Origin of the sequence: Streptomyces winkii, assembly GCF_032248595.1 — a bacterium.
GTDB classification, from domain to species: domain Bacteria; phylum Actinomycetota; class Actinomycetes; order Streptomycetales; family Streptomycetaceae; genus Streptomyces; species Streptomyces winkii.
In genome coordinates this window covers 1-57,671 of the sequence record NZ_JASTTH010000012.1, presented here as the reverse complement: position 1 = coordinate 57,671, position 57,671 = coordinate 1, and the positions used below count along the sequence as shown (strand labels likewise).

The window sequence follows — 57,671 nt, the reverse complement described above, 5'->3', positions numbered from 1 at the left end:
CGTTGCGCACACCCGCGAGCTCTCCCCAGCGGAGCTCCGCCACCGTCGCGGCCTTCACGTCGTTGGCGACCCGTACCGCGCTCTCGTCCATACCGGCCGGGTCGGCCAGGCCCTCCCGCAGCAGTGCGGGCAGGGCCAGCTCCTGCCAGCCGGGCACGTTCGGGGCGAGCAGGACCCTGTCGGCGAGGGTGACCCCGAACGTCGCCACCCCGACTGCCGTGAGTTTCCCGCCGGTTGAGGCGGCAGTACGGTCCGAGAGATCGCGTCCCGCGGCCAGGGCCCTGCGGACCACCTCCCGTGCGCCCTCCAACGCCCGGGTCTCCAGCCGGAGTTGGTCGAGGACGCGGCCGTCGCCGTCCGCCGTGGCCAGCGCCACCTTGGTGCCGCCGAAGTCGACGGCCAGGACGTGCCCGGCACGGTAACCGGCACCGCGGCCGTCCGCCGTCATGAGGACGGCGACGCTTCCGCGTCCTGCTCCGAGAGGTACTTCTCGCGGATCTCCTTCGGCCCGAACGGCCAAGTGCGCTCGAAGCGCGCCCAGATGAGGAACGCCACGACCCCCAAGGCGATCCAGGCCAGCGACAGCCAGATCGCCGAGGTGCCGGCCGCGTAGTAGACGTAGATCCAGCCGATCACCGCGAGCACGCTCGGCACGGGATACAGCCACTGCCGGTACGGACGCCGCAGGCCCGGCTGGCGGCGGCGCAGCACGGTCAGCGCCGCGACCTGCGCCAAGGACTGCACGAGCACCGCGACGGCCGTGAACATCTGGAGCACGGTCTCCAGCTCGAAGAACGAACCCGCCGCCGTGATCGCGCCCATCACCAGCAGGGCGACGTGGGGGAAGTTCAGCCTGGGGTGCAGGCGGCCGAAGACCGGCAGGAACAGGCGGTCGCGGGCCGCGTTGAACGGCACGCGTGAACCGCCGAGGAGGCCCGCGAACACCGAGGCGAAGGCCGTGACGACGACGAGCGCCGTGAGGACCTGAGCGGCGCCCTTGCCCCACGTGTGCTCCATCACCAGGGAGGCTATGGACGTCGCGTCGGCGACCTCCTTCCAGGGCAACACCCCCATGACGCCCACGTTCAGCGCCAGATAGATCACCATGATCCCGGTGATCGAGTAGACGATCGCCCGCGGCATGACCCGGCCCGGCTCGCGCAGTTCCTCTCCCATGTACGCGACGGTGAAGTAGCCGAGGTAGTCGTACACGGCGATCAGCAGACCGCCGCCGAGACCGGCGAAGAAGGCGCCGTTCAACTCGAAGGCGCCGGACGGGAAATCGAAGGCGAGCGCCGGGTCGAAGTTGGTCAGCGTGGCGACGATGATCGTGCCGACGCAGACCAGCATCACGCCCCAGAGCACGGCGGTGAGCCGGGCGATCGACTCGATGCGCCGGTAGAGGGCGGCGACCACCAGAACGACGACGCCGACGCCGATCAGATGCTGGACGGCCCAGCTCATGTGCGGGAAGTAGTAGCCCAGGTACTCGACGATCCCGATGGCGCCCGTCGACATGATGAGCGGGATGCTGAGCATCGCCGTCCAGATGAACAGGAACGGCATGAGCCGCCCGGTGCGGTACTGGAACGCCTCCCGCAGATAGACGTACGTCCCGCCGGCGCCGGGCATGGCCGCGCCGAGTTCCGCCCACACCAGCCCGTCGGCCATCGCCAGCAGCGCGCCCACGATCCAGCCGAGCAGCGCCTGGGGCCCGCCCATCGTGGCGACCATAACGGGGATCGTGATGAACGGCCCGATGCCGCACATCTGCGTCATGTTGACGGAAATGGCCGGGAAGAGGCCCAGTGCCCGCTTGAAGTGCCGCTCTTCGGACGGGACTTCGGCACCGGAGGCGATGTGGCTCGTGGGCGGGGTCGCTTCGGGATTGCTCATGACCGGACCCCTTCGAGCGTCCTGGACGCGCGCCGCGCTGGTCGCACGTGCGGGCGAATGTATGGGGAGCCCACGCATGGAATCAACCCTTCACAACCGGAAGAACGCACAACCGGAGGGGGATTCTCCGAACGCGGCGATGAGCGGCGTCGCACGACGACGGCTACCGGGCCCGAACCTCCCGGGCCGCAACCGGCCCGCAACCGGCCCGAACGGACGCCGCCGGGACACGGAGCCGGAAGAGCGCAAGCCCGCGACCGTTCGGCGGTAGGCCAGGTGAGGTCGCCGCGTCTGCGGTTACCGACGACATGTCATCTCATCCCCCGGCCGACCAGCAGGCCCGCTGGGCGCCGGTGCCATTTCAACTCCAGCGTTGAGGAAGGCGTAGCGATGAAGATCATTCTGAGATCCGGTGCCATGACCGCGGCGGTCGGCGTGGGGCTGTCCCTGGCGGTCCTGCCCGCCGGACCGGCCGACGCCGCCGGTGGGACTCATGTCCGGTGCAACGACATCACCGGTCTGGTGAACGCGATCAACCAGGCCAACACCAGCGGCGGCCGCATCCACCTCGCACCCCACTGCACCTACACCCTCACCACACCCGACAACGCCGACGACGGACTCCCGGAGATCACCGGAAACGTGACGATCACCGGCCGCGACACCACCATCCGCCGGGCCCCGAACGCCACGCAGAACTTCCGCATCTTCCATGTGACGGACGGCGGCACGCTCTCGCTGAACTCACTCACACTCAGCGGCGGCAACCTGACCGGCTCGAACGGCGGCGCCGCCCTCAACGAAGAGGGCACGCTGAACCTGAACCGCACTCACGTCAAGAACAACCACGCCGACATGGGCGGCGGCGTCACCAACGACGGCGGACGGTTCGACCTCGACCGCAGCACCTTCGAGCGCAACAGCTCGACCCAGTGGGGCGGCGGAGTCTTCAACACGGACGGCGGCACGATGACGATGGAGGGCGGTGCTCTGGTCAGGAACCGGGCCGTGAACAACAACGGCGGGGGCCTGGAGAACATCGACGGGACCGCGTCTCTGAACCATGTATCGGTCAGGGGCAACACCGCCCTTCAGGGCGGCGGCATCCGCCAGACACTCGGCTCCACTCTGCGCCTGAAGTCGACCGATGTCCGCGACAACATCGCTGTCACAGGCGGGGGCATCTCGAACAACGCCAGCACCGCCACGCTCGTACGCAGCCTGGTCACGCACAACACGGCGATCACCGCCGGCGGCGGCATCGTGAACGAGAACACCGGCCAGGTCACGCTCACCGCCAGCAGGGTCATCCGCAACACCCCGGACAACTGCAGCCCGGCGGGCAGCGTCCCCGGCTGCACCAACCCCACGGGCACCACCACCCCGCCGGCCTCAAAACTCCCCCAGCGTTCCGACGACACCAAGACCCGTAAGTGACCTGCCGACGCTGAACCGGGCCCACAAGCCCTGAGCAGGACGTTCGGAAGGGCGGGACCCACTCACCGGGTTCCGCCCTTCCGAAGGCGCTGGAGCGGTCCTTCGCGCACCCCTTCGCTCGTCAGGGCGTGGTAGAGGATGACGAGGATGACGCATCCGAGCCCCACCCAGGGCGTGATGAACCAGCCGCCGACTCCGCAGGCCGCGTACAGCACCACCGCCGTGAGCGGGCGGACCTGCTGGGCGCGCGGGTAGGACGCCGCGACCGAGGGCTCCAGGAGTTGCGGGCGGGCACGAAGATGCGTGAAGACGCCCCACCAGGGGCCTCCCATGATCGCCGCGGTGAGCGCGTACAGAACCACGGCCACCTTCTCGTCCCGCACACTCCCGCCCGCGAACGCCTCCGCAAGGGTCGCTGTCGGGAACGGCACGACGACCGCTCCGAAGAGGATTCCGAGGTTGATCCACTTCAGCCCGCGGTCGGTTCTCCGTACGGAACGGAAGAGAGAGTGGTGGTTCAGCCAGATCACGCCGACGTAGATGAACGAGACGACGAACGCGAGGTAGGACGGCCACTGCATCAACAGGGCCGACCGCAGGTGCCCTTGACGATGAGCAGGCGGTCTGAGGTCGAGGACGAGGAGGGTGATGACGATGGCGAACACCGCGTCGCTGAACGCCTCCACGCGGCTGGTGTCCGAGAGGCGGACGTCCTCCTCCTCAGGACCGACCGCCCCTCCCCTCAGGAGCGCCTCGGGCGTCCGCCGTCCGCGCCCGCCCGCTCCAGCTCCCTCAGGTGGCTTCCGAGGAAGGTGCGGATCAGGTCCGTGACCTCGTCGAGAGCGGACTCCAGGAGGAAGTGACCGCCGTCCAGCAGGTGCACCTCCGCCTCGGGCTGGTCACGCGTGAAGGCACGGGCGCCATCGGGGCCGAAGATCGGGTCGTTCCGTCCCCAGACCGCCAGCAGCGGCGGACGCCTCTCGCGCAGGTACTCGTGGACGCGCGGGTACAGCGGAAGGTTGGTCGCGTAGTCGCGGAACAGCTTGAGCTGGACGCGGTCGTTGCCGGGGCGGGAGACCATCTGGTGGTCGTGGTGCCAGGTGTCGGGGTCGACCCGCGTCTCGTCGGGGACCCCGGTGACGTACTGCCACTTGATCATGTCGAGCGTCAGCGCCGGGGCCAGTGCCGCCGCGTTCTCGGGTGTCGGGTCCTGCTGGTAGTCGAAGATCGGCTGCCAGAACTCCTGGACGAACCCTTCCTCGTACGCGTTGCCGCTCTGACTCACCAGGGCGGTGACCGCGTCCGGGTCCCGCAGTGCGAGCCGCCAGCCGACCGGGGCGCCGTAGTCCTGTACGTACAGGGCGTACCGCGTCACGCCCAGCTGGTCGAGGAGCCCGGCGGTGTGGTCGGCGAGCGCGTCGAAGGTGTAGTCGAAGTCGTCGACGGACGGTGCGTCGGAGTAGCCGAAGCCCAGGTGGTCGGGGGCGATGAGGCGATAGCGGTCGGCCAGCGCCGGAATCAGATGCCGGAACATGAACGAGCTGGTCGGAAAGCCGTGCAGCAATACGAGGACGGGCGCGTCGCGCGGCCCGGCGTCACGGTAGAAGAGCTGCCGTCCCTGCACTGTCACGAAGCGGTGATGCACTTCCGCCATGTTCTCGTCGCCCTCCTCAGGCCGACCCGGGGACCATTGATCGAATTTTCCTCATATTGCCACCGCAACCGAACCGGACGATGGGCGACGCGCCCGCCCCAGCACAGGCGCCCCTGCCCGGCCGCCGTACGTGGCGAACCCGGGCGCAGGCGCGCCCAGTTGAGGCAGCCGGCCAAGAGGCTCACAAGTGGGGCCGGGAGAGCGTGGAGACGGTCAAGAACCTCGCCGCGGAGTTGTCGGAACGCATCGCTCGCGGCGGCTTCCAGGACAGCACCGGTCCCGGCGACTGAACCGTTCGTCTCGGAGGACGACGCGCTCGCCGACGAGTTGCCCCTGGACGAACGGTCATCGCGCCGCACGAGGCTTTGCGGCGCCGGAAGGAGTCTCACGCGGAGCGCAAGAACAAACTGCCCGTAATCCTCGTTCCATGCGTCGCGGCAACCATCCCCTGCGCTGCGGCAATGCACACAAGGTCTCAGACGACCGTAGCGTCTCCGAACGTACGGACACAGGACCGGAGTCGGCCCATGGCTTGGGCCTACCTGTCGCGCCCTCCTCGTCGTACTGCGGCATCCGCTACAGCGATTCGCAAGGTCGCCCGCCTATCGGGGACCCCGGCCTGGGAGAGGAGCACACGGCGAAGGCCCGTACCGGCCCGTCCGCAGCGGTCAGGCTCTTGGCATTTCACGGGGGATGGGTATGCAGACTTATAAGGGTGACCCCGTTCGGGCTGTCCTTGTTGACGACGAAAGCTTCTTCAGGGAGATGTTCGTCACGATAATGAGTGACGAGGGAGTCGATTTCTCAGTGGTCACGAACTCGCCCCAGGAAGCCGTAAAGGCAGCCATCGACTACTCGGCTCAGGTCATTCTGACGGAGATCGAGCTCGGGAACGGTAACCCGCTGGAGACGATCTCCGAGGTCTCGTCGCTGCGTGAGAAGACCATGGTCTTCACGAGCCGGGATACTCCGCATCATCTGTTGAGCGCGCTGAACCTCGGCGCTCGCGGGTATCTGCTCAAGTCCTCCAGCCGCCCGGAGTTGGTCACGGCGCTCCGATCTGTGGCGAGAGGTCACGCATATATCTCGCCGGCCATGACGAGGGTGCTGCTCGACCGGTTCAGCATTTTGCCGCCTGCCGAAGCCTCGGCCGAGGGTGCCTTTCCTCAGCTGAGTGAAAGGGAAGTGGAGGTCCTCCGGTGCATCGCCATCGGCATGTCGAATCATGAAATCGCGAGCGATCTGACCCTCACCGTCGCCACCGTCAAGTCGCACGTCTCCAGTCTCCTTACGAAGCTCGGCCTGCGGGACAGGCTCCAGGCGGGCCTCCTCGCACACCGGAAGGGACTCCTCAGCGTGGACGCGTCGGACCGGTTCGCCGTGGTCCGCCGCCAGGAGACGGCCGGCGGTCGCCGCTGCGCGTGAGCGGTGGCGAGGTCCGCGGAGCCGAGTCGGCGATCGCAGTGAATTGAGAGCGCACAGCCGTCAGTTCGCCTTTGCCGAGGGCGACGGCGGCGGCGACGGTATCCACCGGGGACCGGCCGACGTTCAACCGGGTTCCGCTACAAGCGACTCGGTATCGAATCCCGTCGCCGTCGCCCGTGTAGGCGCGTGACATTTCCGCATTACCCTCAGCCGCCGGTCAGAGCGGAACAGACACGACACGCACAGCGCGGATCTCGCGCGCGGGACGTGACGCCGTGGACGCACGACGGGGTTCGCGAGCCACCCGCCCCTCACCGGCCAGGGCCTCCAGCGCGGTCTGCGGCGGCAGCACCGAGCCGGGATGTTGTTGGAGCCGCCTGGGGGAGTCGAACCCCCGACCTACGCATTACGAGTGCGTCGCTCTGGCCAACTGAGCTAAGGCGGCAGGCTGCCCGCGAGTCGTGCGGAAGCAGCGCGGACAAGTCTACACAGTTCCCGGGGGTGCTCCGTACGCGGTAAGAGCGCCCCCGGAGACCCCGCAACCGGGGCCCCGGGCGCCGTCGGCTAGGAGCACTTCTTGTCGTTCTTCGGGGCCTCGCCCTTGAGCAGGTACCTGTCGACCGTGTCGTTGATGCAGGCGCCGCCGCGCAGGTACGCGGTGTGCCCGTCGCCCTCGTATGTCAGGAGCCGTGCCGAGTCGAGCTGGCCCGCGAGGCCCTGGGCCCAGGCGTACGGGGTGGCCGGGTCGCGCGTGGTGCCGACGACGAGGATCGGGGCGGCGCCCTGGGCGTCGATGCTCCGGGGGTGGCCGGTCGCCTTCTCGGGCCAGTAGCCGCAGTTGAGGGCGGCCCATGCGAAGCCGCGGCCGAAGACCGGCGAGGTCTTCTCGAACGAGGGCAGGGCCTTCTTCACGGCGGCGGGCGAGGAGAAGGCGGGCGGGAGGTCGAGGCAGTTGACGGCGGGGTTGGCGAACATGATGTTGCCGTAGTGGCCGTCCGGGTCGCGCTCGTAGTACTCGTCGGCGAGGGCGAGCAGGTCGGTGCCGTCGCCGTCCATCGCCGTCGTCAGGGCGTCGCGCAGCTGCGGCCAGGTGCTCTCGTCGTACATGGCGCGGATGACGCCGGTCGTGGCCAGGGACTCGGTGAGCTTGCGGGGTTCGCCGGTGCGCAGGGGCTTCTCGTCGGTCTTCTTGAAGAAGGCGCTGAGCTTGCGGCCGGCGTCCGCGGTGCTCTTCCTGCCGAGCGGGCAGTCCGTCTTGTGCACGCAGTCCTTGGCGAACTCCTTGAAGGCGGTCTCGAAGCCCCCGGTCTGGTCCCGGTTGAGGCGCAGCATCGACAGGGACGGGTCCATGGCGCCGTCGAGCACGAGCCTGCCGGAGCGCTGCGGATAGAGGCCGGCGTAGAAGGCGCCCAGGTAGGTGCCGTACGAGGCGCCGACGTAGTTGAGTTTCTTGTCGCCGAGCAGGCCGCGCAGAACGTCCATGTCGCGCGCCGCGTCGACCGTCGAGAGGTGGCCGAGCAGATCGCCGGAGCGCTTCTCGCAGCCGGCCGCGAACTTCTTGTACGCGCTGACCAGTCGGTCGGTCTCGGCCTTGTCGTCCGGTGTCTGGTCGGTCCGCGTGAAGCCGTCCATCTGCTTGTCGGTGAGGCACCGCACCGGCTCGCTGCGAGCGACGCCGCGCGGGTCGACGCCGACCAGGTCGTAGCTGCGGCGGACCTGCGGCGGATAGCCGACGCCGGCGGCCTGCTGCACGTAGTCGACCGCCGAGCCGCCGGGGCCGCCCGGGTTGACGAGCAGGGAACCGATGGGCTTCCCCTTGCCCGAGGCCTTCTTGCGGGCGACGGCGAGCTCGACGTCCTTGCTGGGATCCGGGTGGCCGTAGTCGAGGGGAGCCTTCATCTTGGCGCACTGGAAGCCGCCGTCGCCGCAGTCGCGCCAGGAGAGCTTCTGCTCGTAGTACCGCTTCAGGTTCTTGGGGACGGCGGCGGGCAGCGGCTTGAGGGGTTCCGCGTTCGTACGCCCCGCCGCGCGGTCGCTGCTGGCGGAGGAGGGTGCGCCCTCGGGCTCGCCCGAGCCGCCCGAGCCCGACGAGCAGCCGGAGACCGTCAGCAGTACGGCCGTCGCGAGGACGGCGAGTGCGGTGCTGGGCAGGCGCCTGGTGTGCATGGACCATCCCTCGGTTCGCGTCGGACCGGACAGCCGGCAGGAGCGGCACGGCAATTGAGGTGGAGCGTATCCGCCCGCAGTACCACAGATGTTCCCCCCTCAGTAGGCGCTCCTCATATGGATGAGAGGGCGGAGCAGTCGGCCCACGGATGCGGGCGGGACGCGCCGCCCGCCACCCGAGCTGCCCGTCAGCGGTCAGCCGCCAGGCGTCAGGCGTCAGGCGTCATCCCGCGCGCAGCGTCATCGCCATCGCCTCGACCGCCAGCAGCGGCGCGACGTTGCGGTCGAGCGCACCGCGGCACTCCAGGACGGCCTCTATCCGGCGCAGCGTCTGCTCCGGCCCGGACGCGGCGGCCAGCTGCGCCACCGCGTCCGCCGCCTCCTCGTTCGCCGGAGCCACGGCGGAGCCCAACTGCCGCGCCAGTACGTCCCGGTAGAACCCGGTGAGGTCGCTCAGCGCGAGGTCCAGGGAGTCGCGCTGGGTGCGTGTGGCGCGCCGCTTCTGCTTGTCCTGGAGCTCCTTCATCGCACCGGCGGTGCCGCGCGGCAGCCGGCTGCCCTTGCCCTCGGCCGCCCCGAGCGCGGTCCGCAGCTCCTCGGTCTCCCGCTCGTCGTGCTCCTCGGCGACCTCCTTCGCGTCCTCGGCCGCCGCGTCGATCAGCTCCTGGGCCGCGCGCAGCGCGCCGCCGACGTCCGAGACCCGCTGCGGCAGCCTGAGTACGGCCGCTCTGCGGCTGCGGGCACGCTCGTCGGTGGCCAGACGGCGGGCCCGTCCGATGTGGCCCTGGGTGGCGCGTGCCGCGTACGCGGCCACGTCCGGCTCGATGCCGTCGCGCCGCATCAGCAGGTCCGCCACGGCCTCCACCGGCGGTGTGCGCAGGGCGAGATGGCGGCAGCGGGAGCGGATGGTGGGCAGCACGTCCTCCGTGGAGGGCGCGCAGAGCAGCCACACGGTTCGGGGAGCGGGCTCCTCGACAGCCTTGAGCAGGACGTTGCCCGCGCCCTCGGTCAGCCTGTCGGCGTCCTCCATCACGATCACCTGCCACCGGCCGCCCGCCGGTGACATCTGCGCTCTGCGCACCTGCTCACGGGTCTCCTTGACGCCGATGGTCAGCAGGTCCGTACGGATCACCTCGACGTCCGCGTGGGTGCCGACCATCGCCGTATGGCAGCCGTCGCAGAAGCCGCAGCCCGGGGCGCCGCCGAGCGCTCTGTCCGGACTCACGCACTGGAGCGCGGCGGCGAAGGCGCGCGCCGCCGTCGAACGGCCGGAGCCCGGCGGCCCGGTGAAGAGCCATGCGTGCGTCATGGCGGAGCCGGACAGCGCTGCCGTGCCCTTCCCCTGTGCCTCGGCGGTGACATAGGCGTCGGCGTCGCGGGCGGCCGCGCTCAGCTGGGCCGTCACCTTCTCCTGGCCGACCACGTCGTCCCACACGGTCATCGCCGCACCGCTCCTCTCCTGCGCCGGTCAACACCCGGCTCCCCCGGCCCGCGTCGGCTATCGCACGCGATGCCCCACACCGAGAACCATTGTGGTGCACGGCACTGACAGCCCGCCCACCTCGGGGCTCGGGCCTCAGGGCTCAAGGGCTACGAGACGGAGGACAAGGACGACAGCAGCGGCCAGGACCTCACTTGCCGCGGCGCCGCCTCCGGCCCTGCTCCTCCTCGTCCTCCTCGCCGCCGAGCAGCTCGTCCGCCAGCGACGGCACGTCGTCGAGCGGCGTCTCCTCCGCCCACTCCGGACGGGGCCGTGCGGCACGCCCCGTCTCCGGGTCGACGTGCGGGATCTCGCGCGTACGGTCCTGCTGCCGCTCCTGCTCCTCCGCGGGCACCCGCGGAAGCAGCGTCGTGTCCTCGTCCTGCTGCGCCGCCTGCCCGGACCCCTTCACGTGCCGGGCCTGCGGCATGACGTGGGTGCGCTCGGCGTCGGACTCCGCGTCCCCGCCGCCCTGTTGGCGGTCCGGCTGGTCCGGCTCGGGCAGCTGCGCGGTGTCGCCGTCGGACCCGTCCGGGTTCGTGTCCCTCCCCCGGTTGCGGCTCTGCTCCGCGCGCTGAAGCGCCTCCTCCGCCCGGCGCTGCTTCTCCAGGCGGCGCTCCTCGGCCTGCGCACGCAGCCTCGCCTCTTCCTCGGCGAGCCGGCGCTGGCGTGCGATCTCCTCCTCGCGGGCGCGCTCCTCGGCGTCGCGCCGCTGCCGCTCCTCCTCGGCGATCCGCCGCGCCTCCTCGGCACGCCGCCGGGCCTCCTCGGCTCGACGGGCCTCCGCCTGCTGCCTCTCCAGCTCCGCTGCGCGCTGCTTCCGCTCTTCCTCCTCGGCCCTCAACCGGGCCATCTGCTCCTGCCGTTCGCGCTCCTGGCGCTCCTCCTCGGCCTTCCGCGCGGCCTCTTCCTCGGCCTTGCGGCGGGCCTCCTCCTCGGCGGCCTTACGGGCGTCCTCGCGGGCCTGGACCTCCGCGTCGGAGAGCGGCAGCACCTGGTCGAGGCGGTGGCGTACCGCGGTGGTGACGGCCTCCGGCTCCTGCGCCGCGTCGACGACGAGGTAGCGCGCCGGGTCCGCTGCGGCGAGCGTCAGGAAGCCGGCCCGTACCTTGTCGTGAAACTCGGCGGGCTCGGACTCCAGCCGGTCCGGCGCCTCGGTGAAGCGCTCGCGCGCCGTGTCGGGCGCGATGTCGAGCAGCACGGTCAGATGCGGCACGAGCCCGGCGGTCGCCCAGCGCGAGATGCGGGCGATCTCGGTCGGCGACAGATCGCGCCCGGCGCCCTGGTACGCCACTGACGAGTCGATGTAGCGGTCAGAGATGACGATGGCGCCCCGCTCCAGCGCCGGACGTACGACCGTGTCGACGTGCTCGGCGCGGTCGGCCGCGTACAGCAGCGCCTCCGAGCGGTTCGAGAGTCCCGCCGAGGAGACGTCCAGCAGTATCGAACGCAGCCGCTTACCGACGGGCGTGGCTCCGGGCTCCTTCGTGACGACGACCTCGTGGCCCTTCCCTCTGATCCACTCGGCGAGCCTGTCGACCTGGGTGGTCTTCCCGGAGCCGTCGCCGCCCTCCAGCGCGATGAAGAAGCCGTTCCCGGCGGGCGCCTCCTTGGGGTGGCCGCCGCCGAGCGCGTCGAGCAGGTCGCGGCGGAGCGTGACGCCCTGCCGGTCGTCCGTACGTCCGAGCACGAGGGCCGCGACGGGCAGCAGCAGCGCGCCGACGAGCATGAGCGTGAAGGCCGCGCCGCCGTGGTCGAAGACGAAGTCGCCGGCGACCACGCGGTGCGGGCCGATGAAGCCCGCCGCCACGGGCGCGACCAGGGCACCGAGCCCGATCGCGATCCGTACCTCGGCTTGCAGATGCTCCGTCATGCGGGCGCGGTAGGCGTCTTCGGTCTCCTGGTCCAGGAGTACGTGGCCCGCCTGCGCGGCGACGCCCGAGGACAGCCCCGCGATCAGCATCAGCACGAGGCCGGTGGTGGCGTCCGTGACCAGACCGGCGACCAGCAGCGCGAGCCCCGCGACGCCGATGGCGATCGCGAGCAGCCGACGGCGCGAGAGCAGCGGAAGCGTGCGCGGCGCGAGCCGGATGCCCGCGGCCGTGCCGCCGGCGAGCGCGAACACCTGCATCCCGAATCCGATGGGCCCGCCGCCGAGGTCGGCGGCCTGCAGCGCCGCGACCGCGACGGCGGAGGCGATCGCCCACGCCGTGGCGGACCCGGCGAGCACCAGCAGCGGAACCGCGCCCGTACGGCCCTTGCCGTCGCCGGCGGTCGAGCCGCCTCTGGGACGGCGCAGGCCCTGAAGGGGCGAGCGGGGGCGGGGCGTTCCACCGTCGGGAAGTTCGAGGAAGTACACGACGGAGAACGCGGCGGCGAAGAGTCCGGCCGCCACATACGAGCCCAGCGCCGCCTGGTGGGTGTGGAACCACTCGAAGGCCGAGCTCAGCCCGTTGCTTACGAGGGTGACCAGGACGAGGCCGATGGCCGCGATCGGGACCGCCATGAAGGTGCTGCGCAGCCACAGCCGCCGCAGCGCGTCCTGCCGGTCCGGCAGCGGCCGTACGGCGGCGCCCTCCGGCGGGGGCGCGGGCAGCAGGGCGGGAGCGGCGCTGTCCTTGGCGACCGTCCAGAAGCGCTCGGCGACGCCCAGCACGAAGACGGTGATCAGGACGAGCGCGAACGCGTTCTGCGGCATCCAGTCGACCCACATCGGCGCGACGATCAGGGCCAGGGCACGCAGCGCGTCGGCGACGAACATGGTCCAGCGCCGGTCGAGTACGCCCTTGCCGGGTGCCAGCAGCGCGGACAGCGGCCCGAGCAGCACTGCCCCGAAGAGGAGCGTGGCGAGCAGCCGCGCGGCGAAGACCGCCGTGATGACGAGGGCCATCCCCCGGTAGCCGCCGCCGAAGACGGCGTCGGGGCCCGTCGCCCGTACCGTCGCCGCCTGGAGGGCGAGGAGCAACAGCACCAGCAGGCCGAGCGCGTCGCCGATGCCGCTGGTCAAGTGGGCGCTCCACAGGCGCCGGAGGGGACCGAATCGCAACAGCGCGCCCACGGCGCGCTCGCGGGACTCCGCGGCGAGTGCGTCGTCGGGGGCGTCAGGGGTGGGGGGTACGCCCATTGGCTGATCTGCTCGCGTCATGGCGGTCAGGGTATAGGGAGCCGTGGAAGCCGTGTGTCCCAGCCCGAACAAACGGGCGGGACCAGGGCTTTACTCTCCGGAGCCGGTCTTCTTCGACGTCGCCGTCTTCGACGCCGCCTTCCCGGTCGCGGCCTTCTTCGCCGTGCTCTTCTTGGCGGTGGTCTTCTTCGTCGCCGACTTCTTCGCCGTGGACTTCTTGGCGGTCGACTTCTTCGCCGGAGCCTTCTTCGCCGCCTTCTTCGTGGTCTTCTTCGCGGGGCCCTTCGCGCGCTTCTCCGCGAGCAGTTCGAACCCGCGCTCGGCGGTGATGGTCTCCGGGTCGTCGTCACGCCGCAGGGTCGCGTTCGTCTCGCCGTCCGTCACGTACGGCCCGAAGCGGCCGTCCTTCACGACGACGGGGCGCTCGCTCTGCGGGTCCGTGCCCAGCTCCTTCAGCGGCGGCTTGGCGGCGGCGCGCCCGCGCTGCTTGGGCTGGGCGTAGATCGCCAGGGCCTCGTCGAGGGTGATCGTGAAGATCTGCTCCTCGGTCTCCAGGGAGCGCGAGTCGGTGCCGCGCTTCATGTACGGGCCGTACCGGCCGTTCTGCGCGGTGATCTCCTCGCCCGACTCGGGGTCGGTACCGACCACGCGGGGCAGCGACAGCAGCTTGAGCGCGTCGTCCAGCGTGATCGTGTCCAGCGACATCGACTTCAGCAGCGAGGCCGTGCGCGGCTTGACGGCGTTCTTTCCCGTCTTCGGCGTGCCCTCGGGCAGCACCTCCGTGACGTACGGGCCGTACCGCCCGTCCCTGGCCACGACCGGGCGGCCGGTCTCCGGGTCGGTGCCCAGCTCGAAGTCGCCGCTGGGCTTGGCCAGCAGCTCCTTGGCCAGCTCGACGGTCAGCTCGTCGGGCGGCAGGTCGTCGGGGACGTCGGCACGCTGGCCGGGCTCGTCGGGTGAGGGCGGCGGGCCCTCGACGTACGGGCCGTAGCGCCCGACCCGCAGCGTGATGCCCTCGCCGACGGGAAACGACGAGACACCCTTGGCGTCGATCGCCCCCAGGTCGGAGACGAGCTCCTTCAGACCGCCCAGGTGGTCGCCGTCGCCGTTGCCGGAGTCGGCAGCGGAGCCCGGCGCACCGTCCGAGGTACCGTCCTCGCCGAAGTAGAAGCGGCGCAGCCACGGCACGGAGGCGGCGCTGCCCGCCGCGATGCGGTCGAGGTCGTCCTCCATCTTGGCCGTGAAGTCGTAGTCGACGAGCCGGCCGAAGTGCTTCTCCAGCAGCCCCACCACGGCGAAGCTCAGGAAGGAGGGCACCAGGGCCGTCCCCTTCTTGAAGACGTACCGCCGGTCCAGGATCGTGCCGATGATCGAGGCGTACGTGGAGGGGCGGCCGATCTCCCGCTCCTCCAGCTCCTTCACGAGCGTGGCCTCGGTGTAGCGCGCCGGCGGCTTCGTCGCGTGGCCGTCGACCGACAGCTCCTCCGCGGTGAGCGGGTCGCCCTCGGTGACGTGCGGCAGGCGGCGCTCGCGGTCGTCCAGCTCCGCGTTGGGGTCGTCGGAGCCCTCGACGTACGCCTTGAGGAAGCCGTGGAAGGTGATGATCTTGCCCGTGGCGGTGAACTCGGCGTCCCGCCCGTCACTGGCCTGCCCTCCGACGCGCACGGTCACGGACTGGCCGGTGGCGTCCTTCATCTGGGAGGCGACGGTCCGCTTCCAGATCAGCTCGTAGAGCCTGAACTGCTCGCCCGTCAGGCCGGTTTCGGCGGGCGTGCGGAAGCGGTCGCCGGAGGGGCGGATCGCCTCGTGCGCCTCCTGGGCGTTCTTGACCTTGCCGGCGTAGACGCGGGGGCGGTCCGGCAGGTACTGCGCGCCGTAGAGCTGGGTGACCTGCGCGCGGGCGGCGCTCACCGCGGTGTCGGAGAGCGTCGTGGAGTCCGTACGCATATAGGTGATGAAGCCGTTCTCGTACAGCTTCTGCGCCACCTGCATCGTCATCTTCGCGCCGAAGCCCAGCTTGCGGCTGGCCTCCTGCTGGAGCGTGGTCGTACGGAACGGCGCGTACGGCGAGCGCCGGTACGGCTTGGACTCGACGGAGCGCACCGAGAAACGCGTCTCGGCGAGGGCGGCGGCGAGCGCCCGGGCGTTCTCCTCGTCCAGGTGCAGCACCTGGTCCGGGTTCTTCAGCTGCCCGTCGGAGCCGAAGTCGCGGCCCTGGGCCACGCGCCTGCCGTCGACGGTGTTGAGGCGGGCGCCGAAGGTGCCCGGGTCACCGACGCCGGCCTGGCCCTGCTCCGTGGCGAAGGTGGCCGTCAGGTCCCAGTACTCGGCGGAACGGAACGCCATGCGCTCGCGCTCACGCTCGACCACCAGCCGCGTGGCCACCGACTGCACGCGGCCGGCCGAGAGCCGCGGCATGACCTTCTTCCACAGGACGGGCGAGACCTCGTAGCCGTAGAGGCGGTCGAGGATGCGACGCGTCTCCTGTGCGTCGACGAGGCGCTGGTTCAGGTCGCGCGGATTGCGGACGGCGTCCTGGATGGCGTCCTGGGTGATCTCGTGGAAGACCATCCTGCGCACCGGCACCTTGGGCTTGAGGACTTCGCGCAGATGCCAGGCGATGGCCTCGCCCTCGCGGTCCTCATCGGTGGCGAGCAGAAGTTCGTCGGATTCGGCGAGAAGCTGCTTCAGCTTCTTGACTTGTTCCTTCTTGTCCGTGTTCACGACGTACAGCGGCTCGAAGTCGTGATTGACGTTCACACCGAGCCGCGCCCAGGGCTCGCCCTTGTACTTCGCAGGGACCTCGGCGGCACCGTTGGGAAGGTCGCGGACATGCCCCACGCTGGCCTCGACCACGTAGCCAGGGCCGAGATACCCCTTGATCGTTTTGGCCTTGGCGGGCGACTCGACGATGACGAGTCGGCGCCCGCCGTTTGCGGGCTCGCGGGTCGGGGACAACTTCTCGCTCTTCTCTCCGGTCGGCGTACGGCATCGGTGTCGATGCGGAGTGTGACCGTACATCCCGGCTCCGTGTCAAACGGGAAAACTCCGCAACGCAACTCGAACGGTAACCCGACAGTCGTGGGTCCTGCCGCCCGATACCGCCCGATCCTCATGCCGAGGACAACGCCGCACCACCCGTGATGAGCGAAATCGCGCCGAAAATACGATCAGGGCCGAGGATGCGGAGTATGTGATTCCGGGGTCTTCGACAGCGGTTTCCCGGGGGAGGCGCGAGCGCCGGATTCCGGATTCGGGAGGGGGCTGCGCAGCGCCACGGCCGTCCGTCCGGCGTCGTTCCTCTCTCTTCTACTGGCCACTGCCCCGGACGGGTGCCCCCGCCGATGTACGGACCTGGTCCGGCTTCCGCTTCCGGTGCCCTCAGGCCGTCCGCCCGGCCTGCCCGGCCGCCTCCACCGGCAGCAGGAAGCCCTGCTCCACCAGCAGCCGGATCGCCCCCGGCGTGCGGTCCCGCAGCATCACCGGGTCCTCCCCGACCAGCTGCGCGATGGCGTCGAGGATCCGCCAGGCGGGCAGCGTCCCGTCGCAGACTCCCGCGAAGCCCGCCCCGACGGTGTCCACCTTCGTGGCACGTCGCATCCCGCGCTGCTGACGCAGGACCAGATGCTCCGGGTCCTCCGCGCCGGGCGCACCGACCTGCTCCTGCACGACGCCGTCGGCCAGCCTGAAGTGGCAGTCCAGCAGTGCCGCGTCGTCCGTCGCCCGCAGGAAGTCCTGCCGCTCGAAATGCTGAACGACCTCGTCGCCGAGGGGCTGTTCGACGGGGTGCGGCCACTCCTCCACCACGATCGCCGGCTCCCGCGCACCGCTCTTCCGCAGCGAGATCCAGCCGAGGCCGACCGCGATCGTCCCCCGGCGCTCGAACTCGTCCAGCCATTCCCCGTACCGGGCCGCGTACTCGGCCGCCCCGGCGCGGTGGTCCCCGGCGTCCCGCAGCCACAGCTCCGCGTACTGCGTGACGTCCTGCACCTCGCGCTGCACGATCCAGGCGTCGCAGCCGGACGGCACCCACGACCGCAGACGGTCGCGCCAGTCCTCGCCCTCCGGGTGCTCCCAGTTGGCGAGCAACTGGCAGTAGCCGCCGGGGGCGAGCCGCTCCGCGGAGTGCTCCACGAGGGTGCGGCACAGGTCGTCGCCCGACATGCCGCCGTCCCGGTACGTCAGCCGGGCGCCCGGCGAGATGACGAAGGGCGGGTTGGAGACGATCAGGTCGTACGGCTCGTCGCCGGCGACCGGTTCGAAGAGCGTCCCCTCCCGCAGCTCCACTCCGGCCGCCGCCCCGGAGAGTGCGAGGGTCAGCCCCGCCATGGCGAGGGCACGGGGGTTGAGATCGGTCGCGGTGACCCGGGTGGCGTGCTGCGCGGCGTGCAGGGCCTGGAGGCCCGAGCCCGTACCGATGTCGAGGGCTCGTGCGACCGGCCTGCGTACGGTGATTCCGGCCAGCGTCGTCGAGGCTCCGCCGACGCCCAGCACGACGTCGCTGCCGTGCGCGCCCTCCGGCGCGCCCAGGCCCGTCACTCCGCCCACGGCGCGGCCGAGGTCGGCGACGACCCACCAGTCCTGGCCCTCGGGCCCGCCGTAGGGACGTACGTCGACGGACGCCCGTACGGGATCCCCCTCCCCGGCGCCTTCCGCGGGCACCAGCCAGCCGTCCGTCAGCGCCTCGTCGAGGGGAAGGGCCCCGCGCGCCTGCTCGCGCGGAACGCTCTGCTGAAGCAGGAACAGCCGGACGAGCGTCTCCAGGGGGCTGCTGCCGCGGGTCGCACGCAGCGCCGGGACCGTCTCGCTCCGTGCGAGGGCCGCGTACGCGGGACCGCCGAGCAGTTCCAGCAGGCCGTCCGCCGTGAAGTTCGCGTCGCGCAACGCCTCCCTCAGCCTGCCGGTGCGATCGGGGTCTGCTTCGGGAAGGCGCTGGCTCGTACTCACGCACCCCATTGTGACGCCCGGCATCCCCGCGCGCGCCGCCCGGTGGAGGGCCGCGAACGCGCTGCCCGGCCCGCCTCCGCGGACCGCTCCGATGACCTACGGACCGGGCTGAACGTCAGGGCCTAGACGCCCGGCGAGTCGGGAGAACGCTTGCAGCCCTTCTGGTTGGCCATGGCCTTGCCGATGTCGCCGGACTGGAGCTTGCTCAGCGCCTTGTCGCCGCTCTTGCCGAGCGCGTCGAGCTGAGTGGCGACGCCCTGAAGACCCTCGGCGAACTTCGCCTGGTCCTTGGTGTTCAGGCCGTCGACCGTCTTGCGCAGCTGGCCGTACTTGGCCGAGATGTTGTTCAGTTCCTTCACCGCGTCGGCGTGCAGCTTCTCGCCGTCGTCGACGGGCGGCGGGCCCGCGTTGTCGACCGCTTCGCCGAGCGACTTGTAGGCGCCGGAGATCTTCTGGAAGGCGGCGGCGTCGGTCTTCTTCACATCCTCCGAGGAGTTCTTCTCCTTGGACGCGTCGTTGATCGACGCGTTGGCCTCCTGGATCTTCTTCACCTGTGGCTGCACCTGGTCGCAGACCTTCTTGGCCCACTCGTCCGCCTGCGCGCCGCTGTCGTCGCTGCAACCGGTCAGCGTGAGTGCGATCGCCGCACCCCCGGAGAGTGCAGCCGCAAGTTTCTTGTTCACCGGATCGGTCCCTTCCGTGGCTGTTCGGCCCGGAACATACACGCCCACGGGTCGGCCACGGCGAGTCGGGCGAGAATTTCGCACCGCATTGTAGCCATTTGCGGCATGAAGCCAGCGGGTGTGTGGTGCCCCACAGACAACAGTGGGGCGGACAAGGCGCCAACGCGCCCTGCCCGCCCCACTGTTGATGAGACGTGACGTTCAGTCCGTCACGAGGCCGCGACCGGATCGCTCGGCTTCGCCGCGCGCTCCGCCTCGTTGCCGTCGTCGCCGCCGTCGCCGTTCCCGTTCTCGGCGTCGGTGCCGTCGGTGTCGCTCATGGCGATACCGCGCCGCTTCGAGACGTAGACGGCGCCGATGACGACCGCCGCGGCGAGCAGCGCCACGACGGCCCGTACGCCCATGTTCGCGTCGTCGCCGTACGAGAACTTGATGACGGCCGGCCCGATGAGCAGCGCCACCAGGTTCATCACCTTCAGCAGCGGGTTGATGGCCGGGCCCGCGGTGTCCTTGAACGGGTCGCCGACCGTGTCGCCGATGATGGTGGCCTCGTGGGCCTCGCTGCCCTTGCCACCGTGGTTCCCGTCCTCGACGAGCTTCTTGGCGTTGTCCCAGGCACCACCGGAGTTGGCCAGGAAGACGGCCATCAGCGTGCCCGCGCCGATCGCGCCGGCGAGGAACGCCGCCAGAGCACCGGCACCGAAGGTGAAGCCCACCAGGATCGGCGACAGCACGGCCAGCAGGCCGGGCGTCGTCAGCTCACGCAGGGCGTCCTTGGTGCAGATGTCGACCACGCGCCCGTACTCGGGCTTCTCGCTGTAGTCCATGATCCCGGGCTTCTCGCGGAACTGCCGCCGGACCTCGTAGACCACCGCGCCCGCCGACCGCGACACCGCGTTGATCGCCAACCCTGAGAAGAGGAAGACGACGGCCGCGCCGAGCATCAGCCCGACCAGCGTGCTGGGCTGCGCGATGTCGAGGAGTTGCAGCATCTTGCCGCTGCTCTCGCCGGCCTCGCTGAGCGCGCTGACGAGCTCCGTGCGGTACGAACCGAAGAGCGCCGCCGCGGCCAGCACGGCCGTGGCGATCGCGATGCCCTTGGTGATCGCCTTGGTGGTGTTGCCCACCGCGTCGAGGTCGGTCAGGACCTGCGCGCCGTCGCCCTCGACGTCGCCGGACATCTCGGCGATGCCCTGCGCGTTGTCGGAGACGGGGCCGAAGGTGTCCATCGCGACGATGACGCCGACGGTGGTCAGCAGACCGGTGCCCGCGAGGGCCACGGCGAAGAGCGCCAGCATCACGGTGCCGCCTCCGAGGAGGAAGGCGCCGTAGACGCTCAGGCCGATCAGCAGGGCCGTGTAGACGGCCGACTCCAGACCGATGGAGATACCCGAGAGGATCACCGTGGCCGGACCGGTCAGCGACGTACGGCCGATGTCCCGAACCGGCTTGCGGTTCGTCTCGGTGAAGTAGCCCGTGAGCTGCTGGATCACCGCTGCGAGCACGATGCCGATGGCGACCGAGACGATGGCCAGCACCCTCGGGTCGCCGCTGTGGCCGAGGATCTCCTGCGCGTCGCTGCCAGCGACGCCCTTCAAGTCCGCGTAGCTGGACGGGAGATACACGAACGCCGCGATGGCGACCAGCACCAGGGAGATCAGCGCGGAGATGAAGAACCCGCGGTTGATCGCCGTCATGCCGCTGCGGTCCTTGGTCCGCGGTGCCACGGTGAAGACGCCGATCATCGCCGTGATCACGCCGATGGCGGGAACCATCAGCGGGAAGGCGAGACCGTCGTTGCCGAAGACGGCCGTGCCGAGGATGAGCGCCGCGACCAGCGTCACGGCGTAGGACTCGAAGAGGTCCGCGGCCATGCCCGCGCAGTCGCCGACGTTGTCGCCGACGTTGTCCGCGATGGTCGCGGCGTTGCGCGGGTCGTCCTCCGGGATGCCCTGCTCGACCTTGCCGACGAGGTCGGCACCCACGTCCGCGGCCTTGGTGAAGATGCCGCCGCCGACACGCATGAACATCGCGATCAGCGCGGCGCCGAGGCCGAAGCCCTCCAGCACCTTGGGGGCGTCCGCGGCGTAGACGAGCACGACGCAGGCCGCACCCAGCAGACCGAGTCCGACCGTGAACATGCCGACGACGCCGCCCGTACGGAAGGCGATCTTCATGGCCTTGTGCGAGACGGTGGTCAGGTCCGCGGCGGGCTCCCCCTCCCCGGGGGTGGCTTCACGGGCGGCCGCGGCGACTCGTACGTTGCTGCGCACAGCGAGCCACATGCCGATATAGCCGGTGGCCGCGGAGAACGCTGCGCCGACCAGGAAGAACAACGAGCGTCCAACACGCTGGCTCATGTCATCGGCAGGCAACAGGAACAACAGGAAGAAGACAACGACCGCGAAAATGCCGAGAGTTCGCAACTGACGGGCAAGATAGGCATTCGCGCCTTCCTGCACTGCAGCAGCGATCTTCTTCATGCTGTCGGTGCCCTCGCTCGCGGCGAGTACTTGACGGACCAGCACCACGGCGACGCCGAGAGCTGCCAGGGCGACCAGAGCGATCACGATGACGAGACCGCGATTGCCACTGGTCAGCATGGCATCAGCGAGGTGCAGGTTGTTCTGAGATGGGCTGAGGTGCCCCGCCATTCGTCCTCCTTGACGCTTGGCGCAGGGGCGCGCGGTTCGGTGGCCGGCTCCTGCTTGCAAAGATGTGGACGGATTGTAGGGATCAGCTCCAGAACAAAACAGTGCACCGATTCGGCGAACCCCCTTCAACAGCGGAGATCAAATGGAGTTCGTGTGGGGAATTCGCTCGTACGAGGTAGCTTTACAAAAAAGCTGACGCTGTAAAAAATGATCACCGCGGGTGCCCAACAGGCCCCATTTTTCACACCAAATCAGCTCACGGATTCTCTCCGGGCCCCGGGCGCGCGACCGCGGCGAAGGCGCCGCACAGCTGGGGCGGGTGAGCCGGATGTGGTCTGTGAGGTGATCGAAGCCGCTTGATGAAGATCCCACAACATCTTGCTACCGCTTCGGGCAGCGAGGCCCGATGGCACCGAAAGCGCCTGGTCACAGCACAGGAAGGGCAGATGTGACCGGATCTCGTACGAGGTCGTACGAGATCGCGGACTGCTCTTGAGGGGCTGCGGTCGGTGACCTTGGCCGCGGCTGCCCCCGGAGAGGTCGGGGGCGCTGCACGCCCTCGACCGGGAGCGCGTGGCCCGCGCCGACGAGCTTGCGGGGAGGGGGTTCCGCCTTCACATGCGGAGGGTGACGCCTGCCGGTGAGCGGTGATCGTGACCAGTGATCGGTGACCGGTGCCCTGCCGTGGCCGCGACGGGCCGCGAGCGACGGGACCGGCCCCGTGTCAGGGCAGCACCGGCTCCGGCGTCACCGGCCAACTCATGCGGATCAGGCCGCCGTTCTCGTCGGCGGTCACCTCGACGTCGTCGACGAGGCCACTGATCACCGCGAGCCCCATCTCGCCCTCGGCCTCCTCGTCGTCGGCCGAACCCGCGGGCGCGGGGGAGGTCGCTCCGGACCCCGCGGAGCCGTGCGCGGCGGTGGCCGCTGTCGGGGTCGCGTCACCGACCTCGATGGAGAACTTCTTCTCCTCCTCGATCAGCGCCACCCGCACCGGGCTCTCGACTCCGTGCAGCACATGCAGCCCGACGGCGCGCGAACACGCTTCGCCGACCGCGAGACGGACCTCGTCGAGCACAGCCTCGTCCACCCCTGCCCGCCGCGCGACCGCGGCAGCCACCAGCCTTGCCGTACGCACATGCTCCGGCAGCGCGCTGAATCGGAGTTCCACGATGGCCATGCCATCCCCCTTGAACTTGCCTTGAACACATTCCCGGGTACCGGGCTCCAAGAGCCCGGCACCTCATCGTCATCCGGTATCAGGTCCGCCTGAGGCGGACGTCAGTCGGTCGCCGCGACGGCCTCATCCACGGAGCCGTGGATGGGGAACACCTTGGTCAGACCGGTGATACGGAAGATCTTGAGAATGCGCTCCTGGTTGCACACCAGGCGCAGGGAGCCCTCGTGCGCACGCACCCGCTTGAGCCCGCCGACGAGCACACCCAGCCCTGCGGAGTCCAGGAAGTCCACGCCTTCCATGTCCACGACGAGGTGGTAACTCCCGTCGTTCACAAGCTCGACCAGCTGCTCGCGCAGCTTGGGCGCGGTGTAAACATCAATCTCGCCACCGACCTCGACGATCGTCCGATCGCCGACGGTCCGGGTCGACAGGGACAGGTCCACTGATCCTCCAGCACCTTGCTATCGAGTCGTCCACCAACTGAGACATCCCGGCCGGGAAAGGCCGGGACAGCAGGCGGATCGGCAGCCGCAGAAGCATTCAATCACTTACCGGCCTGCACGCACGACGCCTTGCTGTCTTTGTGCGTCGCGCCGCTGTCACCGCCGGTGTCCACGGCCAGCCGACCTCGTCCGGCGGGCACGAGCGTACGCTCACCTGCTGTGCCCTCCCGCAAGGTCTCCGACAGCGGCCCCCGCACGGTGCTCGCCCAACTCACCGCCGGGGAAGGCAGGGCTGCACGCATCACCCATACGGAGCACTTGCCCCCACGCATCGGTCGCCATGCCGCCTGGCCCGAGCAGATCCGGCCCGAAGTCGTGGACGCCGTAAGGGAGTCCGGGATCGAGCGGCTCTGGGAGCACCAGGCGCGTGCTGCGGGTCACGCTCTGCGCGGGGAGTCGGTGATCATCGCCACAGGCACCGCGTCCGGCAAGTCCCTCTCGTATCTCATGCCCGTACTCAGCGCTCTCCTCGACGGTGCGGACGGGGTCGGCACGGATGCGGACGGTACGAGTTCGGGCAGTACGGGTTCAGGCAGTGCCGGCGCAGGCAGTACGGGCGCTGCCGGGCCGGAGCTGCGACGTGGCGGGCGCGGGAGCACCGCCCTGTATCTGGCGCCGACCAAGGCGCTCGCCGCCGACCAGCGCCGGGCCGTCGCCGAAATCGCCGCGCCCCTTGGCACATCCGTACGCCCCGCCGTCTTCGACGGGGACACCCCCGTCGAAGAGCGCGAGTGGGTGCGGGTCTTCGCCAACTACGTGCTCACCAACCCGGACATGCTGCATCGCGGGATACTCCCGGCACACGCCCGCTGGGCCTCCTTCCTGCGCTCGCTGCGCTATGTCGTCATCGACGAATGCCACACCTACCGCGGGGTGTTCGGCTCCCATGTCGCCCAGGTCATACGGCGGTTGCGGCGGGTGTGCGCGCGGTACGGCTCCGACCCCGTCTTCCTTCTCGCATCGGCGACCGCCGCCGAACCGGGCGAAGCGGCGACCCGGCTGACCGGAGTCCCGGTGGCTGAGGTGACCGAAGACACCTCTCCACGGGGCGAGTTGGTGTTCGCCCTGTGGGAGCCGCCGCTCACCGAACTCGAAGGCGAGCGCGGCGCCCCCGTGCGACGCACCGCCACCGCGGAGTCCGCGGAACTGCTCACGGACCTCGCCGTTCAGGGCGTGCGCACCGTGGCCTTCGTACGCTCCCGGCGCGGGGCGGAACTCATCTCCCTCATCGCACAGGACCGTCTGGCCGCCGTGGACCGCTCGCTGAGCGACCGCGTCGCCGCCTACCGCGGCGGTTATCTGCCGGAGGAGCGCCGCGCCCTCGAACGCAGCCTGCACACCGGCGAACTCCTCGGTCTCGCCGCGACCAACGCCCTCGAACTCGGCGTCGACGTATCAGGCCTGGACGCGGTGCTGATCACCGGCTACCCGGGCACACGGGCCTCCGTCTGGCAGCAGGCCGGGCGCGCGGGCCGCACCGGCGAGGGCGCCCTCGCAGTACTCGTCGCGCGCGACGATCCCCTGGACACGTATCTCGTGCACCACCCCGATTCGCTGTTCCGGGCGCCCGTGGAATCCACGGTGCTCGACCCGGACAACCCGTATGTCCTGGCGCCGCATCTGTGCGCCGCCGCCTCCGAGATCCCGCTCAACGACGGCGACGCCGAGCTGTTCGGCACGGGCTTCGCCGACCTCGTGCGGCAGCTCGAAGAGCGCAAGCTCCTGCGGCGGCGCGGGGCCTCCTGGTACTGGACGCTCAAGGAGCGCGCCTGCGACCTCGCCGACATCCGCGGCTCCGGCGGCACTCCCGTGCAGGTGGTCGAGGACGGCACCGGCAGGCTCCTGGGCACCGTCGACGCGGGAGCCGCCCACACCACCGTCCACGACGGTGCCGTGCACCTGCATCAGGGACGTACCTATGTGGTCCGGCACTTCGATCTCGACAACTCCGTGGCCCTCGTCGAGGAGGCAGCACCGCCCTGGACCACGATGGCCCGGGACACCACGTCCGTCTCCGTCCTGGAGACGGACCAGGAAGTCCCGTGGGGCGAGGCGCACCTGTGCTACGGCACCGTGGAGGTCACCAACCAGGTCGTCTCCTATCTGCGCCGCCGCATCATCACGGGCGAGGTCATGGGCGAGACCAAACTCGACCTCCCTCCGCGCACACTGCGCACCCGCGCCGTCTGGTGGACGCTCACGGAAGACCAGCTGGACGCCGCCGGGGTCGAACACTCTGTGCTGCCCGGTGCGCTGCACGCCGCCGAGCACGCCGCCATCGGCCTGCTGCCGCTCTTCGCGACGTGCGACCGCTGGGACATCGGCGGCGTCTCCATCGCGCTGCATCCGGACACGCTGCTGCCCACCGTCTTCGTCTACGACGGCCAGCCGGGCGGTGCCGGCTTCGCCGAACGGGCCTTCCGCACGGCTCGGGAGTGGCTGACCGCCACGCGGGACGCCATCGCCGCGTGCGAGTGCGAGACCGGATGCCCGTCGTGCATCCAGTCGCCCAAGTGCGGCAACGGCAACGACCCGCTGCACAAGCGCGGCGCGGTCCGTGTTCTTACGGAGCTGCTGGCCTCGGCTGCCTGAGCACCACGGGCTCGTGACATATGGGCCGCCGGGCGCGGCACGGCTCATGTGGCCCACGTGGCCCATGTGGCCCATGTCTCCGGCGACTTGGGGGGCTGCGGTGGCTCCGGTATCCGTCGTGGCTCCGGTATCTGTCGTGTCTCTGGTCTCTTCCGTCTCGCTCCTCTCTTCGACATAGGCAGCGTCTCGGGCATCGGCGACGTTGCCGACGGCCGCGCCCACCGTCTCGGGCGGCCCTGCGCGGGCCCGCACCGTGGGCCCGTACGGCCCGAAGCGCGCACGCACCGACACATCCGCGATCTCGCCGTCGACCGCGCACCGCACGAGCCGGGTGTCCTGGGCATGGGCGACTTCCGCGGCGGCGGCACAGGCACGCGCCCTCCCTTCGAGGGCGTGATTGGCGGCGGCCAGCGCCGACAGGTCGGCTGCGCCTCCCGCGCGGTGACGTGTGGACACGGCCTGTCCGAGGCCCAGCACCACCGCGAACGCCGCGCACAGCACCACACCGCTGAGCGCCGCCCACACGGTGGCCGAACCACGGTCATCTCCCGGCATGTTCACCACCCCCATCCCTGTCTTCGGCCATGGCCACCGCCTCGGCGCTGAGTCCGAGAGTCAGAGGCCCCGGTCCGGCCGTACGCGCCCGTACATGGACCCGCACCAGCCGGCCGTCCCACTCACTGACCACCACGGCCCCGCGCGGCGCCGCCGACCGGACCGCGGAGCGCACAGCCGCCGCCTGCTCCCCGCGGGCGGCAGCCCGCGCGCCCGCTCTGGCCCCGTCGATGCACTGGATATGCGCGGCCGCCGCCATCACTCCCCACAGCAACATCCCGAAGAGCAGTACGAGTGCGGGGATCACGACGGCGGCCTCAGCCGTCACGTAACCCGCCTCACGCTCCTCAGAACCGCGCATGGAGAGCCCTCTCGATGAGCTGCTGCATCTCGGCGCTCACCGAACCGCTCGTGACGATCTTGTAGAGCACGGCGGCGAAGCCGCAGGCGGCGATGGTGCCCACCGCGTACTCCGCGGTGCTCATCCCGGAATCCGACGCCAACTGCCGCCGGATGTCGCGCACTCGGTCGCGTACGAGGCCGGTAAGCGGGCCGGACGCGTTGCGCACGGCGCTGCGGAACTTCACGGACATGGCTCCCCCTGTTGTGTTTCCTGGGTTCTGTTGTCGTTTCCCTCGTCGTTCTTGAGCCGGGTCGTATCGGGCCGCGCACCGCCCCAGCTGCCGCGTTCACAGCAACGACCCCGCTAGGCCCATCACCACCGGCGCTACGCCGACCGCGAGAAAGGCGGGCAGGAAGCACAGCCCGAGGGGGCCGGTCACCAGAACCGCCGCGCGGCGTGCCCGGACCGAGGCCTCCCGTGCGGATCGGGCACGAAGCTCCTCTGTCAGCCGCGTGACCTGGGCCACGGCCGGCGCTCCTGCCGTAACCGCCCGCTCCATGCTGCGAACGAACCCCTCGCTCCCCGGCAGGGACGCGAAGTGCGCCCACGCGGCGGCGGGTTCGGCTCCGAGCCGCAGCTCGGTGGCAGTATGGATCAGACGCGTCCCCAGCGGACCGCCCAGCGACCGGCCCACCGCGTCGGCTGCCTGTGCCGGACCGGAGCCCGCCGCCAGGCACGCGGCCATCAACTCGGCTGCGAGCGGCAGCTGTTCGGCCTCGGCACGGGCCCCGGCCGAGCCTTCCGCCGCGGCTCTGCCCGACTCCCGGCGGCGCAGCCACCACCGGACGGCGTACGCACCCGAGCCCGCGAGGAGCCACCCCGCGACCCCACCCACGACGACCACCGCGAACGCGCCGACGCCGACTGCCGCTCCGACCTCGCGCAGCCTGCGCTGCCCGAACCTCCGGACTTGGCGCTCGACGCCCGCGGCAACAGCCCGCCCAGCTCTGCCGGCGGGGGCAGTGCCGTGCGGCCCGAGGAGCCACCGCATCCGGTGCCGGACCCCGCGGCGACGCCACGCCTCCCGCACCGATGGCGTCACGCATCCCGTGCTCCCCAGCAACGCCAGCCAGAGCAGCACCCTGGTGGCGACGCCGGAGTCCCCGCCGCTCATGCCGGCTCCTTCGCGCGCAGCCGTTGCTTTCCTTCGGCCGTGCGTACGAGCCGGGCGACCCACGCGACACCCGCCCACTCCAGGAGCCCTCCGACCACGAGACAGCCCAGCCCGAACGGGCTGTGCAGCAGCACTCGCACAGGTTCGGCACCCATCGCGGTGCCGAGCAGCAGCCCGAAGGCCGGAAGTAGGGCCAGCACCACGGCCGTCGACCTGGGCCCCGCGAGCAGTGCCTGCAACTCCTCGCGCCGCTCCCGCTCGGCACGCAGCCCGTCGGAGACCTTGTCCAGGCCGGCGGCGAGCCCCGCGCCGCCCTCGACGGCCACCTGCCAGCAGGCCGCCACGCCGCGCAGCCCCTCCGCACCGGGACTTCGCGCCGCCTCCCTCAACGCACCCGGCACATCACCACCGAAGCGAGCCGCCGCCAGAACGGCCGCGCCTCCGTCGCCCAACTCCCGCAAGGCGATGCCGCCCGCCGACAGCAGAGCGCGGTCCGGCTGCCGTCCCGCGCGCAGTTCGCCGGAGACGGCACCGCACAGCTCCACCACGGCAGCGGCCCTTCGCTCCGTCGACGTGCCGCGCTCCCGCATCCGCAGCCGGCTCCGTACGAAGGGCACGGCGAGGGCCCCCGCGGCCAGTGGAATCCACGACTCCCCCAGCAGACCCAGCGCGGCCCCGCCCAGCGCGCACCACCACGCCTGCCCGTCCGGACCGCGGAACCTGCCCCGTAAGAACGCGGCGAGTTCGGGCAGCCTCGTCGAGAGACGCAACCTCGGCTCCGTCTCCGGAGCCGCCCCGGCGAAGAGCAGCCTCGCCCGCCGAACCCCGTCGTCCCTCCCGGCCATCAGCCAGGCCGCGGCTCCCGCACACACCATCGCCGCGTACACCGGCGCCGCCTCGACGCCCGCCGCTCCGTGCCCCACGGACCCCGTCACCTCAACTCCCCCTCGTGTGCGAGATCGAGATCCCCGGCACATACGGAGGCAGGCACTCGCCGATCCCCGACGCCGCGTCCGGACCGTCTCAAGCCGTGCCCGCACATCTCCCGCAACCGCCCCGCACCGCGCTCCTCCTGGAACCCGCGCTCGCCCCACACCACGGCGGGAACCGTCTTGACCAGCCCGTCCCGGTCACGCTCCAGCACATGGATCTCCGCGATGCGGCGCTTCCCCTGTGCGTCCCGTACGAGGTGCACCAGCACGTCGAGCGCCGCAGCCAGCTGGCTGTGCAGTGCGTTCCTGTCCAGCCCCGCCGTCGTGCCGAGAGCCTCCAGGCGCGCGGGCACATCACCGGCGGCGTTGGCATGCACCGTGCCGCACCCGCCCTCGTGGCCCGTGTTCAACGCAGCCAGCAGATCGGTGACTTCGGCGCCGCGCACCTCGCCGACGACCAGCCTGTCGGGCCGCATGCGCAGCGCCTGCCGCACAAGATCGTCCAGCGCGACCCGCCCCGCGCCCTCCTGGTTCGCCGGCCGCCCCTCCAGACGTACGACATGGGGATGGTCGGGCCGGAGCTCCGCGGAGTCCTCGGCGAGCACGATCCGTTCCTCCGGGCCCACCAGCCCCAGCAGCGAACTCAGCAACGTGGTCTTACCGCTGCCGGTGCCGCCGCTGATGAGGAAGGAGAGCCTCGAATCCAGCACCGCCCGCAACAGCCGGTCGCCGCCCGGCGGGACCGTGCCCGCCGTCACCAACTCCTCAAGGCTGAACGCCTTGTGACGCACCGCCCTCAGCGAGAGGCACGTCGATCCGACCGCCACCGGTGGAAGCACGGCGTGCAGCCTCGTGCCGTCCGGGAGCCGCGCGTCGACCCACGGCCGCGCGTCGTCGAGCCGTCGACCGGCCGACGTGGCCAGCCGCTGAGCGAGCCGCCGCACCGACGCGGCGTCAGGAAAACGCACGTCGGTACGCTCCAGTCCCCTGCCCCGGTCGACCCACACCTCGTCGGGACGCGTGACCAGCACATCAGTGACCTCCGGCTCGGCCAGAAGCGGCTCCAGCGGCCCGGTGCCCACCATTTCCGAACGCAGGGCCTCCACCACGCCGAGCACCGCGCTGTCCCCGAGGAGCCGTCCGTGGGCGCGCAGCGCCGCGGCCACCCGAGCCGGAGTCGGTTCCGCTCCCGTCTCGGCGAGCCTTCGGCGCACCGCGTCGAGCAGCGTCCGCTCCCCCGGCCCTGGGCTCGCCGTACCGGAGCCCGCAGCTTCCGCGGAGCCCGCACGCGCATCGGCCGCGTCTTCCGTGCTCTGCCCGCTCCCGCCGACCGGCCCCCGCAACTGCCTCCCGCTCATACGGAGACACCTCCGCCGCTCACGCCTCCGCTGAGCGCCTGCGCCCAGAAGTCCCGGCAGAAGCGGGCGAGCACCCCGCTCGTGCGCGCGCCCGGCGGCACGCCGCGCTCCGCCGCCTCCAACAGGCCGGGCTCCCATGGGAGTTCGCCTGCGAGCGGAAGGCGCAGAAGCCGCGCCACCTCCGCCTCGTCCAGCCCCGGTCCATAGCCCCGCGCACCACCGGGCCCGCCCGGTGTGCGCACGACCGCCCGGAGGTCACGCAGCACCATCTGCGTGCGTGAGGCGACCCGGTGCGCCGCGGCGACGGCGCGCAACTCCGCGGGCACCAGCAGCAGTCCGAGGTCCGTCTGCGCCAGGGCCTCGGCCACCGACTCGTCCACGCGCCTCGGCAGATCGACGACGACCACGCCACCGCGCCGCCGCGCGGCGGAGAGCACGGACTTCATCGCGTCCGCGGGGATCAGAACGGAGTCCCCCCGGTCCCAGCTGAGCACGCTCAAGTCGTGCAGCCTCGGCAGTGATTCCTCGAGCGCACCGCCGCCGACCCGCCCCCGCGACTCCGCGAACGCCGGCCATCGCAGTCCCTCCGTCCGTTCCGCGCCGAGCAGCACGTCGAGACCGCCGCCGAGCGCGTCGCCGTCGACGAGCATCGTGCGGTGCCCCTCGCGCGCGGCGGTGACTGCAAGGGCGCATGCGAGCGTCGACGCCCCCGCGCCGCCCCGCCCGCCAAGGACTCCGACGGTCAGGGCGGGCCGGCCCACGCTCTCCGACGCATCGGCAATACGGCCGGCGAGCCAACTCTCGGCGTCCGGCAGCATGACGACGCCCTCGGCGCCGATGCGCGCACCGCGCTCCCATACGCCGGGATCGTCCAGGTCCTTGCCGACGAGCAGCACTCCTGCCCTGCGCGAGATTCCGGAAGGCTCTCCCCCATGGGCGCCGCCGAGCCCCTGGGCACCCGCGCAGTCGTCGCCGACGAGGACCAGAGGGGCCTTCTCCCAAGCCTTCGCGCCGCCCCACCCCGCCCACGCCATCCGGTCGTGCGGCGCTCCGTGCACAACTTCCGCTTCTGCCCCGGCGGCTGCACACAGCCTCAGCAGATCGTCAAGGAGTTCTTCGTCCTCGGTGACAATCAGAATGGTTTCGGCCACGTTCCAGACACCCTTCGCGCTTCACAACCTCACTCCCGCAAACACCTGCGGGCCCTGTCGGGAAACACTGTGCGGTGAACGCGAAAAGCTTGGTGATCATGGTCCAAAACTGTGGACATGCATCGAGTTGTGAATAACTTCGTCACCCCTCCTGGCGGCTCCCGGAGAGCAGCCCGTCGATTACACTCAGTGACGAACCGGAGGGGCCGCCGCGAAGGCGGCCGAAGATCGCCGAGAAGGGAGAGAACGATCAGCCGGAGACCTAAAGGGCCTTGGACATGCGACGACCCCCGCCGGGGGGGAGAGCGGGGGTCGTCCCCAGGGCCGACTCGGGGGGGGAGGAGTCGGGCCGGGTTAGCACGGTCGCGAACGATCCGTGACTTCCATGGTGTACCCGAGGGCCTTCTCAGGCAAACCCACGCGCCCCACCTTACGCCGAATGGTTGGCGCCTATGCTCGGCTTCGTGGAAAACCTAGCGATGCGCCGCACAGCCGCGTTCTTCGATCTGGACAAGACGGTCATTGCGAAGTCGAGCACGCTCGCCTTCGGCAGATCCTTCTACCAAGGTGGCTTGATCAATCGCCGTGCCGTACTCCGCACCGCCTACGCCCAGTTCGTATATCTCCTCGGCGGCGCCGACCACGACCAGATGGAGCGCATGCGCGAGTACCTTTCCGCGCTGTGCCGCGGGTGGAACGTCGAGCAGGTGAAGGAGATCGTGGCCGAGACGATCCACGACCTCATCGACCCCATCATCTACGACGAGGCCGCCTCCCTCATCGAGGAGCACCACCTCGCCGGGCGCGACGTCGTCATCGTATCGACCTCGGGTGCCGAAGTCGTCGAGCCCATCGGGGAGTTGATCGGGGCCGACCGCGTGGTGGCGACTCGCATGGTCGTCGAGGACGGGTGCTACTCGGGCGAGATCGAGTATTACGCGTACGGGCCCGCGAAGGCCGAAGCGATCGAGGAGCTCGCGGAGTCCGAGGGATACGACCTGAGCCGGTGCTATGCGTACAGCGACTCGGTGACCGACATCCCGATGCTGGAGGCCGTCGGCCATCCCTGCGCCGTCAACCCGGACCGCGCGCTGCGCAAGGAGGCACTCGGGCGCGACTGGCCCGTCCTCACCTTCTCCCGGCCCGTCCGGCTCAAGGAGCGTGTGCCCACCCTCTCCATGCCGTCGCGGCCGGCGCTGGCCATCGCCGCGGCCGCGCTGGGAGCGGCAGCCGCCACGGCCGGGCTGGTCTGGTACACGAGCCAGCGCAGAAGCGCCCGGTTCGAACGCTTTTGAGGGCAAAGGTAAAGATCAGAGGCCAGGGGTTCCACATCGTCGTGGGTCGCAGTACAAAGGAATTGACGGCCCGCGAGACCAGCGGCGACACAGAGTTCGCCGGTACGCACAAAGGCCCACGGACCGCCCCGCATGAATATCGGGCACCCACGCGACGCCGAGCCCGCGGATCGGGCGAACCCGTCAGGAACGGGCAAGGTCCCGGCCTGACGGGAACTGAGAGAGCACGCACTGGTAACCCGGTATCCGTGCCAGCGGCGGCACCGTCCAAGGCGGTGTCGCCGCAACTATGCTCTGGCGGCCCCGACCGGGCTCGCCAGGACGCGGCCCCTGCGCCTGCGCCCTTATGCCGCTCCCCGCTGCAACGCCTCGCATACCGCGGTCGTCTCGCGTGCCCCCAGTTCGAGGGCCTTGCCGCAGTGCCCGAGCCACGCGGCCATCCCTTCGGGTGTTCCCGAGGCGTAGCCGTCCAGGGCCAGTCGGTACGCGTCGCGGCCCAGTTCCGCCTGGCCGACCTCGGCCGGGCAGATCGACTTGGGGTCGAGGCCGCTGCCCACCAGTACGACGCGCTCGGCCGCCCGCGCCACCAGGCCGTTGTACGAGACGAAGGGCCGCAGGGTGGCCAGTTCGCCGTGCACGACCGCGCCGAGCACCAGCGCGGGCGCCTCGCTTCCGTCGACGACGATCCGCGCCAGCGCGTCCAGCCGCGCCGCGACCTCGCCCGCGTCCGGCGGTTCCGTCTGCTGCTCCGGGCCGCTCACCTTCTCCCCGGCGAGACGCGGTCGCCCCACCGTGTCGTCGGGCGCGGAACCGGAGCCTCCCGCGGCGACGAGATGCAGCCGCGCCAGCACCCGCAGCGGCGACTGCCGCCATACGTCGAGGAGTTGCCCGGACTCGGCGGTCGCACGGAGGGCCGCGCCGACCACACGCGGCTCGCCCTCGGCGCCGAAGTCCGTACGGCGGCGCAGCTCCTCCAGCGCCCAGTCGGCGCCCTCCAGCGCGGCGGAGGCGCGGGCCCCGCGCAGTGCGGCCTCTGCGCTCACTTCGCTGCTGCGGCGGCGCATGACGCGGTGACCGTAGATCCGGTCCACGGACTTCCGTACGGAGTCCACGGCGTCCTGCACGCCAGGAAGCGCAGCGAGGGGTGCCAGAGGGTCAGCGGTGCTACTCATGCGTAAGACCCTACGCGGCGGCCGGGCCGCAACTCCCGTCCCACGTACGAGTGGTCCTTCTCACCCCGCCCCGGCTCTCACCTCCTCCGCCCCCCTACCCTCTTGTTCATGAAAATCGCTTTCGTTGGCAAGGGCGGCAGTGGCAAGACGACGCTCTCCTCGCTGTTCATCCGTCAGCTGGCCGCCGAGCAGGTCCCGGTGGTCGCGGTGGACGCGGACATCAATCAGCATCTGGGCGCCGCTCTGGGGATGGACGAGGCCGAGGCGGCGGCGCTGCCCTCGATGGGCGGTCGGCTACCGCTCATCAAGGAGTGGCTGCGCGGCTCGAATCCGCGTATCGCCTCGTCCGAGACGATGATCAAGACGACGCCGCCGGGCAAGGGTTCACGCCTGCTGCGGGTCACCGAGGACAACCCGGTCTACGACGCGTGCGCGCACTCGCTCCCCCTGGAGGGCGCCGAGGTGCGGCTGCTCGCCACCGGGCCCTTCACTGAAGACGATCTCGGCGTCGCGTGCTACCACTCCAAGACCGGGGCCGTCGAGCTCTTCCTGAACCATCTCGTGGACGGGCGCGACGAGTTCGTGGTCGTCGACATGACCGCGGGCAGCGACTCCTTCGCGTCCGGGATGTTCACACGCTTCGACATGACCTTCCTCGTCGCCGAGCCCACCCGTAAGGGCGTCTCGGTCTACCGCCAGTACAAGGAGTACGCGCGGGACTTCGGCGTCCGGCTGCGCGTCGTGGGCAACAAGGTGCACACCGACGACGACCTCGACTTCCTGCGGGACGCGACAGGTGACGACCTGCTGGTCTCCTTCGGGCACTCCGACTGGGTCCGCGCGATGGAGAAGGGACGCCCGCGGCGGCTGGCGGAGCTGGAGGAGGCCAACCGCCGGGCTCTGCACGTGCTCCGCGAGGCCGCGGACGGCGCGTACGAGCAGCGCGACTGGGAGCGCTACACGCGCCAGATGGTCCACTTCCATCTGCGCAACGCCGAGAGCTGGGGCAACGAGAAGACGGGCGCGGATCTGGCCGCCCAGGTCGACCCCGGGTTCGTGCTCTGCGAGCAGCCGGCTCCGCAGCCCGCCTGAGCGCTCGTCCGCCGGGCCCGACCCGCAGCCCGAACGCACAAGCTGTGGACGGAGGTTGGAGAACCACCTCCGTCCACAGCACCGGACTGTGACGTCCGTCAGCGGGAGAGCAGCTTCTTCGTGCGGGCGTTCTTGAGGAACGAGCCCCAGCCCTCCTTGGGCCGCTCGCCGATCCCCAGCGTGCGGAGCTTGGCCAGCACCTTGGGGTCCTGCTCGTCGAGCCAGTCGACGAGCTGCTTGAACGAGACGCAGCGGACCTCGCGCTTCTTGCAGACCGACTTCATGACGTGCTCGACGGCGTCCATGTACACGCCGCCGTTCCACTTCTCGAAGTGGTTGCCGATGACCAGGGGCGCGCGGTTGCCCTTGTAGGCGCGCTCGAAGCCCTTCATCAGGCCCTCGCGCATCTGCTGCCCGTACGAGACGTGCTTCGTGGACGGGCCGGTGGCCGTTCCCGACTGGTTCGCCAGGAAGTTGTAGTCCATGGAGAGCGTCTCGAACTTGCGCCCGGGCATGGGGACTTCCTGGAGCGGTACGTCCCACAGCCCGCTCTTCTTGCCGGGCCAGACCTGGGTTCCGTTGCCGCTGGAGTCGTAGCGGAAGCCCATCTGACGGGCCGCCCGGAGCAGGTTCTCCTGGCCCTGGAGGCAGGGGGCCCGGCCGCCTATGAGTTCCTGGTCGTAGTCGAACGGAAGAGGCTGCTCACGCTTGAAGCCGGTGGTCGTCTTCCAGTTCTTCACGAACCACTTGGCCTGGCGTATCTCGCTCTTCCACTGGTCCGACGACCAGCTGCCGACACCGTTCGGGCCGCAGAAGTGGCCGTTGAAGTGGGTGCCTATCTCGTTCCCCTCGAGCCACGCCTTGCGCACCTCGCGCAGCGTGGCCCGTATGTTCTTGTCCTTCAGGTAGCCGATGTCCGAGGCGCCCGTCGCGTGCCCGGGGGGCGAGTAGTGGCGGGACTGCGCCTCGGGGAGGGCGTATATGCCGCTCAGGAAGTACGACTGCGATGCCCCGTACCGCTTGCCCGCCTTGCGGAAGCGGGAGAAGAGCTTCTTGTCGTCCTCGCCGGCTCCGTCCCAGGAGAAGACGACGAACTGGGGCGGCTTCTTGCCCGTGCGGAGCTTCCGCGGGACCGGCTGGTTCGGCTGCCGGCCGGTTATGGAGGTCGAACCGTCCCCGATGACGCGGGCCTGCTGCTCGGGCTTCTCCTCGGGGGCCGAGCGGCCTTGACCTGCCGGGCTTCGTGTGGTGTCGCCGGCACAGCCGCTTATCACGGTGGTGAGCGCCATTGCCGCCGATATGCCCACGAGCCACTGTCGCGTGGCTGTCATCGGATCACCTCACCCATGTCGATGTCGCTCCGTAACGGATCAACTCCGCTACGTGACTCAACCGTTGCATCTCCGGCATAACCGGCAACTCGGGTGGGGTCTCGGGGTGAGTTCTTCACCCTTTGGGCCCATTCGGGGTGGGCGCAGACCAGCGCGGCCGGCCACCTCGCAGCCGCACGGGAGAAGGGCGGGCACGCCACGGGTCAGCGGGATGCGACCGTGCCGTTGACAGGTCTAAACCAATTTTCCCGCAAGCTCTTGTCACATGGGCGCAACGGCTGATGAGCTAGGCAGGAGTCCAAGGTCCGGGGAGGATCGGGGCCTTGGGACCTGGACACAGCAGACACCCTGGGAAAGGGAGATGTCGTGAGCAACGAAAGCCTGGCCAATCTGCTCAAGGAAGAGCGGAGGTTCGCGCCGCCCGCCGATCTGGCTGCCGAAGCCAACGTCACCGTTGCGGCGTACGAGCAGGCGAGGGCTGATCGGCTGGGCTTCTGGGCCGAGCAGGCACGCCGCCTGAGCTGGGGCAAGGAGCCGACGGAGATTCTCGACTGGTCCGAGCCGCCGTTCGCCAAGTGGTTCAAGGACGGCAAGCTCAACGTCGCGTACAACTGCGTCGACCGGCACGTCGAAGCGGGCAACGGCGACCGGGTGGCCCTGCACTTCGAGGGCGAGCCCGGCGACTCCCGCACCCTCACCTACGCCGAGCTCCAGCGCGAGGTCTCCAAGGCCGCGAACGCGCTGAGCGAACTGGGCGTGCAGGCCGGCGACCGCGTCGCCGTCTATCTGCCGATGATCCCGGAGACGGTCGTCGCGATGCTCGCGTGCGCCCGCATCGGCGCCCCGCACTCGGTGGTCTTCGGCGGCTTCTCCGCGGACGCCCTCGCGACCCGCATCGAGGACGCCGACGCCCGCGTCGTCATCACCGCCGACGGCGGCTACCGCAAGGGCGGCGCCAGCGCGCTCAAGCCCGCCGTCGACGAGGCGCTGACCCGGCCGGGCACGGAGAAGGTCCGCAACGTGCTGGTCGTCAAGCGCACCGGCCAGGAGGACATCGAGTGGACGGACGGCCGCGACGTGTGGTGGCACGACGTCGTCGACCGCCAGAGCGAGCAGCACACCCCGCAGGACTTCGACGCGGAGCACCCGCTCTTCATCCTCTACACCTCCGGGACCACCGGTAAGCCGAAGGGCATCCTGCACACGACCGGCGGTTATCTGACGCAGGTCGCGTACACCCACCACGCCGTCTTCGACCTCAAGCCCGAGAAGGACGTCTACTGGTGCACGGCGGACGTCGGCTGGGTCACCGGCCACTCGTACATCGTGTACGGGCCGCTCGCGAACGGCGCCACCGAGGTGCTCTACGAAGGCACTCCGGACACCCCGCACAAGGGCCGCTGGTGGGAGATCGTCCAGAAGTACAAGGTCTCCCTGCTCTACACCGCGCCGACCGCGATCCGCGCCTGCATGAAGTGGGGCGACGACATCCCGGCCAAGTTCGACCTGTCGTCCCTGCGGATCCTGGGCTCGGTCGGCGAGCCCATCAACCCGGAGGCCTGGATCTGGTACCGCCACCACATCGGCGGCGACCGCACGCCGATCGTCGACACGTGGTGGCAGACGGAGACCGGCGGCATCATGGTCAGCCCGCTGCCCGGCGTCACCGAGACCAAGCCCGGTTCGGCGCAGCGTCCGCTGCCGGGGATCTCGGCCACCGTCGTGGACGACGAGGCAAACGAAGTGCCCGACGGCGGCGGCGGATACATGGTTCTCACGGAGCCGTGGCCGTCCATGCTCCGTACGATCTGGGGCGACGACCAGCGGTTCCTGGACACCTACTGGTCGCGCTTCGAGAGCAAGTACTTCGCCGGTGACGGCGCGAAGAAGGACGACGACGGCGACATCTGGCTGCTGGGCCGCGTCGACGACGTCATGCTCGTCTCCGGGCACAACATCTCGACCACGGAGGTCGAGTCGTCGCTCGTCTCGCACCCGAAGGTGGCCGAGGCGGCGGTCGTCGGCGCGACCGACCCGCTGACGACGCAGGCCATCTGCGCGTTCGTCATCCTGCGCGGCTCGGCCGCCGAGGACGACGGGCTGGTGGAGGAGTTGCGCGGGCACGTGGCCAAGCAACTCGGCGCGATCGCCAAGCCGAAGAAGATCCTGCCGGTCGCGGAGCTGCCCAAGACCCGCTCCGGCAAGATCATGCGACGGTTGCTGCGGGACGTCGCGGAGAACCGTGCGCTCGGGGACGTCAGCACGCTGACGGACTCCTCCGTCATGGAGCTCATCCAGGAGAAGCTGCCGGGCGCCGCGAGCGAGGACTGACTCCGGCGGCGCACCCGCACGGAGACGTACGGGCGTCAGAGGCCCGCTGCGCGTGGAGGGGCATCCGGCACACCGCCGGGTGCCCCTCCCCGTATCCGCGCGCCGCAGTCGTACGCTTCGTCAACACCGGGGCGGCCGCGGGAGCTTGTCGCAGTGGCCTCCTGGACGCATGTGCCGCACGATGGTCCGGCATGATCGGACCCCACGGGCAGGGACGGTCCGAGACGGAGAGAGGGAGACACCGATGAGTTCTGCCGACGACGGCCGCAGCATCGGCCAGTTGGTCGCCGCGGCCACCGCCGACTTGTCCGGCCTGGTGCACGACGAGATCGCGCTGGCCAAGGCCGAGATCCGGCAGGACGTGAAGCGGGGGATCGTGGGCGGCGGCGCGGCGGCGGTCGCCGGCGTGCTGATCCTCTTCTCGCTGCCCGTTCTGAGCTTCGCCGCGGCCTACGGGATTCACAACCTGGGCCTCGGGCTCGCCTGGTCGTTCCTGATCGTGGGGGGCGCGTACATCGTCCTCGCCCTGATCCTCCTGCTGCTCGCGCTGCGGAAGTTCAAGCGGATCAAGCCCCCGGAGAAGTCGATCGCCTCCGCCAAGCAGACGGCATCCGTCCTCTCGCGGGCCAAGCCCCACCCGCGCGCGTCCGCGTCCGCGACCGCGCACGGGCCGGACGGGGCGCGGCCGGAGAAGCAGCCGCAGCGCACGCCCGCCGCGTGACGGCCGCACGCCCGAAACCGCCCTCGCGCGCCCATTCCGCCCCGAGGAGCGCGGCGTTGGCGCCGTCCGAAGTGTGACAGGCTCGTCGTATGACCCACCCAGCCGGTCCGGCGAACCTGATCCGTCCCGAAGGCCCCTGGACCCACCGGGACGTGGCCGCGAACGGTGCCCGCTTCCACATCGCCGAGCTGGGTGACGGACCTCTTGTGCTGCTGCTGCACGGCTTCCCGCAGTACTGGTGGGCGTGGAGGCACCAGTTGACGGCGCTGGCGGACGCCGGATTCCGCGCCGTCGCGATGGATCTGCGCGGCGTGGGCGGCAGCGACCGTACGCCCCGGGGCTACGACCCGGCCAACCTCGCGCTCGACGTCACGGGCGTCATCCGCTCGCTGGGCGAGCCCGACGCCGCCCTGGTCGGGCACGACTTGGGCGGCTATCTCGCGTGGACCGCCGCCGTGATGCGGCCGAAGCTCATACGGCGTCTCGCCGTCTCCGCGATGCCGCACCCGAGGCGCTGGCGCGCGGCGATGCTCAAGGACGTGCGCCAGACGGCGGCCGGCTCCTACATCTGGGGCTTTCAGCGGCCCTTCGTACCGGAGCGTCAACTCACTGCCAATGGCGGGGAGTTGGTCGGCAAGCTGGTACGGGAGTGGGCCGGGCCCCGGCTCCTCGAACAGCCCGGCGCGGGCGAGGCCGTGGAGCGGTACGAGCAGGCCATGTGCGTACCGTCGACGGCGCACTGCTCGGTCGAGCCCTACCGCTGGCTGGTGCGTTCGATGGCGCGGCCCGACGGCTTCCAGTTCAACCGCCGGATGAAGCGGCCCGTCCGGGTGCCCACGATGCAGATGCACGGAGCGCTCGACCCGGTGCTGCGCACGCGCAGCTCGGCCGGGTCCGGGCAGTACGTCGAAGCGCCGTACCGCTGGCGGCTGTTCGACGGGATCGGGCACTGGCCGCACGAGGAGGATCCGGCGGCCTTCTCGGCGGAGCTCATCGGCTGGCTCAAGGACCCCGAACCGGACCGCTGACCGCACCGGTTCCGTACTCCGTCAACACGGGCAACACGTGCCGCGCGCATAGGCGTTTGATGGAGCGTCAGAAGGTTACGGGCCTCGGTACGGGGCAGAGTGCGCTGTATGGGCTGGACGCACGACTACCGTGACCTGGCACGTAACAGCAGCGGGCGGCGGGGGGCCATCCCCGGACAGCGCATGCGGCGCTTACTGCCCGACAGACTCGGCGCCGTCGCCGAGCCCGGAATCCCACAGTTGCTCAGCCGCAGAGCGCGCTGGTTCGGGGCGCGGCTGCGGCACCCGCGGGGCTGACGGCGAGGCTCACATCGCGCAGTTCTGGCTGTCCGCCTGCCGCTCGGCGGCACGGCCGCTGCGAGCGTCGCCGCGCACCTCGTCAGCCGTAAGGGCGTATCCCGTACGGGAGTTGTCGAGCGACTTCGCGAAGATGACGCCGTACACCTCGCCTTGGGGCGTGAGCAGCGGGCCGCCGGAGTTGCCCTGGCGAATGGTCGTGTAGAGGGAGTAGATGTCGCGGCGCACCCTGTCGCGGTGGTAGATGTCCGGGCCGTCCGCCTCGACGCGGTCACGTACGCGCGCGGAGCGCACGTCGAACCCGCCGTTCTCCGGGAAGCCCGCGACGATCGCCCCGTCACCACGCCCTGCGTCCTTCCGCGCGAACCGGAGCGCGGGCGCTTCGAGCGTCGGCACGTCCAGCACGGCGATGTCGCGCTTCGGGTCGTAGAGGACGATCCGCGCGTCGTGGATGCGGCCGACCCCGCCGATCTGCACCGTCGGCTCCTTGACCCCGCCCACCACATGCGCGTTGGTCATCACGCGGTGCGGGCCGAAGACGAAGCCGGTGCCCTCCAGCACCTTTCCGCAGCGCGTCGCGCTGCCCACGACCTTGGCGATGCTGCGGCGCGCCTCGGCGACGGCAGGGCTCCTCACGAGCTTCGGGTCAGGGGCGGGCACCGCCCGGATCGGCTCGTTGGAGAACGGCGAGAAGACCTGCGGAAGCCCGTTCTGCGCGAGCGTCGACGAGAAGTCGTTGAACAAGCTGTCGGCCTGGGGCGGCAGCACTCGCGAAACCCCCAGCAGCACACTGGAGTTGCGCACCTGCTTGCTGACCGTCGGCAGCGACGTGCCGGCCAGGGCCGATCCGATGAGCCACGCCACCAGCAGCATCGCGAGCACGTTGACGAGCGCGCCGCCCGTCGCGTCCACGGCACGGGCGGGCGACCAGGTGATGTGCTGCCGGAGCTTGTTGCCGAGATGAGTGGTGAACGCCTGGCCGACGGAGGCGGACACGATGACGATGACGACCGCGCCGATCACACCGAACGCTCCGGGCGGGGTCCCGTCAGTCACCGCGTTCCACAGCGGGGGCAGCACGAGGATCGCGGCGAGCCCGCCGCCGAGGAAACCGGTCACGGACAGGATTCCGACGACGAAGCCCTGGCGGTAGCCGATGACGGCGAACCAGATGGCGGCAAGCAGGAGCAGGATGTCCAGCGCGTTCACGGAAGCCACCGTCTCATGGGGGTGGAAGGGGACGTCCGCCGCGGTCGGTTCGTATGTGCGACGTAGCGGTGGTGAGGCGCCGGCCGCGCCGCGCGTGCGTACGGCTGCCGCTTCACGGCTTGCGGTCGATGGATACGCGCTTGTCGCGATCCCAGGGCCGCTCCCAGCCGGCGTAGTGCAGAAGCCTGTCGATCACACCCGCGGTGAAGCCCCATACGAGCGCGGGCCCCACGCGGAAGGCCGGGCCCGTGTATCCGGAGGGGTGGACCGCCATCGCGCGGTTATCCGGATCGGTCAACTCGGAGACGGGGACGGTGAAGACGCGCGCCGTCTCGGCCGGGTCCACCGGCGCGACGGGCGTGGGGCGCCGCCACCACCCCAGTACGGGCGTGACGACGAAGCCGCTCACCGGGATGTAGAGCGCGGGCAGCGTTGCGAAGATCTGCACGCCGGACGGATCGAGGCCGGTCTCCTCCTCGGCCTCCCGCAGCGCCGCCCGAAGCCGCCCGTCGCCTTCCGGGTCGCCGTCCTCCGGGTCGATCGCGCCGCCCGGGAAGGAGGGCTGGCCCGCGTGCGAGCGGAGGCTGGACGCCCGCTCCATCAGCAGCAGTTCGGGACCGTCGGCTCCCTCCCCGAAGAGCACGAGCACGGCCGACGGCCGCCCCGCGCCGTCCGGCGGCGGCAGGAAGCGGCTCAGCTGGCGCGGCTCGACCGTGTCGGCCAGGCGCGCGACGGGGGCGAGCCAGCCGGGAAGCCCGCGGTCGCTGAAGTCGACCGGGAGCGCGGCCGCGGAGGCGTGCGGCGCCGCGCTCCGGTCGGCCCCAGCGGCCGGGTCCGGAGTCCGGCCCCGGGTCGGGTTCGCATCAGGGCCCGTGTTCGTGTTCGTACGGGAACGGCTCACCGCGCGGCCCCGGCGGCGCCGTCGCCCCCTGCTCCGAGCGGCGGCGCGGGGCGCCCCGGGTAGTCGGCCGGAGGCTTGAGGCGCTGGCCCGGCAGCCCGCCCATCTCGTACTTCAGCAGCTTCTTCGCCTTCTCGGGGTCGAGCTCGCCCTCCCCGTACGACGGGCACAGCTGCGCGATCGGGCACGCACCGCAGGCCGGTTTGCGGGAGTGGCAGATGCGGCGGCCGTGGAAGATCGTCCGGTGCGAGAACATCGTCCACTCGCTCTTGGGGATGATCTCGGCGATCTCGGCCTCGACCTTGTCCGCGTCCGTCTGCTCGGTCAGCTTCCAGCGCCGCACGAGACGGCCGAAGTGGGTGTCGACGGTCAGCCCGGGGACGCCGAAGGCGTTGCCGAGCACGACGAACGCGGTCTTGCGCCCGACGCCGGGCAGCGACACCAGGTCCTTTATGTTGCCCGGCACTTCGCCGCCGAACCTGTCGCGGATCGCGGCCGACAGCCCGAGCACCGACCGTGCCTTCGCGCGGAAGAAGCCGGTCGGGCGGAGCAGCTCCTCCAGCTTCTCCGGGTCGGCGGCCGCCATGTCCTCGGGCGTCGGATAGGCGGCGAAGAGCGCGGGCGTGGTCTGGTTGACCCGCAGGTCCGTGGTCTGGGCGGAGAGGACCGTGGCGACCAGGAGCTGGAAGGGGTTCTCGAAGTCGAGCTCGGGGTGCGCGTAGTAGTACACCTCGCCCAGCTCACGGTTGATGCGGCGGGCGCGGCGGACCATCGCGAGACGGGACTCGGGCTTCCCGGACGCGGGCTTCCGGGCGGCCGGGGCCTTGCTCGCACCGGCCTTCACCGCCGGGGCCTTGCTCGACGCCGTCTTCTTCGCCGGGGCCTTCTTCGCCGCGGCCGCGGTCTTCTTCACGGGCTCGCCGGCCCGCTCCGCGGACACCTGTCCGCCGTCCACGGAGGCGCCGTTCGCCCCCTTTGTCCGGCTTGCCCTCTTGACGGGCTCCTGTTCGCCCACAGCGGAATCTCCCATCGCGGTCACCCGCCCGGCCCCGCTCTGCGTGCGCTCACCGGGGCATCACGGGTTAATCAGCACTCGGCCAGCGTAGAGGGGCCCACCGACATCCGCCCCGCACGAAGGCAATTCCCGGCCCAATCGGACCCCTGCCTTCGGGAAGGGAGGGGGCGTGCGTCAAACTTGTGACTGATCGCACTGTTTCACCGTCCGGCATCATGGGGTTCGGGTCCCCTCGACCTGCGGGTCCGGGGAGGTTCCATTCCCTCGGACCTGCGGACCTGAGGCGGCCCCGGAGCCTGGGGAGACGCCGTCCCTCGGCCCATGGGAGCCTTGTGAGGCCCCTGGGGACCCCATTGGGCTAGGTCGACAAGGAGAGAACTCGTGGACGACGTTCTGCGGCGCGCCCCGCTCTTCGCGGCGCTCGATGAGGAGCAAGCCGCTGAGCTGCGCGCCTCCATGTCGGAGACCACGCTCGCGCGAAGTGAGGCCCTCTTCCACGAGGGCGACCCGGGCGACCGTCTCTATGTAGTCACCGAAGGGAAGGTAAAGCTCCACCGCACCTCCCCTGACGGCCGGGAGAACATGCTGGCCGTCCTCGGCCCCGGCGAGCTCATCGGCGAGCTCTCCCTCTTCGACCCCGGCCCGCGTACGGCGACGGCCTCGGCCCTCACCGAGGTGAAGCTGCTCGGCCTGGGCCACGGCGACCTCCAGCCCTGGCTGAACGTACGCCCCGAGGTGGCCTCCGCACTGCTGCGGGCCATCGCGCGCAGACTGCGCCGTACCAACGACTCGATGTCCGACCTCGTCTTCTCCGACGTCCCCGGCCGGGTCGCGAAGCAGCTGCTCGACCTCTCGCGCCGCTTCGGCGTGCAGTCGGAAGAGGGCATCCACGTCGTGCACGACCTCACGCAGGAGGAGCTGGCGCAGCTCGTCGGCGCCTCGCGCGAGACCGTCAACAAGGCGCTCGCCGACTTCGCGGGCCGCGGCTGGCTGCGGCTGGAGGCCCGCGCGGTGATCCTGCTCGACATCGAGCGGCTGGCCAAGCGGAGCCGCTGAGCGGCCGCACGTACGAACTGCGTATGAGGGGCGTCCTCGCGGAGGGCGCCCCTCACGCGTGCGGTGCCGCCGCGGTGCCGCCGGGCGGCTCCGCGTCCGGGCCGGATCCGGGCTACGCCGCGCCGCGTTCCCGCAGGTAGGCGAGTTGCGCGCGCACGGAGAGCTCGGCCGCGGGCCACAGCGAGCGGTCGACGTCCGCGTACACGTGCGCGACGACCTCCGGCGCCGTACGGAACCCGCGCTCGACGGCCGACTCGACCTGGGCGAGGCGGTCGGCGCGGTGCGCCAGATAGAAGTCGATGGCGCCCTGTGCGTCCTCCAGCACCGGCCCGTGCCCCGGAAGCACCGTGGCGACCCCGTCGTCGACGGTCAGCGAGCGCAGCCGGCGCAGGGAGTCGAGGTAGTCGCCGAGCCGTCCGTCGGGATGCGCGACGACGGTCGTGCCGCGGCCGAGCACGGTGTCGCCCGTCAGCACGGACCCCTCGGCGGGCAAGTGGAAGCAGAGCGAGTCCGCGGTGTGCCCCGGCGTGGGGACCACGCGCAGTTCGACGCCGCCCGTGCGCACGGTGTCGCCCGCGGCGAGGCCCTCGTCGCCCAGGCGCAGCGCGGGGTCGAGCGCCCGTACGGACGTGCCGGACAGCTCCGCGAAGCGTGCGGCACCCTCGGCGTGGTCAGGGTGGCCGTGGGTGAGGAGGGTGAGCGCCACGCGCTTGCCCATGCTCTCGGCGGTCCCGAGCACATGGCGCAGATGCCCCTCGTCGAGCGGTCCGGGGTCGATGACGACGGCGGCTTCGGAGTCCGGCTCGGCGACGATCCAGGTGTTGGTGCCGTCCAGGGTCATCGCGGACGGGTTGGGCGCGAGGACGCAGTGGGCCCGCGCCGTGGCCTGGCCGCTGAGCTCACCGCCGCGCGGCTGACCGGGCAGGGACGCGGCGTTCGTCATGCGGGGCCGCTCCCTCCGGAGGCTGCGGATCCGCCGGTGCCGCCGGTGCTGCCGGTGCTGCCGGTGCTGCCGGTGGCGCTTCCGCCGCCCTCGCCCGCCCCGGACGTGTCGACCCGCTTGGTGAACTCGTCGTATCCCGGCCAGCTGAGCACGACCTGCCCGCCCTCCAGCCGCGCCTGCGCCAGCACCGGCGACAGGTCGCGGTGTGCGCTCGCCGCCAGCGCCTCGGCCGCCGTACGGTACGGCGCCAGCTGGCGCAGCATGGCGATCGTCGGCGGCATCATCAGCAGCTCGCCCCTGTCGTAGCCGGCGGCGGCCTCTCCGGGACGGGCCCAGACGGTGCGGTCCGCCTCGGTGGACGCGTTGCGCGTGCGCTGTCCCTCGGGCAGCGCGGCGACGAAGAACCAGGTGTCGTAGCGGCGCTTCTCGAACTCCGGCGTGATCCAGTGCGCCCAGCAGCCGAGGAGATCGCTGCGGAGCACCAGTCCGCGCCGCGTGAGGAAGTCGGCGAAGGACAGCTCGTGGGCGGCGAGCGCGGCGCGGTCGCGCTCCCAGTCATCGCCGGTCGTGTCGTCGACGACGCTCGCGGCGTCCGGACCGGCGAGCAGCACGCCCGCCTCCTCGAAGGTCTCGCGCACCGCGGCGCAGACGATGGCCTGCGCCGTGGCCTCGTCCGTGCCGAAGCGCTCGGCCCACTCGCGGCGCGAGGGGCCCGCCCAGCCGTCGTCCGGCCTGGTGCCCCCGTCACGACCGACGCCGCTGTCGCTGTCGCTGCCGGCGCCCCTGACCGAGTCGTCGTCGCCGTCGCGGCCGCCGCCCCAGTGCTCGTCGCGCGGGTCCACGCCGCCGCCGGGATACGCGTACGCACCGCCCGCGAAGGCCATGGACGTACGCCTGCGCAGCATGTGCACCTCGGGCCCGGAGCCCTCCGCCGCACCGCCGCCGTCACGCAGCAGCATGACCGTGGCGGCCAGACGCGGCGTCACGGGCGTGAGCTCGCCCGCCGCCAGGGCGCGGATTCGCTCGGGCCAGTCCGGCGGATACCACTGACCGTTCGTGGACGACGACATGGACGGATGCTACGGGCCGTCTCCCTCCGGCGTCGCCGGGTGGCGCCCGGGCGATCCACAAGGACGCAGGTCAGCGTCGCGCGGTGAGCTGCGTCACTCCGCCCAGTCGGCCAACTCGACCTGGATCTCGACCTCGACGGGCGCGTCCATCGGCAGCACCGCGACACCGACGGCGCTGCGCGCGTGCACGCCCGCGTCGCCGAAGACCTCGCCCAGCAGCTCGCTCGCGCCGTTGATGACGGCGGGCTGAGCGGTGAAGTCCGGGGCGGAGGCCACGAATCCGGTGACCTTCACGACCCGTGCGACCCTCTCGAGTCCGCCCGCGACCGAACTGACCGCCGCCAGCGCGTTGAGCGCGCACGTGCGCGCCAGGTCCTTGGCCTCCTCCGGAGTGACCTCACCGCCGACCTTCCCCGTCACCGGCAGTCTGCCCTCGACGAACGGGACCTGACCCGCGGTGTAGACGTACCGCCCGCTGCGCACCGCCGGAACGTACGCCCCGGCAGGGGTGGCGACTTCGGGCAGCGTGATGCCGAGCTCGGCGAGCCGGGAGGCGACGCTCACTGCTTCTCCCGCTTGAGGTATGCCACGAGTTGGTCGGAGCCGGTCGGCCCGGGCACGACCTGGACGAGCTCCCAGCCGTCCTCTCCCCAGGTGTCCAGGATCTGCTTGGTCGCGTGCACGAGCAACGGCACCGTCGAGTATTCCCACTTCGTCATGGTGCCGAGCGTAGCCCGTCGCCTTGCTGGTTAGGCTCCCGGGAGTGAGCAGGCTGCATGTTGTCACGGGCAAGGGCGGCACCGGCAAGACGACGGTCGCCGCGGCACTCGCGCTGGCCCTGGCCAGCGGGGGGAGGCGCACGCTCCTCGTCGAGGTCGAGGGGCGGCAGGGCATCGCCCAGCTCTTCGAGACGGAGCCGCTTCCGTACGAGGAGCGCAAGATCGCCGTCGCGCACGACGGCGGCGAGGTCTACGCGCTCGCCATAGATCCCGAACGGGCGCTCCTGGACTACCTCCAGATGTTCTACAAGCTGGGCAGCGCGGGCCGCGCGCTGAAGAAGCTCGGCGCCATCGACTTCGCGACGACCATCGCGCCGGGGCTGCGGGACGTGCTGCTGACGGGCAAGGCGTGCGAGGCGGTGCGCCGCCGGGACTCGCGCGAACGGCGCCTGTACGACGCCGTGGTGATGGACGCGCCGCCCACCGGCCGCATCACCCGCTTCCTCGGCGTCAACGAGGAGGTCGCCGGGCTGGCCAAGGTCGGCCCCGTGCACAACCAGGCTCAGGCCGTGATGCGGGTGCTGAAGTCGCCTGAGACGGCAGTGCACTTGGTGACGCTGCTGGAGGAGATGCCCGTACAGGAGACGGTGGACGGCGTGGCCGAACTGCGCGAGGCGGGCCTGCCCGTCGGGGCGGCGCTGGTGAACATGGTGCGTCCCCATCTCCTCGACGAGGAGCTGCTGCACCAGGCCGACCACAGTCCCGGAGGCGAGCTTGCCGACGCGCTGTCGCGCGCCGGGCTCTCGCGCGCCGACCGGCTCGTCGGACCGCTCATCGAGCAGGCGCACGAGCACGCGGAGCGCGTGGCGCTGGAGCGGGAGCAGCGAGCCGCGCTGGCGAAGCTGGACGTGCCGGTCTACGAGCTCGATCTGCTCTCCGAGGGCGTGGAGCTCGCCGGCCTCTACCAGCTCGCGGCGGACCTGCGGGAGAAGTTGCCGGCACGCCAGGAGAGGACATGACGAAGCGCAGGACGGACGGCCGTACGGACGCTGACACGGACTCCGGGGCACGGACCGGCGGTGGCTCCGCCGATCTCGCGGCGCCCGGCGGCAACCCGCTCGTCTCCGAAGTGGCCCTCCGCGTCGACCCGTTGATCGACGACCCGGAGACGCGGATCATCGTCTGCTGCGGCGCGGGCGGCGTCGGCAAGACGACGACGGCAGCCGCGATCGGCGTACGGGCGGCCGAGCGCGGCCGGAAGACCGTCGTGCTCACGATCGACCCGGCCCGGCGCCTCGCGCAGTCCATGGGGCTCACCGAACTGGACAACACCCCGCGGCCCGTACCCGGCATAGACGGGGAGGCCGGCGGCGAACTGCACGCCATGATGCTCGACATGAAGCGGACCTTCGACGAGATCGTCGAGGCGCACGCCGAGCCCGAGCGCGCCCGCGCCATCATGGCCAACCCCTTCTACGAGTCGCTGTCGGCGGGCTTCGCGGGCACGCAGGAGTACATGGCGATGGAGAAGCTCGGGCAGCTGCGCTCCCGGGACAAGTGGGATCTCATCGTCGTGGACACTCCGCCGTCGCGCTCGGCGCTGGACTTCCTGGACGCTCCGAAGCGGCTGGGCTCGTTCCTGGACGGGCGGTTCATCAAGCTGCTCATGGCTCCGGCGAAGGCCGGCGGCCGCGCGGGGATGAAGTTCGTGAATCTGGGGATGGCCGGGCTGTCGATGTTCACCGGCGCGCTCAACAAGCTGCTGGGCACTGGTCTGTTGCGTGACGTGCAGACGTTCGTGGCCGCCATGGACACCATGTTCGGCGGCTTCCGTACGCGTGCGGACGCCACGTACCAGCTCCTTCAGGCGCCGGGCACGGCCTTTCTCGTGGTCGCGGCCCCCGAGCGGGACGCGCTGCGCGAGGCCGCCTACTTCGTGGAACGGCTCGCCGAGGAGCGGATGCCGCTCGCGGGGCTCGTCCTCAACCGTGTGCACGGCAGCGGCGCCGCCGCGATCGGTGCGGAGCGGGCGCTGGCACTCGCGGAAAATCTTGAAGACGGCGGCATTGTCGATCGAGGGCCCGGGAAGGGAAACAAACACGGCGCCCACTCCCCCGGGCGCGGCTCGCCGGACGTCCCGGACTCCACGATGCGGCCCGAATCCGCAGAGGAGCCGACGGACCCGAACGGGCATACAGGACAGACAGAGCAACTCGCCGCCGCGCTGCTGCGGTTGCATGCGGAACGCATGCGGCTGCTGACGCGCGAGCGGCGCACGCGCGACCGCTTCGCCGCCCTCCACCCGGAGGTGCCGGTGGCCGAAGTGGAGGCACTGGCAGGCGACGTACACGACTTGGCGGGGCTGCGCACGATCGGCGACCTGCTCGCGGGCGGCGGCGGACCGGACCGCCCCGTGACAGCGGGCGGTTCCTCCGTGGCCTGAACCGGCCGCGCACGTCCGGTCGTTCCTCGTTCCGGGACATCTCCCGTGCGTACGTAAACGTACGTACGTCACGTCACGCGCGTAACCCAAGTAGCCGGAGTTGCCGCGCGGTTCGCGCGGACCGCCTGCGGGCGACACGGCCCGGGGCCCCCGGTGGCGTGGGCGCTCACGCCCCCCTTGTGCCACGCCCGTCACCACGCCAGCTCCGCGAACGGGCGTGCCCCGCACGGCCGTTCAGCCAGTACGTACGACGGGAAGCGACCGGTGGCGGTCGCATGGCGCCACGCACCACGCACGCGCACCGCCCGCCACACACAGCCGTGCGCCGCACCTCCCGCCCGGGTCTGCGCCCGAGCGGTGCAAACGGTGCGGCGCGGCATGTCGCGCGGAAGGAGTGGGAGCCGCGGGGAAGCGGCGGAGAAGCGCTCAGCCCGCTGCCGCGTAGTCCTTCACCGCGTTGACTGCGTAGTCCTTGGCCTCTTCGAGGTCGAGAGGCAGAACTCCACCCGTATCACGCTCGTACTCCATGCGTGCGGTCTCGAGCAGGCGGCGCCAGGACGTGACCGTGGGCCGACGGCGCAGCAGTGCTCTGCGCTCCCGCTCGGTCATACCGCCCCAGACACCGAACTCCACTCGGTTGTCCAAGGCGTCGGCCAGACACTCGGTGCGCACGGGGCACCCGGTGCAAACGGCCTTGGCGCGGTTCTGCGCCGCGCCTTGCACGAACAGTTCATCCGGATCGGTAGTGCGACAGGCTGCCTGCGCACTCCAGTCGGTTACCCAGCCCATAGCCGGCGCCGTCCTCTCCCGAATCGAGGCTCCCCCACGGCGGCAAGCGGCATATTCGCCGTTGCCAGTTGGTGACGTTACGGAAGGCAGGCAGGGTGCAACACCCCCTGCGGGCCCAATCTTGGATGGCCCGAACGGACTATGCGTGCGCAGCACATCACTCACCGGAGTGAGCCGGTAACAATCCGGACTCGACTTGAACTCAACTCAGGCCGTTTTGCACCTGAGTTGAGCCAGGTCCGGGACGTTCGCGGAACGCGAGGACTCACGGCGGCGCGGTGGGGAGGAACTTGCCGAACACATCACGACACTTGGCACTGTTACGGCCGTTCCGGACAAGCTTCATCACTCACAGGTAATGACGGAGCTGGTTGCAGCGGAGCGAGGCCACAGTGACGGTGTGAGGTTCGATGCGTACGCCAGCTTAGGCGAACTGAGGCTCCCCTGTCCGGCAATTGAGAACGTAGGCTGACCGCCATGGAGAAAAAGCGTTCGGGCGGTGGCGAGTCCGCGTTCCAGCAGGGCGCCAAGTTCCTCGGCGTCAGCGTGCTGGCGGGTGCGGTGCTCGCCGGTCTGGCGCTTCCCGCTGCCGGTGGCCTGGGCCTCGTCACGAAGAACACCGTCCAGGGCTTCGACGAACTCCCCGCCGACTTGAAGCGTCCGCCGCTGAGTCAGCGCACCACCATCCTCGACTCCGAGGGCGGCGAGATCGCCAAGGTCTACTCGCGCGACCGCACCGTCGTCGACCTCGCCGACATCTCGCCGTCCATGCGCAAGGCGATCGTCGCGATCGAGGACGCCCGCTTCTACAAGCACGGCGCCGTGGACCTCAAGGGCATCCTCCGCGCCCTCAACCGCAACGCCCGCAACGGCGAGGTCGAGGAGGGCGCCTCCTCCCTCACGCAGCAGTACGTGAAGAACGTCTTCGTGGAGGAGGCGGGCGACGACGCCGACAAGGTCGCCCAGGCAACGCAGCAGACCGTCGGCCGCAAGATCAAGGAACTCAAGTACGCGATCCAGGTCGAGGAGAGCCTCGGCAAGAAGAAGATCCTCGAGAACTACCTCAACATCACCTTCTTCGGGCAGCAGGCGTACGGCGTCGAGGCCGCCGCCCAGCGCTACTTCTCCAAGTCCGCGAAGGATCTCGATCTGGAGGAGTCGGCCCTGCTCGCGGGGATCGTGCAGTCGCCGGCCGCATACGACCCGGTCCAGCACGAGGACGAGGCCAAGAAGCGGCGCGACACGGTCATTTCGCGGATGCAGGCCCTGGGCCACATCTCCGCCGACGAGGCGCGCGCCGCGAAGGAGAAACCCCTCGGGCTCGACATGAGCAAGCCCCAGAACGGATGCATCACCGCATCCCACGGCGCCGGGTTCTTCTGTGACTACGTACGCGAAGTCTTCCTCAACGACGAGGAGTTCGGCGACACGCGCAAGGCGCGCGCCAAGCGCTGGAACCGCGGCGGGCTGACGATCAGGACGACGCTGGACCCGAAGGCGCAGAAGTCGGTCGAGGCCTCGGTCGAGAAGCACGTGCGCAAGTCCGACAAGGTCGCGACGGCCGCCTCGATCGTCGAGCCCGGCACCGGCCGCATCCTCGGCATGGGCCAGTCCCGCCCGTACGGCTTCGGCGAGAACGAGACCCAGATCAACCTGTCCGTGGACCACGACATGGGCGGCGGCGCGGGCTACCAGCCGGGGTCGACCTTCAAGCCCGTGATCGCGGCGGCGGCGCTCGAGCGCGGCATGAGCGTCTACAAGAAGTACCCCTCGCCGTACAAGATGCAGTATCCGTCTCCGGTCAGCACGTGCGGCGGCCAGTGGAGCGGCAGCGCCCCGGTGGAGAACGAGAACCGGCGCGAGGTCGGCCCGTACGAGATGAAGGAGGCCACCGCGAAGTCGGTGAACACCTACTTCGTCTCGCTCATCGGTGAGACCGGGGTCTGCCCCGTCACGCAGATGGCCAAGAAGATGGGCGTGGAGCGGGCGGACGGCAAGGAGATCGACCAGGTCCCGTCCATCACGCTCGGCACGCAGGAGATGTCGCCGCTGACGATGGCCGAGGGGTACGCGACCTTCGCCAACCGCGGCGTGCACTGCACGCCCGTCGCGGTCGAGTCGATCACCGACGCGCGCGGCAAGAGCCTTCCCGTGCCGAAGACTTCGTGCGATCGGGCGATGAGCCAGCGGACCGCCGACACCGTCAACTCGCTGCTGCGGGGCGTCGTCGAGGACGGTACGGGCCAGAAGGCCGGGCTGAGCGGGCGCGACAGCGCGGGCAAGACCGGTACGACGGACCAGCGCTACGCCGCATGGTTCGTCGGCTACACCCCGAACATGTCGGGCGCCGTGTGGGTCGGCGACCCCGCGCACAAGACCCGGATGACGGACATCTCCATCGGCGGCGTCTACCACGACAAGGTCTTCGGCGGCGAAGTGCCGGGCCCGATCTGGCGCGACGCGATGGCGGGCGCGCTGGACGGCAAGCCGGCCCCGAAGTTCAACCTCGTCCCGATCGACGACGACAAGGGCAAGGACAAAGACAAGGACAAGCCGAAGCCGCCCGACGACCCGTGGCCGGACATCACGCTGCCGCCGGACTTCATCGGCGGAGGCGGCAACGGCGGCGCCGACAGCGGCGCCACCACCGGCCAGACGGGCGGCTCCGACGCGGGCGCGGTCGGCGGCGCGAACACCGGCACGATCGAGGGCGGCAACGGCAGCAACGGGCGCGGCGGAGGCACGGGCGGCCGGTTCGGCGGCACGGGCGGCTTCTAGCGGAACGCGCCCCGCGGGGCCGGGTCCACGTGTCCGCGTGTCCAACTCGCGGCGGAGGGCGCCCCGTTGGGGAGCGCCCTCTCAGCACTCGCCCGTACGTACGGGTCCACGTACAGGCATGGAGTACGGACGCCTCTAGCCCGACGCCAGCCGCTTCTTGACCGCCGCCGCCACGCGGCCTCCTTCGGCCCGCCCCTGGACCTTCGGGTTGACGATCTTCATCACGGCGCCCATGGCACGCGGGCCCTCGGCTCCCCCGGCCCGCGCCTCGGCGACGGCCTCGCCGACGAGCGCGTCCAGCTCCTCGTCCGTCAGCTGCTTCGGCAGGTAGTCGGCGAGCACCTCGCCTTCCGCGCGTTCCCGTTCGGCCTGCTCGGCGCGGCCGCCGTCGGCGAAGGCCTCCGCCGCCTCGCGGCGCTTCTTCGCCTCGCGCGTGATCACCTTCTGCACCTCGTCGTCCGACAGTTCGCGCGCGGACTTGCCTGAGACCTCCTCCCTGGAGATCGCGGTGAGGGTCATGCGGAGGGTGGCGGAGCGCAGCTCGTCGCGCTCCTTGATCGCTGCCGTAAGGTCGTCCTGCAACCGGGACTTGAGCTTCGTCATGGCGTTTTCGTGTCCTCCAGAGATTCCGGTCCCCATCATCTCGCACGCGGGTCGCAGAGCGGGGCCGCGGCGGCGAGTGCGTCCCCGGGCACGGAGTGCGAGGGGTCGGCCGGGTCTGCGACCATGGGCGGATGCGCGCGCGATACGGAGTCCCCCTCGCCCTGACGGCACTCGGCACGGCCTGCCTGGGCTATGCGACGCTCGTCGAGCCGCGCTCCTTCCGCCTGCGGCGCGTCACGGTTCCGGTACTGCGGCCGGGCATGCCGTCGCTGCGAGTCCTCCAGATCTCGGACGTCCACATGGTGAGCGGGCAGCGCAAGAAGCAGCGCTGGCTGCGCTCGCTCGCGGGCCTGCGCCCGGATTTCGTCATCAATACGGGCGACAACCTCTCGGACCCCGAGGCGGTGCCCGAGGTCCTGGACGCGCTGGGCCCGCTCATGGACTTCCCCGGCGCCTACGTCTTCGGCTCCAACGACTACTACGGCCCCAAGCTGCGCAACCCCGCCCGCTACCTGCTGGAGAAGGCCAGCGGACGGCACGGTCTCAACGGGAACGCGCCCGCCGTGGGCGCCGTCCACAACCCGTGGGAGGGCATGCGGGACGCCTTCGACGCGGCGGGCTGGGTCGGGCTCAGCAACAGCCGCGGCCGCCTCAAGCTGGAGGGTGGCCAGGAGATCGCCCTCACCGGCCTGGACGACCCGCACATCAGGCGGGACCGCTACAGCGCCGTCATAGGCGGCCCGGAGCACGACGCCGACCTCTCGCTCGCCCTCGTCCACGCCCCGTATCTGCGCTCTCTGGACGCCTTCACCGCCGACGGCTATCCGCTGATCCTCGCGGGCCACACGCACGGCGGACAGCTCTGCGTACCGTTCTACGGCGCCCTCGTCACCAACTGCGATCTGGACACGGACCGCGTCAAGGGCCTCTCGACCCACGTCGCGGGCGGCAACCGCTCCTACCTCCACGTCTCGGCGGGCTGCGGCGCCAACCGCTACACACCGGTGCGCTTCGCGTGCCCTCCGGAGGCGACGCTTCTGACGCTCACGGCCCGCGACTGAGGGGCGGCCTCGTCGGGGGCGCCGCCGGCGCTTCCGGGCGCCGGTCGCGGGGGCGGTGTTCCGGCCGGCCTGAAGGAGCCCGGGCTGGACGCCGGCGGGACTGCGGCACGGCACGGACGGGTCCGTACCTCACACCCTGCTCGGGGCCGCCCACCCCCTGAAATCCGGATTTCGCTCCAGCCTCCGGCTGGGCTAGAGTGGTGCGCGTTGCTTCGGGGTGTGGCGCAGCTTGGCAGCGCGCTTCGTTCGGGACGAAGAGGTCGTGGGTTCAAATCCCGCCACCCCGACAGATGAAGTCGCAGGTGCAGCCCCATCTAGGACTGGTCCTAGATGGGGCTCATTTGTTGTGCGTGACTATCTGCGTGACTACGGTTCTCGGACGTCCGTCCATGGCGATCGGTCCGGACGACTCCAAGCGCTCGTTGGAATGGGGCGCCAAGTCCGCGCGCGTTTGCGAACTGCCGGTGTGCTACGGGTTGTTGGCCGAGGATGGGGCCCATGATGTGGCAGAAATGGCGCAAGTGGCTGGCGCTGGCCGGTCCTCTGATAGCTGTTGTCGTGGTGGCGGCGACGCCTGCGGGTGTCAAGGAGGGCGCCGTACCGTGGCCTAAGTGGTTAATAGCGGCCCTGCTCGCTGCCGCGGGTGTCCTAGCCGGAGTGTGGACGCCGCTGGTCAAGGCCGTAGGGGAAGCCCTAGCGGCGCCAACCAGACGAAACGCTCAACGAAGGGCACAGGCGGAGGTCGCCCGCAGGCGACTCCCCGCGTCCAAGGGCAAGCCTCCTCTCGTGCAGGAGGTTGACCCGGCGCTCCTTGGCATCCATGAGGCCATCTCGCTGCCAGCAGGTACGGCCGTGAAACACGACCTATCTCCAGACTTGCCCCGCTATGTCACCCGCGACATAGATTCGGACTTGCGCAAGGCACTGCAGACTGCAACCGGAAAGGGCGGATTCATCCTGCTCGTCGGCCCCGCCGCCGCCGGCAAGACCCGCTGCGCCTACGAAGCCATCCGCGCGGAACTCCCGGGCTGGGAGTTGCTACTGCCAGGCAACGACGCCTCAGCTCTGAACCAATTGGTTGAAGGAGAAGCAGAGCTACGAAAGTGCGTGGTGTGGCTGGATGAGATTCAGAAGTTTCTCATCGGCACAGAACGCCTGACCGCAGCGACCGTTCTCCGACTGCGCGCGGACACTGCAAATCCGGTGCTTCTGATCGGCACGATATGGCCCGATATCTACGACCGTCTGCGTAGCCCGGCTTCGGAGGGACAGAAGGAAACGAGCGAGGGCTTCGACAGCAACAGCCGTGACGTGCTGAAGCTGGCCCGCCCCTACAGGCTCAGCGGCACAAGCCCGGCCGAGTGGGCGCGCGCGGAAGAACTGTCATCCGCCGATCCTCGGATCGCCCAAGCCGCACAGCATCGCCATCATGGAGGGCTCACCCAAGTCCTCGCCGCCGCACCTGAACTCATCCACCGATGGGAACAAGCAGATGACCCGTTCTGCAAGGCAGTCATCAGCGCTGCAGTCGCTGCGCGCCGATGCAATCACCCTGAGACGATCCCCTTCGAGACACTGCAAGCTCTCACCGAGGAGTACTTGACGGGTCCCGATCGCGCAGCGGCGGCGAGCACCTGGTTCGTCGACGCTCTAGAGTGCGCGTGCGAGCCCGTTGTCAACAGTGGTGGCATCGCCCCGTTATCTCCTTACGGAGAAGCTGTCGGAGTCAGGGACGGCTATCGGGTCTCAGACGTCCTCGTTCACCATGCCACCGCCACCCGTGGGCAGGGATCGCACAACATTCCAACCTCCGTCTGGGCACGACTCATAGCCGAGGCCACCCCGCAGGCATGCATCGACATTGGCTTCGGCGCCTTCTACGAAGGTGACCACGCACAAGCCCGCTGCGCTTGGGAAAGGGCGATCGGCGCTGCTGAGACCCCCGACACCGAGGCTGGAATCGCCACAGTCATGAGCAACCTCGGTGTCCTGTTGATGGCGGAGGGAGAGATGGAGGGCGCCCGTAAATGGATGACCCGCGCCGCCGAAACAGGCATCGTCAGCGCTATGAACAACCTCAGCGCACTCGCGGCGAAGCAGGGGAACACGGACGAAGCCCGTAAATGGATGACCCGCGCCGCCGAAACAGGCGACACCAACGCCATGAACGAGCTCGGCGTTCACTCGGCAGAGAACGGAGACTTTGACGAAGCCCGTAAATGGTTCACCCGCGCCGCCGAAACAGGCGACACCAACGCCATGAGCAAGCTCGGTGTCGTGTTGTTGAAGAAGGGGGATATCGAGAGCGCCTGTAAGTGGTTCACCTGCGCGGCCGAAACAGACGACGGCAGCGCCATGAAAGACCTCAGCACACTCGCGGTGAAACAGGGGAACACAGACGAAGCCCGTAAATGGATGACCCGCGCCGCCGAAACAGACGACACCAACGCCATGAACGAGCTCGGCGTTCACTCGGCAGAGAACGGAGACTTTAACGAAGCCCGTAAATGGTTCACCCGCGCCGCCGAAACAGACGACACCAGCGCCATGAAAAACCTCAGCACA

General features: G+C 70.4%; 45 protein-coding genes, 2 tRNA genes and 1 pseudogene (1 of these 48 running past the window's edge). 16 read left to right on the top strand and 32 right to left on the bottom strand.

What is annotated here, in order from left to right:
- Together QQM67_RS29315 and QQM67_RS29310 are read right to left on the bottom strand one after the other, a co-directional pair.
- A protein-coding gene (locus tag QQM67_RS29315) for an ROK family protein (RefSeq protein WP_314178205.1) crosses the window boundary here: on the bottom strand, nucleotides 1-448 show its start. The gene continues 509 nt to the left of window position 1, outside the view; only the first 448 of its 957 coding nucleotides appear in the window; it begins with the start codon at nucleotides 446-448; its stop codon lies beyond the left edge, outside the window.
- Nucleotides 445-1,896, bottom strand: a complete 1,452-nt coding sequence (locus QQM67_RS29310; RefSeq protein WP_314178203.1) for an APC family permease — start codon at nucleotides 1,894-1,896, stop codon at nucleotides 445-447. The genes QQM67_RS29315 and QQM67_RS29310 overlap by 4 nt, the downstream gene beginning before the upstream one ends.
- A gap of 390 nt (nucleotides 1,897-2,286) precedes the next feature.
- Between QQM67_RS29310 and QQM67_RS29305 the strand changes: the two genes are divergently transcribed.
- A complete protein-coding gene (locus QQM67_RS29305) occupies nucleotides 2,287-3,333 on the top strand; it encodes a hypothetical protein (protein WP_314178201.1) in 1,047 nt (348 codons plus the stop codon).
- A gap of 62 nt (nucleotides 3,334-3,395) precedes the next feature.
- Here the strand turns inward: QQM67_RS29305 and QQM67_RS29300 are convergent, their stop codons facing one another.
- Together QQM67_RS29300 and QQM67_RS29295 are read right to left on the bottom strand one after the other, a co-directional pair.
- Complete coding sequence (locus QQM67_RS29300) at nucleotides 3,396-4,019, bottom strand: TMEM175 family protein (protein ID WP_314178199.1); 624 nt, start codon at nucleotides 4,017-4,019, stop codon at nucleotides 3,396-3,398.
- A gap of 56 nt (nucleotides 4,020-4,075) precedes the next feature.
- Nucleotides 4,076-4,987 (bottom strand): alpha/beta fold hydrolase, encoded by a 912-nt coding sequence (locus QQM67_RS29295; protein WP_314178197.1) that lies wholly within the window; start codon nucleotides 4,985-4,987, stop codon nucleotides 4,076-4,078.
- Between the two features lie 80 nt (nucleotides 4,988-5,067).
- On the opposite strand from QQM67_RS29295, the gene QQM67_RS29290 reads away from it, so the two are divergent.
- Nucleotides 5,068-5,277 carry a hypothetical protein gene (locus QQM67_RS29290; protein ID WP_314178194.1) on the top strand — a complete coding sequence of 70 codons (210 nt, stop codon included), beginning with the start codon at nucleotides 5,068-5,070 and terminating at the stop codon, nucleotides 5,275-5,277.
- Between the two features lie 403 nt (nucleotides 5,278-5,680).
- Entirely contained in the window at nucleotides 5,681-6,412 is a 732-nt protein-coding gene (locus tag QQM67_RS29285) for a response regulator transcription factor (protein WP_314178193.1), read from the top strand.
- Nucleotides 6,413-6,780: 368 nt separating this feature from the next.
- Here QQM67_RS29285 and QQM67_RS29280 read toward each other — a convergent pair.
- The 10 genes from QQM67_RS29280 to bldG all read right to left on the bottom strand — a co-directional run bounded on the left by QQM67_RS29280 (nucleotide 6,781) and on the right by bldG (nucleotide 23,089).
- Nucleotides 6,781-6,857, bottom strand: a tRNA-Thr gene (locus QQM67_RS29280).
- 119 nt (nucleotides 6,858-6,976) lie between these two features.
- On the bottom strand, nucleotides 6,977-8,578 hold the full coding sequence (locus QQM67_RS29275; protein ID WP_314178191.1) for an alpha/beta hydrolase: 1,602 nt from the start codon (nucleotides 8,576-8,578) through the stop codon (nucleotides 6,977-6,979).
- Between the two features lie 223 nt (nucleotides 8,579-8,801).
- Nucleotides 8,802-10,019, bottom strand: coding sequence for a DNA polymerase III subunit delta' (locus tag QQM67_RS29270; protein ID WP_314178189.1), 1,218 nt, complete (start codon nucleotides 10,017-10,019; stop codon nucleotides 8,802-8,804).
- Nucleotides 10,020-10,209: 190 nt separating this feature from the next.
- Nucleotides 10,210-13,203, bottom strand: a complete 2,994-nt coding sequence (gene tmk, locus QQM67_RS29265) for a dTMP kinase (protein WP_314178186.1) — start codon at nucleotides 13,201-13,203, stop codon at nucleotides 10,210-10,212.
- Nucleotides 13,204-13,272: 69 nt separating this feature from the next.
- A complete protein-coding gene (gene topA / locus QQM67_RS29260) occupies nucleotides 13,273-16,140 on the bottom strand; it encodes a type I DNA topoisomerase (RefSeq protein ID WP_314178184.1) in 2,868 nt (955 codons plus the stop codon).
- 423 nt (nucleotides 16,141-16,563) lie between these two features.
- Nucleotides 16,564-18,138: a DUF7059 domain-containing protein gene (locus tag QQM67_RS29255; protein WP_314178365.1), complete on the bottom strand. Its 1,575-nt coding sequence runs from the start codon at nucleotides 18,136-18,138 to the stop codon at nucleotides 16,564-16,566.
- A 113-nt stretch (nucleotides 18,139-18,251) separates the two neighbouring features.
- Complete coding sequence (locus QQM67_RS29250; RefSeq protein WP_314178181.1) at nucleotides 18,252-18,812, bottom strand: small secreted protein; 561 nt, start codon at nucleotides 18,810-18,812, stop codon at nucleotides 18,252-18,254.
- Nucleotides 18,813-19,021: 209 nt separating this feature from the next.
- Nucleotides 19,022-21,415, bottom strand: coding sequence for a sodium-translocating pyrophosphatase (locus tag QQM67_RS29245; protein ID WP_399067917.1), 2,394 nt, complete (start codon nucleotides 21,413-21,415; stop codon nucleotides 19,022-19,024).
- 775 nt (nucleotides 21,416-22,190) lie between these two features.
- The gene (locus tag QQM67_RS29240; protein WP_314178177.1) at nucleotides 22,191-22,646 is read right to left on the bottom strand and encodes an ATP-binding protein; all 456 of its coding nucleotides are present in this window, start codon (nucleotides 22,644-22,646) and stop codon (nucleotides 22,191-22,193) included.
- A 101-nt stretch (nucleotides 22,647-22,747) separates the two neighbouring features.
- Nucleotides 22,748-23,089: an anti-sigma factor antagonist BldG gene (bldG, locus tag QQM67_RS29235; protein WP_314178176.1), complete on the bottom strand. Its 342-nt coding sequence runs from the start codon at nucleotides 23,087-23,089 to the stop codon at nucleotides 22,748-22,750.
- Nucleotides 23,090-23,308: 219 nt separating this feature from the next.
- Here bldG and QQM67_RS29230 point away from each other — a divergent pair, with 219 nt between their 5' ends.
- Nucleotides 23,309-25,741, top strand: a complete 2,433-nt coding sequence (locus QQM67_RS29230; RefSeq protein WP_399067883.1) for a DEAD/DEAH box helicase — start codon at nucleotides 23,309-23,311, stop codon at nucleotides 25,739-25,741.
- A 291-nt stretch (nucleotides 25,742-26,032) separates the two neighbouring features.
- On the opposite strand, the pseudogene QQM67_RS29225 reads toward QQM67_RS29230, so the two are convergent.
- From QQM67_RS29225 to ssd, 7 genes and pseudogenes are all read right to left on the bottom strand, one after another.
- A pseudogene (locus QQM67_RS29225) lies at nucleotides 26,033-26,296 on the bottom strand (Rv3654c family TadE-like protein); the annotation flags it as partial.
- Nucleotides 26,283-26,657, bottom strand: a complete 375-nt coding sequence (locus tag QQM67_RS29220) for a TadE family type IV pilus minor pilin (protein WP_314178173.1) — start codon at nucleotides 26,655-26,657, stop codon at nucleotides 26,283-26,285. The gene QQM67_RS29220 and the pseudogene QQM67_RS29225, both read right to left, overlap by 14 nt.
- Nucleotides 26,644-26,889, bottom strand: a complete 246-nt coding sequence (locus QQM67_RS29215) for a DUF4244 domain-containing protein (RefSeq protein ID WP_314178172.1) — start codon at nucleotides 26,887-26,889, stop codon at nucleotides 26,644-26,646. The genes QQM67_RS29220 and QQM67_RS29215 overlap by 14 nt, the downstream gene beginning before the upstream one ends.
- A gap of 96 nt (nucleotides 26,890-26,985) precedes the next feature.
- Complete coding sequence (locus tag QQM67_RS29210) at nucleotides 26,986-27,813, bottom strand: type II secretion system F family protein (protein ID WP_314178171.1); 828 nt, start codon at nucleotides 27,811-27,813, stop codon at nucleotides 26,986-26,988.
- Entirely contained in the window at nucleotides 27,810-28,688 is an 879-nt protein-coding gene (locus QQM67_RS29205; RefSeq protein WP_314178363.1) for a type II secretion system F family protein, read from the bottom strand. The genes QQM67_RS29210 and QQM67_RS29205 overlap by 4 nt, the downstream gene beginning before the upstream one ends.
- A gap of 56 nt (nucleotides 28,689-28,744) precedes the next feature.
- Entirely contained in the window at nucleotides 28,745-30,103 is a 1,359-nt protein-coding gene (locus QQM67_RS29200) for a TadA family conjugal transfer-associated ATPase (RefSeq protein ID WP_399067880.1), read from the bottom strand.
- Nucleotides 30,100-31,254, bottom strand: coding sequence for a septum site-determining protein Ssd (ssd, locus tag QQM67_RS29195; RefSeq protein ID WP_314178170.1), 1,155 nt, complete (start codon nucleotides 31,252-31,254; stop codon nucleotides 30,100-30,102). Before ssd ends, QQM67_RS29200 begins: the two co-directional genes overlap by 4 nt.
- 452 nt (nucleotides 31,255-31,706) lie before the next feature.
- Here ssd and QQM67_RS29190 point away from each other — a divergent pair, with 452 nt between their 5' ends.
- The gene (locus QQM67_RS29190) at nucleotides 31,707-32,549 is read left to right on the top strand and encodes an HAD family hydrolase (RefSeq protein ID WP_314178168.1); all 843 of its coding nucleotides are present in this window, start codon (nucleotides 31,707-31,709) and stop codon (nucleotides 32,547-32,549) included.
- Nucleotides 32,550-32,893: 344 nt separating this feature from the next.
- On the opposite strand, the gene QQM67_RS29185 is transcribed toward QQM67_RS29190, so the two are convergent.
- Complete coding sequence (locus tag QQM67_RS29185) at nucleotides 32,894-33,721, bottom strand: Fic family protein (RefSeq protein ID WP_314178166.1); 828 nt, start codon at nucleotides 33,719-33,721, stop codon at nucleotides 32,894-32,896.
- A 108-nt stretch (nucleotides 33,722-33,829) separates the two neighbouring features.
- Between QQM67_RS29185 and QQM67_RS29180 the strand changes: the two genes are divergently transcribed.
- The gene (locus QQM67_RS29180) at nucleotides 33,830-34,813 is read left to right on the top strand and encodes an ATP-binding protein (protein ID WP_314178164.1); all 984 of its coding nucleotides are present in this window, start codon (nucleotides 33,830-33,832) and stop codon (nucleotides 34,811-34,813) included.
- A 98-nt stretch (nucleotides 34,814-34,911) separates the two neighbouring features.
- Here QQM67_RS29180 and QQM67_RS29175 read toward each other — a convergent pair whose 3' ends face one another.
- Nucleotides 34,912-36,144 carry a polysaccharide deacetylase family protein gene (locus QQM67_RS29175; protein ID WP_314178163.1) on the bottom strand — a complete coding sequence of 411 codons (1,233 nt, stop codon included), beginning with the start codon at nucleotides 36,142-36,144 and terminating at the stop codon, nucleotides 34,912-34,914.
- 366 nt (nucleotides 36,145-36,510) lie between these two features.
- Between QQM67_RS29175 and acs the strand changes: the two genes are divergently transcribed.
- The 3 genes from acs to QQM67_RS29160 all read left to right on the top strand — a co-directional run bounded on the left by acs (nucleotide 36,511) and on the right by QQM67_RS29160 (nucleotide 40,224).
- Entirely contained in the window at nucleotides 36,511-38,475 is a 1,965-nt protein-coding gene (acs, locus tag QQM67_RS29170; protein ID WP_314178162.1) for an acetate--CoA ligase, read from the top strand.
- A gap of 244 nt (nucleotides 38,476-38,719) precedes the next feature.
- On the top strand, nucleotides 38,720-39,196 hold the full coding sequence (locus QQM67_RS29165) for a phage holin family protein (RefSeq protein ID WP_314178160.1): 477 nt from the start codon (nucleotides 38,720-38,722) through the stop codon (nucleotides 39,194-39,196).
- 89 nt (nucleotides 39,197-39,285) lie between these two features.
- The gene (locus QQM67_RS29160) at nucleotides 39,286-40,224 is read left to right on the top strand and encodes an alpha/beta fold hydrolase (protein WP_314178158.1); all 939 of its coding nucleotides are present in this window, start codon (nucleotides 39,286-39,288) and stop codon (nucleotides 40,222-40,224) included.
- 306 nt (nucleotides 40,225-40,530) lie between these two features.
- On the opposite strand, the gene QQM67_RS29155 is transcribed toward QQM67_RS29160, so the two are convergent.
- From QQM67_RS29155 to nth, 3 genes are all read right to left on the bottom strand, one after another.
- Nucleotides 40,531-41,730, bottom strand: a complete 1,200-nt coding sequence (locus tag QQM67_RS29155; RefSeq protein WP_314178157.1) for a MarP family serine protease — start codon at nucleotides 41,728-41,730, stop codon at nucleotides 40,531-40,533.
- Between the two features lie 112 nt (nucleotides 41,731-41,842).
- A complete protein-coding gene (locus QQM67_RS29150) occupies nucleotides 41,843-42,454 on the bottom strand; it encodes an NUDIX hydrolase (RefSeq protein WP_314178361.1) in 612 nt (203 codons plus the stop codon).
- A 173-nt stretch (nucleotides 42,455-42,627) separates the two neighbouring features.
- Complete coding sequence (gene nth, locus QQM67_RS29145) at nucleotides 42,628-43,659, bottom strand: endonuclease III (RefSeq protein ID WP_314178155.1); 1,032 nt, start codon at nucleotides 43,657-43,659, stop codon at nucleotides 42,628-42,630.
- Nucleotides 43,660-44,025: 366 nt separating this feature from the next.
- Between nth and QQM67_RS29140 the strand changes: the two genes are divergently transcribed.
- On the top strand, nucleotides 44,026-44,700 hold the full coding sequence (locus QQM67_RS29140) for a Crp/Fnr family transcriptional regulator (protein ID WP_028438501.1): 675 nt from the start codon (nucleotides 44,026-44,028) through the stop codon (nucleotides 44,698-44,700).
- Between the two features lie 112 nt (nucleotides 44,701-44,812).
- Here the strand turns inward: QQM67_RS29140 and QQM67_RS29135 are convergent, their stop codons facing one another.
- The 4 genes from QQM67_RS29135 to QQM67_RS29120 all read right to left on the bottom strand — a co-directional run bounded on the left by QQM67_RS29135 (nucleotide 44,813) and on the right by QQM67_RS29120 (nucleotide 47,432).
- A complete protein-coding gene (locus QQM67_RS29135; protein WP_314178151.1) occupies nucleotides 44,813-45,643 on the bottom strand; it encodes an MBL fold metallo-hydrolase in 831 nt (276 codons plus the stop codon).
- On the bottom strand, nucleotides 45,640-46,713 hold the full coding sequence (locus QQM67_RS29130; RefSeq protein WP_314178148.1) for an NUDIX hydrolase: 1,074 nt from the start codon (nucleotides 46,711-46,713) through the stop codon (nucleotides 45,640-45,642). The genes QQM67_RS29135 and QQM67_RS29130 overlap by 4 nt, the downstream gene beginning before the upstream one ends.
- Nucleotides 46,714-46,806: 93 nt before the next feature.
- Nucleotides 46,807-47,277, bottom strand: a complete 471-nt coding sequence (locus QQM67_RS29125) for a RidA family protein (protein ID WP_314178147.1) — start codon at nucleotides 47,275-47,277, stop codon at nucleotides 46,807-46,809.
- The gene (locus tag QQM67_RS29120; protein WP_314178145.1) at nucleotides 47,274-47,432 is read right to left on the bottom strand and encodes a DUF4177 domain-containing protein; all 159 of its coding nucleotides are present in this window, start codon (nucleotides 47,430-47,432) and stop codon (nucleotides 47,274-47,276) included. The genes QQM67_RS29125 and QQM67_RS29120 overlap by 4 nt, the downstream gene beginning before the upstream one ends.
- A gap of 44 nt (nucleotides 47,433-47,476) precedes the next feature.
- Between QQM67_RS29120 and QQM67_RS29115 the strand changes: the two genes are divergently transcribed.
- Nucleotides 47,477-48,451: an ArsA-related P-loop ATPase gene (locus QQM67_RS29115; RefSeq protein ID WP_314178144.1), complete on the top strand. Its 975-nt coding sequence runs from the start codon at nucleotides 47,477-47,479 to the stop codon at nucleotides 48,449-48,451.
- Nucleotides 48,448-49,875: an ArsA family ATPase gene (locus QQM67_RS29110; RefSeq protein ID WP_314178142.1), complete on the top strand. Its 1,428-nt coding sequence runs from the start codon at nucleotides 48,448-48,450 to the stop codon at nucleotides 49,873-49,875. The genes QQM67_RS29115 and QQM67_RS29110 overlap by 4 nt, the downstream gene beginning before the upstream one ends.
- A 426-nt stretch (nucleotides 49,876-50,301) precedes the next feature.
- Here the strand turns inward: QQM67_RS29110 and QQM67_RS29105 are convergent, their stop codons facing one another.
- A complete protein-coding gene (locus tag QQM67_RS29105; protein ID WP_070017779.1) occupies nucleotides 50,302-50,664 on the bottom strand; it encodes a WhiB family transcriptional regulator in 363 nt (120 codons plus the stop codon).
- Between the two features lie 477 nt (nucleotides 50,665-51,141).
- Between QQM67_RS29105 and QQM67_RS29100 the strand changes: the two genes are divergently transcribed.
- Complete coding sequence (locus QQM67_RS29100; protein ID WP_314178141.1) at nucleotides 51,142-53,442, top strand: transglycosylase domain-containing protein; 2,301 nt, start codon at nucleotides 51,142-51,144, stop codon at nucleotides 53,440-53,442.
- 135 nt (nucleotides 53,443-53,577) lie between these two features.
- Here QQM67_RS29100 and QQM67_RS29095 read toward each other — a convergent pair whose 3' ends face one another.
- Nucleotides 53,578-54,045, bottom strand: coding sequence for a GatB/YqeY domain-containing protein (locus QQM67_RS29095; protein ID WP_314178139.1), 468 nt, complete (start codon nucleotides 54,043-54,045; stop codon nucleotides 53,578-53,580).
- Between the two features lie 131 nt (nucleotides 54,046-54,176).
- Here QQM67_RS29095 and QQM67_RS29090 point away from each other — a divergent pair, with 131 nt between their 5' ends.
- The 3 genes from QQM67_RS29090 to QQM67_RS29080 form a co-directional block, all read left to right on the top strand.
- A complete protein-coding gene (locus QQM67_RS29090) occupies nucleotides 54,177-55,106 on the top strand; it encodes a metallophosphoesterase (protein WP_314178138.1) in 930 nt (309 codons plus the stop codon).
- A 213-nt stretch (nucleotides 55,107-55,319) separates the two neighbouring features.
- Nucleotides 55,320-55,393 (top strand) — tRNA-Pro (locus tag QQM67_RS29085).
- A 211-nt stretch (nucleotides 55,394-55,604) separates the two neighbouring features.
- On the top strand, nucleotides 55,605-57,671 hold a 2,067-nt coding region (locus QQM67_RS29080; protein ID WP_314178136.1), incomplete at its 3' end, for a tetratricopeptide repeat protein.

Coding starts and splice junctions, on each gene's coding strand:
- QQM67_RS29310 (WP_314178203.1), bottom strand. CDS start 1,896: ATGAGCAATCCCGAAGCGACCCCGCCCACGAGCCACATCGCCTCCGGT.
- QQM67_RS29305 (WP_314178201.1), top strand. CDS start 2,287: ATGAAGATCATTCTGAGATCCGGTGCCATGACCGCGGCGGTCGGCGTG.
- QQM67_RS29295 (WP_314178197.1), bottom strand. CDS start 4,987: ATGGCGGAAGTGCATCACCGCTTCGTGACAGTGCAGGGACGGCAGCTC.
- QQM67_RS29290 (WP_314178194.1), top strand. CDS start 5,068: ATGGGCGACGCGCCCGCCCCAGCACAGGCGCCCCTGCCCGGCCGCCGT.
- QQM67_RS29285 (WP_314178193.1), top strand. CDS start 5,681: ATGGGTATGCAGACTTATAAGGGTGACCCCGTTCGGGCTGTCCTTGTT.
- QQM67_RS29275 (WP_314178191.1), bottom strand. CDS start 8,578: ATGCACACCAGGCGCCTGCCCAGCACCGCACTCGCCGTCCTCGCGACG.
- QQM67_RS29270 (WP_314178189.1), bottom strand. CDS start 10,019: ATGACCGTGTGGGACGACGTGGTCGGCCAGGAGAAGGTGACGGCCCAG.
- tmk (WP_314178186.1), bottom strand. CDS start 13,203: ATGACGCGAGCAGATCAGCCAATGGGCGTACCCCCCACCCCTGACGCC.
- QQM67_RS29255 (WP_314178365.1), bottom strand. CDS start 18,138: ATGGGGTGCGTGAGTACGAGCCAGCGCCTTCCCGAAGCAGACCCCGAT.
- QQM67_RS29245 (WP_399067917.1), bottom strand. CDS start 21,415: ATGCTGACCAGTGGCAATCGCGGTCTCGTCATCGTGATCGCTCTGGTC.
- QQM67_RS29240 (WP_314178177.1), bottom strand. CDS start 22,646: ATGGCCATCGTGGAACTCCGATTCAGCGCGCTGCCGGAGCATGTGCGT.
- QQM67_RS29220 (WP_314178173.1), bottom strand. CDS start 26,657: ATGCGCGGTTCTGAGGAGCGTGAGGCGGGTTACGTGACGGCTGAGGCC.
- QQM67_RS29215 (WP_314178172.1), bottom strand. CDS start 26,889: ATGTCCGTGAAGTTCCGCAGCGCCGTGCGCAACGCGTCCGGCCCGCTT.
- QQM67_RS29210 (WP_314178171.1), bottom strand. CDS start 27,813: ATGAGCGGCGGGGACTCCGGCGTCGCCACCAGGGTGCTGCTCTGGCTG.
- QQM67_RS29205 (WP_314178363.1), bottom strand. CDS start 28,688: ATGGTGTGTGCGGGAGCCGCGGCCTGGCTGATGGCCGGGAGGGACGAC.
- QQM67_RS29200 (WP_399067880.1), bottom strand. CDS start 30,103: ATGAGCGGGAGGCAGTTGCGGGGGCCGGTCGGCGGGAGCGGGCAGAGC.
- QQM67_RS29190 (WP_314178168.1), top strand. CDS start 31,707: ATGCTCGGCTTCGTGGAAAACCTAGCGATGCGCCGCACAGCCGCGTTC.
- QQM67_RS29185 (WP_314178166.1), bottom strand. CDS start 33,721: ATGAGTAGCACCGCTGACCCTCTGGCACCCCTCGCTGCGCTTCCTGGC.
- QQM67_RS29180 (WP_314178164.1), top strand. CDS start 33,830: ATGAAAATCGCTTTCGTTGGCAAGGGCGGCAGTGGCAAGACGACGCTC.
- QQM67_RS29175 (WP_314178163.1), bottom strand. CDS start 36,144: ATGACAGCCACGCGACAGTGGCTCGTGGGCATATCGGCGGCAATGGCG.
- QQM67_RS29165 (WP_314178160.1), top strand. CDS start 38,720: ATGAGTTCTGCCGACGACGGCCGCAGCATCGGCCAGTTGGTCGCCGCG.
- QQM67_RS29160 (WP_314178158.1), top strand. CDS start 39,286: ATGACCCACCCAGCCGGTCCGGCGAACCTGATCCGTCCCGAAGGCCCC.
- nth (WP_314178155.1), bottom strand. CDS start 43,659: ATGGGAGATTCCGCTGTGGGCGAACAGGAGCCCGTCAAGAGGGCAAGC.
- QQM67_RS29135 (WP_314178151.1), bottom strand. CDS start 45,643: ATGACGAACGCCGCGTCCCTGCCCGGTCAGCCGCGCGGCGGTGAGCTC.
- QQM67_RS29130 (WP_314178148.1), bottom strand. CDS start 46,713: ATGTCGTCGTCCACGAACGGTCAGTGGTATCCGCCGGACTGGCCCGAG.
- QQM67_RS29120 (WP_314178145.1), bottom strand. CDS start 47,432: ATGACGAAGTGGGAATACTCGACGGTGCCGTTGCTCGTGCACGCGACC.
- QQM67_RS29110 (WP_314178142.1), top strand. CDS start 48,448: ATGACGAAGCGCAGGACGGACGGCCGTACGGACGCTGACACGGACTCC.
- QQM67_RS29105 (WP_070017779.1), bottom strand. CDS start 50,664: ATGGGCTGGGTAACCGACTGGAGTGCGCAGGCAGCCTGTCGCACTACC.
- QQM67_RS29100 (WP_314178141.1), top strand. CDS start 51,142: ATGGAGAAAAAGCGTTCGGGCGGTGGCGAGTCCGCGTTCCAGCAGGGC.
- QQM67_RS29095 (WP_314178139.1), bottom strand. CDS start 54,045: ATGACGAAGCTCAAGTCCCGGTTGCAGGACGACCTTACGGCAGCGATC.
- QQM67_RS29090 (WP_314178138.1), top strand. CDS start 54,177: ATGCGCGCGCGATACGGAGTCCCCCTCGCCCTGACGGCACTCGGCACG.